Raw genomic sequence first — 46,889 nt, forward strand, 5'->3', positions numbered from 1 at the left:
CGGCGCGATGATCCGCCACTCCGCATCACTGAGATCGAAACGGGCCATGATCTCCTCCGTCAGGAGGTTGAATCACTTTACACCCGCTTCGGGAATCCCCTTTATGGGTACAGAACCTAGGCCGCAGCCTGGGTCAGCGCCTCGACGATCTCGTCGACCACCTCTTCGACCAGATATTGGTCGTCGCCCTCGCCCATCACCCGGATCACCGGCTCGGTGCCGGAGGGGCGGATCACCAGACGGCCATTGCCGTTCAGCCGCGCGGTGGCGCCGTCGATCGCCTGTTTGACGCTCGCATCGTCGAGCGGGGTGCCCTTCTTGTAGCGCACATTCTTCAGGATCTGCGGCAGCGGATCGAACACATGGCAGACCTCGGACACCGGCCGGTTCTGCCGCTTGACCACCGCCAGAACCTGCAAGGCCGCAACGAGGCCGTCGCCGGTCGTCGCATAATCCGACAGGATGATGTGGCCGGATTGTTCGCCGCCGAGATTGAAGCCGTGCTCGCGCATGTGTTCCAGCACATAGCGGTCGCCGACCGGGGTGCGCGACAGCGACAGGCCGAGCGACTTCAGGTACCGCTCGAAGCCGAGATTGGACATGATGGTCGCGACCACGCCCGGCTTGGCGAGGCGGCCGTCCTCCTTCCAGCTTCCGGCGATCACCGCCATCAGCTGGTCGCCGTCGATGACATGGCCCTTCTCGTCCACGATCACCACGCGGTCGGCATCGCCGTCGAGCGCAATGCCGACATCGGCGCGCACCTCGCGCACCTTGGCGCAGAGCGCGGCCGGCTCGGTCGAGCCGCAATCCTTGTTGATGTTGAAGCCGTCCGGATCGATGCCGATCGCGATCACCTCGGCGCCGAGCTCCCACAACGCCTCCGGCGCCACCCGGTAGGCCGCGCCATTGGCGCAATCGACCACGACGCGCAGACCGTCGAGCGACAGATCGCGCGGCAAGGTGCGCTTGGCGAATTCGATATAGCGGTCCTGCACGCCGTCGATGCGCTTGGCGCGGCCGAGATCGGCGGACTTGGCGAGGCGGCGCGTGACATTCTCCTCCATCACGCTTTCGATTTCGGCCTCGACCGTGTCGGAGAGCTTGTAGCCGTCCGGACCGAACAGCTTGATGCCGTTGTCGTCGTAGGGGTTATGCGAGGCCGAGATCATCAGCCCGAGATCGGCGCGCATCGAGCGCGTCAGCATCGCGACGGCGGGCGTCGGCATCGGGCCGAACAGCAGCACGTCCATGCCGACCGACGTGAAGCCCGCAACCAGCGCGGTCTCGATCATGTAGCCGGACAGCCGGGTATCCTTACCGATCACCACGCGGTGGCGATAATCGCCGCGCTGAAAGACGAGGCCGGCCGCCTGGCCGACCTTGAGCGCAAGCTCGGGCGTAATGACGCCATTGGCGCGCCCGCGAATTCCGTCCGTGCCGAAAAATCGACGTGTCACGCTGGAACCCCCGTCCCCGTTACCGTCAGGTCCGTGTAGCGCCATCCTAGCGGATGCGACTTCACAAGTTGTGAGCAAAAGTTGCAGCAAACGGCCTGCCGTGGCGGTAGCGTTAACGCCAAGGCCCCGCATCCGCAATGGGTGTGCGGTTCAGATCTCGTCCTTGTCCTTCGGCGAATGCGGCGGCTGCACCACATTGACCGGGTCCGAGCCGGGGAAGGTCTCCTCCAGGCCCTCGTCCAGCGCCTTGTCGAGCCGCTCCTTTTGCTGGCGCTCCTGTTCGCGGTTGGACGTCGACTCGCCCGATCCCGCTTCGCCGGGCTTTTTGCCGCTTTGCACCATTTTACCCTCCGCTCCGGGAAGAGCGCCGTCAACGCGCCCCGCCGCCGGCCGGTTCCCGCATTTTGCGCCACCGCGCGGTATGTTACGGAAGAACCGGAAGGGTGGATACGCCAATGACGCCGATTACCTGCATCGAAGACCTGCGCCAGCTCGCCGAACGGCGGGTGCCGCGCGCCTTCTTCCAGTATGTCGATTCCGGCTCCTATGCCGAGGAGACCTTCCGCGCCAACCGGGCCGACATGGAGCGCGTCAAGCTGCGCCAGCGCGTCCTCGTCAATGTCGACAAGCGCGACCTCTCCACCACCATCGTCGGCCAGGACGCCGCGCTGCCGATCGCGCTCGCCCCGATCGGGCTGTGCGGCATGCAGCATGGCAACGGCGAAATCCTCGCCGCCGAAGCCGCGAATGAGGCCGGCATCCCGTTCTGCATGTCGACCATGTCGATCTGTTCGATGGAGCAGGTGGCGGAGGCGACCAGGAAGCCGTTCTGGTTCCAGGTCTATGTGATCCGCGACCGCGGCTTCATCGCCGACCTGATCGCGCGCGCCAAGGCGGCGAACTGCTCCGCGCTGGTTCTCACCGTCGATCTGCAGGTGCTCGGCCAGCGCCATCGCGACATCAAGAACGGCATGACCGTGCCGCCGCAGATCAAGCTCGCCAATGTGCTGGACATCATGTCGAAGCCGCGCTGGGCGATGAGCATCCTGAATGCCAAGAGCAAGACCTTCGGCAATCTCGCCGGTCACGTGAAGGGCATGGAGGGCGTCAATTCGCTGGCGCAATGGACCAACAGCCAGTTCGATCCGACGCTGAGCTGGCAGGATGTCGACTGGATCCGCTCGCTGTGGCCGGGCAAGCTGATCGTCAAGGGCATTCTCGATGTCGAGGATGCCAGACTCGCCACCAAATGCGGCGCCGATGCCATCGTGGTGTCGAATCATGGCGGCCGCCAGCTCGACGGCGCGCCGTCATCGATCTCGATGCTGCCGAAGATTGCGGACGCGGTCGGCAGCGACATCGAGGTGATGTTCGACGGCGGCATCCGCTCGGGGCAGGATCTGTTCCGCGCACTCGCGCTCGGCGCCAAGAGCTGCCTGATCGGCCGCGCCTATATCTACGGCCTCGGCGCGCTCGGCAAGCCGGGCGTCAAGACCGCGATCGACATCATCCGCAAGGAACTCGACATCACCATGGCGCTGACCGGCGTGACGAAAATCGCGGACATCGACCGGCGCACGCTCGCGAGCGAGACCGTACCGGACGAGACGCGGGTGCTCGAACTTGCGGAAACGCGCAAGAAAGCCGGCTGACGACAGGACGACTTCGGGCCGCGGGCACACACCTGTTCGTTCCCGCGCAAGCGGGAACCCGGAAGCGGATGCTCACACAATTGTAGCCGAAGACCGTCTTTGCGCCGCACAGGACGGTCGGTGGATCGCGCCCTTGGCCTCAATCCACCTCTATCTGCGCGTCACTTCAAGCCGAAACAAAATCGGCGCCGCCGTGATCCGGCCGCATGGGTCTGGCCGTATTGATTGTGACAGAATTAATACGGATAAGTATCAGCCAGGTTACATGGCGGAGTTTTCCATGCAATTCACGCGGCGACGGCAGCCGGATGCACTGGTCTGGTCGCAGGCGGTGGCGCGCTGGTGGGGCGTGCTGACGCTGGTCAGCCTGATCAATATCGCGGTCTGGTTCGCGCTCTACCGCACCCTGAACGAGCCGCAGGCGGGGACGATCGGCGGCAATGCCGGGATCGGCGTGATGCTGGCGCTGTGCGCCGCCTATGTGTTCGGCTGCGCCTTCCGCTCGCTCTTGCCGCGCGCCGATGTGCAGCGCATCTGCCTGTTCGACACCTGGCTGTCGAGCGTCATGGTCGGACGCAGTGTCGCAACGGTCGCCGAAATCTGCTTTGCGGTGCAATGGGCCATCATCCTCCACCGGCTCGGCGTGATGACCGGCGCGCAGATAACGGTCAGCGCCGCGCTGATCATCGTGCCGCTGATCCTGATCGCGGAGGCCTTTTCGTGGTACGCCGTGCTGACGAAGAAATACTGGGCCAACGCGGTCGAGAATTCGATCTGGGCGGCGGCGTTCTTCATCGTCGGGCTCGCCCTGTTCCGGCTCATTCCGGAATTCGAAGGCGCGGTCCGCGGGGTGCTGCTGATCGCCGTCCTCGGCATCGCCTTCTATCTCGCCTTTCTCGCGACCGTGGACGTGCCGATGTATGTCAAGCGCTGGCGCGAGGAGACGGCGCGCGGCACGAAACCGCTGCATCCGCTGGAGGGACTGCGCGACGTCAACCGGCGCTGGGTGGTGACGCGCGACATTTCCGAATGGCGCGAGGAAATTCCGTGGATGTCGCTTTATTTCAGCGCCGCGGTCTGGGCGAGTCTTGCGCTGTGCGTGGTGTTCGCACTTGAACGCGAATTGCCGCGCTATCGCACCGCGCCGGTTGCGGAATGGTCCGCGCAGACGCCCTCGGATCGCGGCGCATCAGAGCGCGGCGAACGTGCCATGCGAGCTGACCGGCCTTCACGGTAGCAGAAGCGGCAAGAAAAAGCCGGACCGCCTTGCGGCGGTCTGGCTTAAGTGGTCGCCGGAATCAATTCTGCTGCGGAATATTCGCCTCTTTGACGATCTTGGCGTATTTCGCCACGTCATCATTGAACTTCTTGGCAAATTGTTCGGGCGAGCTGCCGACCGGTTCGGCAACGAATTGCGCCAGCCGTTGGCGCACATCGGGTGCTTCCAGCGCCTTCTTGGCCGCCTGATAGAGGCGCTGCACGACGGCGTCCGGCGTCTTGGCCGGGACGAAAAAGCCCTGCCAGCTGCCCATGTCGAAGCCCTTGACGCCCTGCTCGGCGATGGTCGGCAGATCCGGCAAGGCCTTGGCGCGCGAGGCGCTGGTGACCGCAAGGCCCTTGACCAGCTTGTTGTCGACATTGGCGCGGCCGGTCGCGACCGGAACGATGGCGAGATCGACCTCGCCCGAAATCAGCGCGGTGTTGAGCGGCGCGTCGCCCTTGTAGGGCACGTTGGCGATGTCGATCCCGGCTTCCTTCTTCAGCAGTTCCATCGACAGATGCAGCGGATTGCCGATGCCGGTCGAACCATAATTCAGCACGCCTGGCTTCTTCTTCGCCAGCGCGATCAGCTCCTGCACGTTATTGGCTTCCAGCTTCTTCGATCCGACCAGAAGCAGCGGCGATTCGATCAGCTGCGTGACCGGGATGAAGTCCTTCACCGCATCGAACGGCAGCGAGCGATAGAGCGAGGGACTGATGGCGTGGCCGTTGGTGGTGAGAAGCACGGTGTAGCCGTCGGGCGCAGAGCGCGCCACAGCGTCGGCCGCAAGATTGCCGCCGGCGCCCGGCCGGTTCTCGATCACCACCGGCTGGCCGAGCGATTCCGACATTTTCTGCCCGACCACGCGCGCCACCGTATCGACGGCGCCGCCGGCGGCAAACGGCACGACGATCCGCACCGGCTGGGTCGGATAGGTCTGCGCTACGGCGCCGGTCGCGGCGAAGGCCGCGATCAGGCCGGCGAGGATGATGGATACGCGCTTCATGAGCGAAATCTCCCTGCGATTGTCTTTGAGTGCTGTCCCGGTCTTGTCAGGCCGGATTCGCGCGCGCTTTCCGGCCGTCAGGCCGCGATGCGGGTTTCCTTCAGATCGATCACGTCGAGCTTCAGATTCGTCAGCAGGCGGTAGATGGTGTCGATCTCGTCCTGCTTGGGCTTGGGCATCGGCGCGCGCATGAACGGATTCGGAATGAGGCCGCGCAGCCAGGTCGCGGTCTTGTAGCGGATATGCAGCCGGCCCATGTCGGCGATGTATTCCTGCAAGTCGCTGAGACCGCTGTCCCAGATCGCGCAGGCCTTTTCGAGGTCGCGCGCATCCCAGGCGTCGAGATGGTCGAGCATCGGCTCCTTGGCGAAGGTCCAGAAGCCGCTGAGCGTGCCGTCGAACATGCCGGTGGCGCGATATTCGTGGAAGCGCGAAGCGAGCGCGCCCATCACCGCGACCGGACGGTCGAGACCGCGCAGGCCCTTGGCGATCAGGCGGAAGCCTTCATAGGTGTAGGTCATCTTCCAGCCGACCACGTTCTTGACTTCGCGGCAGATGCGGAGCGTCGCGTTCAGCGGCAGACCGGGAAAGAAGGGCGGCTTGGCGCCGCCGACCGGATGGGTGACGATCGGCAGATCGACGGCGCGATCCTGCGCGATGATCTGGTCGAGCCAGATTTCCGGATAGCCGTCGGCATCCCAGCAAGAGGTCACGTCCTGCGCGCCGCCGGGAGGCGTCACGAAAATGCCGTCGACGCCGAGCGCCTTGCAGTCCTTTGCGGTCTCGACGGTTTCTTCCGTGGTCAGCGCCCAGGTGCCGGCGATGATCGGCAATTTGCCATGCGCCTCTTCCATCGCGATTTCGAGGACGCGACGCTTTTCCTCGCGCGTCATATAGAAAATCTCGCCGGCTTCCGGATTGATGCACAGCCCGCCTTCGCGCGCGAAGCGCTTGTCGTCGGCGAAATAGCGGACATAGGATCGGAAGGCCTGTTCGTCGATCTTGAACGAGCGGTCGTAGGGCAGCAGCACGGCGACGTAGCGGCGGTGACCGACAGTCAGCATGGGGACCTCCCGAAGTTTTGTCGCCGGTTTGGCGACAGCATTTGCTTTCGGCGTTCAAAGCCCATGCGGATCATAAATGCAATTTCATTATCCTCATAAAGATATAAACTTCATTCATGATACCGACGAGGCTTCACCCGTGAACCTGCGCAGCATCGACCTCAATCTGCTGGTGGCCTTCGACGCCCTGGTCTCCGAACAGAGCGCCTCGAAGGCGGCGGCGAAACTTGGCGTGACGCAGCCCGCGGTCAGCCACGCACTCAAGCGGTTGCGCGATCTGTTCAAGGACGAACTGCTGGTGCGCGGGCCGCACGGCATGCAGCCGACCGGGCGGGCGCTGTCGCTGCACCCGCAGGTGCAGTCGGTCTTGGCCGACATCCGTTCGATCGTCTCAAGCGGGGCCGAATTCGAACCCGCGACAACGGAGCGCACCTTCCGGCTGTCGATGAGCGACGCCATGAGCGTGGAAGCGCTGCCGTCGATCGTGCGGCGCATCCGCCGCGAGGCGCCGCGCATCGATCTCGTCATCAGCACGTCGGGCCCTCAGGAATCCTGCCAGCGCATCGCCGACGACGAGATCGATCTCGCCATCGGCGTGTTCCCGCATGTGCCGAAAGACCTGTTCGCGCGCGAGCTGTACCGCGACACGCTGATCTGCGTCGCCGACAAGCGCAATCCACGCCTGAAAAACCAGACCATGACCCTGCAGGATTATCTGGAATCGCCGCATGTCACCGTGGCGCGCTTTCGCGATACCGGCATTCAGGTCGATGAAATCCTCGACTCCATGGGCATTCCGCGCCGCATCGTGGTCGCGGTGCCGCATTATCTCAGCATCCCGTCGCTGATCCGCGGCACCGATCTGGTGGCGCATACCAGGCGGCGGCTGCTCTCGGTGTTCCGGCTGACCTCGGATCTCGTGGTGTTTCCGGTGCCGCTGCCGATGCCGGTGCCGGAGCTGGAATTCATCCAGATCTGGCACAAGCGCTATGAAGGCGATCCCGGCCACCGCTGGCTGCGCGATCTGGTGCTCGACGCGGTGCGGCGGAAGGCGAGTTGACGATCCTGCCCAGGCACCGCCCCACCTTTACATAACTTTACATTCCGCACATCCCCGCGAAACGGCCCTCCTCCAGATTGGCGACGTGGCCGGCGGCACCCCCGCGCCGAGCCGCCCCGCTTCTGGAGACCCCCGATGACCGAGCCCCACACAGCGACCAAAACCGAAACCGGCATCAAATTGCCCTCACGCGTCACCCCGCCGCCGGTGCCGCGCACCCGCCGCGGCCGCCAGATTCTGTTCGCCGCACTGATCGGCGTCACCACCGTGATCGCCGGCGCCGCCGTGAGCAAGGCGTTCAGCAATCCCTTCGCCTTCGGCCATGGCGAATTCGGCATGCGCGGCCCTTGGTCAGGCCCTTGGTCCGGACCGCTCGATCCCGCGATGATCGAGGATCGTGCCGACCGCATGGTGCGGCATCTGTCGATCGAGCTCGATGCCTCGAACGAGCAGCAGGAAAAGCTGCGCGGCATCATGCGCGCCCTGCTGAAGGATGTGCTGCCGATGCGCGAGCAGGCCTTCTCCGCTCGCCGTCAGGCGCGTGAATTGCTGACCGCAACCACGATCGACCGCGCCGCGATGGAAAAGCTGCGCGCCGACCAGATCGCGCTCGCCGACAGCGTGTCGAAGCGCGTCACCCAGGCGCTGGGCGATGCCGCCGAAGTGCTCTCCCCCGAGCAGCGGCGCAAGCTCGCCGACCGCCTGCCGCCGCGCGGTCCGATGATGGGCTGGCGCCGCGGCTGAGCGCCGCGGTTGAAACTTCCCTCCTCCGGGAGCGATCGGGTGGGGGCCTTATTCATGTCCCCGCGAAGGCTCCCACCCGCTCGCTTTTCACGAATCCTTTCCCTCGCCCGGGGAAAGGCCGGGTGGGGGTCCGCTATCCGTCCCCAACGCGTAGACCCCCACCCGCTCTGTTTGCTTTATGATGCCGCCCGTGACCGACCGCATCCTCCTGATCGAAGACGACCGGCGGCTCGCCGACATGGTGGCGCGCTATCTGGGCGAAGCCGGCTTCAACACCGCGATCGCGCCGAACGGCTCCGCCGGCATCGCGCTGCATGACCGCGAGCCGTTCGATCTCCTGATCCTCGACCTGATGCTGCCGGACATGGACGGCCTCGATGTCTGCCGCCGCATCCGCGAGAAAGCGCAGACCCCGATCCTGATGCTGACCGCGCGCGGCGATGCCATGGACCGCGTGGTCGGGCTCGAAATGGGCGCCGACGATTATCTGCCGAAACCCTTCGAGCCGCGCGAACTCCTGGCGCGGCTGCGCGCGCTGTTGCGCCGCGCCAAGTCCGGGCTGAAATCCGATGTCTTTCGCTTCGGCCGGCTGGAAATCGACACCGGCGCGCGGCAGGTGCGGCTCGATGGCGAGGAGCGCAGCCTGACCGGCTACCAGTTCGCGCTGCTGCTCGCGCTCGCCGAACATGCCGGCCGGGTGCTGTCGCGCGATACGCTGATGACGCTGGTCAAGAACGAATCGCTTGAGGCCTTCGACCGCTCCATCGACGTGCATGTCTCGCGCATCCGCGCCGCCATCGAGGACGATCCGAAGCGGCCGAAGCGCGTCATCACCGTGCGCGGCGCGGGCTATGTCTTCGCCAAGAACCAGGATTGACGTTGTCGTGCGAAGCCCGAACCGCATTCTCCGCTCATTCCGACGAAGGCGGGAATCCAGTCGGTTTGATTCCGGGTCCCGGCTTTCGCGGGGACAAGCGGATGAAAGAGCGAGGCTATAACCACCTCATGAAGCGCCTCTATCTCAAAATCTACCTGACCATCGTGGTGGCGCTGCTCTCGGTAGTGATCGTGTCCGGCGCGATCTGGCGGTTCGGCAAGCCGCCGGGGCCGGTCGCGGAAGGCTTCGAGGTGGCGGGCGAGCTTCTGTCCGGCGTTCTGCCGCCGGCCGACGCGCCGGCTGCCGCGCAGCAGACGGCGATCCGCCAATTCGCGCAGCGGCTTCAGGTCAATGTCGCGCTGTTCGACAAGGAACTGAAGCTCGTCGCCTCCTATGGCGAGCCACCGCCGCCGCCCTTGTCGCGGCGTCCCGGCTGGATGCCGACCGCCGGCGGCGCCGCCTGGAATGTGCCGCTGCCGGACGGCCGCTGGATCGTCGCCACCGCCGCCAACGAACGCCGCCATCCCGCCATCGGCCTCATCCTGCTGCTCGGGGGTATCGCGCTGATCATCGCGCTGTGCGCCTTTCCGGTGGTGCGCGGGCTGACCCGGCGGCTGGAACGCCTGCAGCAGGGCGTCGAAACGCTGGGCGCCGGCAATCTCAGTTCGCGCGTGAAGGTGGAGGGCTGCGACGAGGTGGCGCGGCTTGCCGGAAGCTTCAATCGCGCCGCGGAGCGCATCGAGGAACTGGTCAACGCGCACAAGCTGATGCTGGCCCATGCCTCGCATGAATTGCGCACGCCGCTGGCGCGCATCCGGCTTGGCATCGAGATGCTGGGCGAAGACGGCGATGCCAAAAACAGGGTCGCGCTGAACGAGGACATCGCCGAGCTTGACGGCCTGATCGACGCCATTCTGCTCGCCAGCCGGCTCGACATGACAAAGACGTTGCCGCAGCCCGAGGATGTCGATCTGCTCGCGCTTGTTGCCGAGGAGGCCGCCCATTTCGACGATTGCACGGTGGACGGCGCGCCGCTGACGGTCACCGCCGACCGGCGCTTTCTGCGGCACCTGATCCGCAATCTTCTCGAAAACGCCGACCGTCACGGCAAGCCGCCGGTGACGGTGACGGTCGCGCGCGATGGCCGCGATGCCATCGTCGATGTCTGCGACAGCGGCGCGGGGATTCCGGAGGGCGAACGCGAGCGTATCTTCACGCCATTCTACCGGCTCAACGGCGAAACCAAGGGCTCCGGCCTTGGCCTGTCGATCGCGCGGCAGATCGCGCGGCTGCATGGCGGCGAGGTCGCTGTCGTGCAGCGCAGCGATACGCAAAGCTGCATCCGCGTCAGCCTGCCCGTGACCTCGGTGCATGACCGCGGAGCAGGTATGGGCGATGCGCAGAAGTGACGTTCGCCTGGGCTCAACCGATCCGGGGCTCTTGTCGCCGCGAAGAGCGCACGCATTCCTGTAGTGCGCTGACGAAAGCGGCGGCAGGCTCGCTGAGCCGCCGTTCCTTTGCCCAACTGATGCCCAGAGCACGCGATGCGCCTGCCTCAGTGAGACGAATCGCCCTTAGCAGACCGGCTTTCTGTTCGATCGTCACCAACTGCTTCGGCATGATCGCTACGCAGTCACTGTGCATCGCGATCGACTTCATTGCGGCCATCGAATTGGTAACAATGGCGCGCTGCGGCCAGGTGAGGCCGGCCACCACGAACAGCGCCTCAAGCTGACGGTGAAACGCGCTTTGGTCGCTTGGAAGAACCCATTCGACCTCGGCCAGTTGCCGCAGGGAGAGAGAGCGGCGCGATGCCAGCGGATGATCCTCGCGCACGATCACACTGAACGGATCGAAGGTCAGTTGCTGTTCTTCGATTCCGTCAAATGGCGCATAAACGCCGATAGGCCCCACCATCACATCAAGGCTACCTTTAAGCAGAGCAGGCATGCCCTCGTGAAACACGGTCTCAATCACTCGGGCCGCAAGCATGGGCATTTCCTTTTTGAGCAGGGCCAGAGCGCGGGGAACAAGACTGGCTGCGGCAACCGGCGTAACCCCGACATTGAGCGGACCCAGCTGTGACATGCGCCGAAAGCGAACCTCCTCCAGAGCGCGCTCCATCTGCGTTTCGAGAATCTCGGCGTGCCGCGCCAGCGCCTGCCCCGCATCGGTGAGACGCGCGCCGGATCGGCCGCGATCGAGCACCCGCGTTTTCAGGCGGCTCTCGAGCTGCGAGATGCTGTTGGACAAGGCCGGCTGCGACATTCGCAGCAAGGTCGCGGCGCCGCTGAAGGAACCGCATCGTGCGATGGCGAGCAAATGCATGAACTGGCGGTAGTCCGGATACATTTTCTAGATCTATGGAAATTGAATATTTCCATATTTGACACTTATCGAATTTGGAAAGTCAATTGCGGCCAAGAACACGGGCCCAAAGCCTCGCGCAGCGAGGCCGGACAAGGGAGGACGATTTGAGCCACTTGCCTGAAAGAATTCATCTTGTGGGAAGCATCGGTCTGGACAATGCCCAGGAGGTGTTTCGCACCGTGGGCCGCAGTTTCGGGCGACGGCTGCGGCGCATTCCGGACGGTGAGCCGGGACCGCGCCGGCTCTGGGTGAGCTTCCAGTATCCGTTTCTGCGATCGAGCCCGTTTTTGCGGCCCGATCCGAGCGGCGCGGTTCGCAAGACCTCAGGTTTCCCGCTTTTGTGTCTTGCGCCAGACGTAAAGCCGGACGACGTCCGCTTTGGCGAACTCGGCTACGCTCGCGAGGCGCGCGCGTCTTATCTCGATTTCTGTGAGGCCCGCAAACGAGGCGACATTGTTGAGGGTGTGCGTTTCCAAGTCTGCCTCCCCACTCCCATGGGGGTGATCTATGCCTTTTGCACGGCGAGGGACATTGCCGCGATCGAACGCGCCTATGAGGCCGCTGTCGTTCGTGAAGTCGAGGAAATCTGCCGGGCCATTCCGCATCGCGATCTCTGCATCCAGTGGGATTTTTGCCACGAGATGATCATTTGGGATGGCCAACCGCAGGACATGTTCCCGCTGGTCCATACCTCCAACGCCGAGATCGTGGCGCGAATCGCGCGCATCTGCGAGCCAATCCCGCCGGATGTCGAACTGGGTTTTCATCTTTGCTACGGCGATTTCGGCGCCAAGCATTTCATTGAGCCACTCGATACCGGCAAGATGGTCGAGGTCATGAACGCGATTGCGGGTGCTGTCGCCCATGACATCGCCTATTTTCATCTCCCGGTTCCGATGGCGCGTCACGACGAGGAATACTTCCGGCCTCTGGCCGGGCTCAAGCTGCCTGCATCGACTGAAATCTATCTCGGCCTGGTGCACGGCAAAGATGGTCCCGAGGGAACGCGTCGCCGTATCGCGTCCGCTCGCAAATTTCTCGATGACTTTGGCATTGCCACCGAATGCGGAATGGCACGGGCGCGCACCGCCGATGTCATCAAGGCTCTTTTGGACGTTCATCTTGCAACATCGGCCGAGCCTCCACCGGCAGGCCGATGACTAAGCAACCATAAAAGAAAGATAGGGAGGATGAAATGCTGCCTCGCATTCTGATTTTCTGGCTTTCCGCCATCCTGACGACGACAACGGTACAGGCTCAGTCCTGGCCGGAGCGGCCGGTCCGGATCGTCGTCTCGCAGGCTGCCGGATCGACGCCGGATATCATCTGCCGCATTCTGGCAGACAAGCTGTCGGCGGCCTTCGGTCAGCAATTCTTCGTCGAAAACCGCCCCGGCGGGGCCAACATCGTCGGCGCGCAGGCCGCGGCGAAGTCGCCGCCCGACGGCTATACCTTCTTCTTTGCGACTGCTGCTGCGCTCGCGAGCAACCCGCACACCTTCAAGACCCTGCCCTACGATCCGCTTCGCGATTTCGCGCCGGTGTCGATGATCGCAAAAGGCCCCTTTTTCATTCTCGCCAATCCCGCCCTGAAGGCGAGCAGCCTCAAAGAGGTGATCGCCAGAGACAAGGCCGATCCCGGCAAGATGGCGATCGCAACGGAGGGCTCGCGCAATTTCACCGGCATTCTCGCGGGATGGCTGAACCGGAAGGCCGGCACCAAGCTGGTCGAAGTGCCGTACACGACGATCACCAACGGCGTGCAGGACGCGATCACCGGACGCGTCCAACTCATCAGCTTGCCGATCACCTCGGCCGCGCCCTTTATCGCCAGCGGTGAGCTCACGCCGCTCGCGGTCAGCTCGCTCAAGCCGATGCCGAAATTCGAGTCGATTCCGCCGATTGCGGAAACCTTGCCGGGCGTCGAGCTGGTTGGCTGGTTCGTCCTGGTCGCACCAGCCGGGACGCCCGAGGCAATCGCTCAGAGGGTTAATCAGGAGATGAACAAGATTCTGAACGATCCCGCGATGCGCGAACGGCTGGTCGAGCTCGGCTTTTTCAGCGACGGCGGCGAGACCGTTGCGGCCACCGGCAAATTCATCAAGGAGCAATACGAAATCTGGAAAGAGGTCGTGCGCGATATCGGCCTCGAACCTCAATAGCGGCATGGCCGGTTTGACGTAGAGTGAGGGCTGATCGGCTTTCGCCGTTGACGCAGCGCCGCTATGGTCCGCGCGCCATGCCAGCCGGGACGCACAGCCCTTTCATCACCGTCATCTGTCTCGGCGCAGTCCAGATTCTGGCCTGGGGCTCGTCCTTCTATTTTCCCGCGGTGCTGGCCGCGCCGATCGCCGCCGATACCGGCTGGCCGCTCTCGGCCATTGTCGGCGGCGTCTCGGTCGGTCTTCTGGTCGGCGGGCTGATCTCGCCCCGGATCGGCGCGCTGATCGGGACGCATGGCGGCCGGCCGGTGCTGGCGGCGAGTTCGCTCCTGTTCGCCGCGGGGCTTGCCGGGATCGGGCTTGCGCCTTCGCTCGCATTCTATTTTGCCGCCTGGGTGGTGGTCGGGCTCGGCATGGGCACGGGGCTCTATGACGCGGTGTTCGCCGCGCTCGGCAAGCGCTACGGGCAGGCAGCGCGCGGACCGATCACGCAGCTGACGCTGTTCGGCGGCTTCGCCTCCACGGTGTGCTGGCCGCTCAGCGCATTTCTCGTGGAGGCGGTCGGCTGGCGCGGCACCTGTTTCGTCTATGCCGCGCTGCATCTCGCGCTCGCTTTGCCGCTGCAGCTTTACGCCATGCGCGGCCCCGCACCCGCCGCGCCCGAGGAGCCGCCGCTTCCGCTTCGCGCGGAGACGGACGCCTTGCCCTCCGCCACGCACCGCGAAACCGCGATCCTGGTGCTGCTCGCGCTCATTCTCTCGATCGCCGCCGGCATCGGCTCGATCATCGTGGTGCATCTGCTCATCGTCCTGCAGGCGCGCGGCCTCGACTTTGCCGCGGCGGTCGCGCTCGGCATGCTGTTCGGCCCGGCGCAGATCGCCGCCCGCGTGGTCGAGAGCCTGTTCGGGGCGCGCTATCATCCGCGCTTCACCCTGATCGCGTCGGTCGCGCTGATGGCGATCGGCCTGCTCCTGCTCACATCCGCGCCCGCGATCCTCGCGGTCGCGGTGATCCTCTATGCCGCGGGCTACGGCATTTCCTGGATCGCACGCGGCACGCTGCCGCTCGCGATCTTCGGCGCCGCACGCTATCCGGCGCTGATGGGCCGGATCGCGATGCCGAGCCTGATCGTGCAGGCGCTGGCTCCGGCCGCGGGCGCGGTCGCCATCGAGCATCTCGGCATTCCGGCGACGCTGATGCTGCTGTCGGCCTTCGCGCTCCTCAATGTCGCGCTCACGGTCGCATTGTCTTTGCGCGTCGCTTCGGCACAATCGCGGCCATGACCGCCGCTCCGAACAGCCGCCCCGCGCCGCAGCTCCGCACCGCCTATCCCTATCTGCGCGCGATCCCGACGCGCTGGATGGACAACGACGTCTACGGCCACGTCAACAACGTCACCTATTACTCGTATTTCGACACGATCGTGAACGGCTACCTGATCGAACAGGGCGCGCTCGACATCGCGCAAAGCCCCGTCATCGGCCTCGTGGTCGAGACCCAATGCCATTACTTCAGGCCCCTCGCCTTCCCCGATCTCGTCACCGCGGGACTGCGCGTCGCGCATCTTGGCCGCACCAGCGTGCGGTATGAGATCGGCATTTTCCGCAATGACGATGCGCAGGCCGCCGCGCAGGGCCATTTCGTGCATGTCTATGTCGACCGCTCAGGCGGCCGCCCGGTGCCGCTGCCGGATGCATTGCGCCGGGCGGTGGAGGGACTGGTTACCTGAGGCGGCACCACACACTCCGCTCATTCCCGCGAAGGCGGGAATCCAGCGCAGTCTCGCCATACCGTACGCGTTCGCGGCTCTGGGTGCCCGCCTTCGCGGGGACGAGCGGGAGAGAGCTTGCGTTATTTAAATAAAAGGACTATATTCCTTTCCATGCGCCTCCCCTACCGCTCCGTCCTCGATGCCCCGGTGATCCGCCGGGTGCGGGTCACGCCCGATACGCCGGACGGCCTGCCCGAGCGCGAACCGCGCAGCCGCCGTCCGCATGGCGACATGAAGGTCGCCGCCGTCCGCCGGCTGATCGAGGAAACCACGCTGACCTATAGTGAAATCGCAAAGCGCACCGGCGTCGGCCGGGCCTCGATCTGCCGCTGGACGCGCGACCAGAACTGGCAGCGCCCGCTATTCGCGCCCCGCGCCACCGACACCGTGCCGCGCGCCAGGGCCAGCGCGAAACTGAAGCGCCGCACGCTGGCCGCGCGGCTCGACGCGCTGGCGCAGCGTTACGTCGCTGAACTCGAGGAGACGCCCGGTGTCGATCTCGACAGGCTCGCCGCCGCGCTCGAGCTTGCGAAGATGGCGAGGCTCGCGGCGATGCCGCGGAAGCGGCGGGGCACGCTTGCCCGCGAACAGCGCGAAGCGGCGAACGCAGCCCTGTCCGCGCTCGTCCCCGCGCAACAGCGCGAACTCCCTCCCCCGGTCGTCCCCGCGAAAGCGGGGACCCATTGGCAAACTCAGGAATCAGTGGCTGACACGCTCGCCCGCCTGCGCGCCGAGGGCGTGCGGCTCGACCGCGCGCCGGACGAAGCGGTGAAGGATTTCATCGATGCCCATGCGCCGCCGCGCGAGGAGCCGGCGCTGCGCAAGCGCGGCCGCTATTCCAAGCGGGTGCGCGCGCATCGGCGGATGTTCGATTGGGGACGGGATTAGGAGCGTTTTGCAAATTAGGGGTGCATTAAGATTGGAAACCACATTTGTCATAATAGCAGTTGAAATGTTCTCTATTTGTTCTATGATACAACTGCGCCGTGTGTGGGGTGATTCGTTCGAATGCCGAAGCAGCAGCGCATCCGGGATCCATTGCACGACCTTATCGAATTTGATGTCGGAAGGTCACAGATTGATCGTGTCCTCTGGGATGTCCTCCAGACGAGGCCGTTTCAACGGCTCCGGAGAATAAAGCAACTCGGATTTTCGGACCTAGTGTACCCAGGGGCAACTCACTCGCGGCTGCTTCACAGCGTGGGCGTTTTTCACACGGCGAAGCGTTTGATGACCGTTATCGACAAATTTGTTCCGGCGAAGGACCAGAAAGCATTCCAGGCGCTCGCTGCGGCGCTCTTGCACGACGTGGGTCACGGCCCTTTTAGTCACGCCTTCGAAAAAATCGGCGAACGCTTCGACTTGAAGATGGCGCACCACGAGACGGTAAGCGATGCACTAATTCGCGACAGCGAAATCACGCCGCTCTTGTGCAACGAGATGGGAAGCGGTTTCGCAAACGACGTCGCCGATATGGTCACCGGCAGCGGCATTCGAACCATCTATTCCGCCGTCGTGTCTGGCCAATTCGATGCCGACCGCCTCGATTATATGCGCCGCGATCGCCTGATGACCGGCTCACAGCACGCCGCCATAGATTTCGAGTGGCTTATACAAAACCTTGAGGTCGATGCCGTGGAGCACAGCGTTGGCGAAACTCTGCTGCCGCCTGTGCAAACCTTTGTCCTTGGTAGGAAGGCAATCTTTGCAGCCGAGGCTTACGTTTTGGGTCTCTTCCAGCTCTACCCCACAGTGTACCTCCACAAGGCCACACGCGGCGCCGAGAAAATCTATGTGGAGTTGCTCGCGCGGACCTTTACGCTCGTAAAGAACGGACTTATCCAAAAAACTGGACTGCCCGCTACGCATCCCCTCGTGAAATTTGCCCAATCTCCCGATAATATCGAATGCGCGTTGGCACTTGACGATACTGTTATTTGGGGTGCGCTATCGCTAATGGCTGACGCCGAAGACGTGTGCATCAACACGCTTGCGCGCCGAATGCGAGACCGGAGACTCTACAAGTGCATCGACGTTCGCGCCAAGATCGCTCGCGACAGGAGCGACGGCGATGCCGTATCCGGCACCGCAGATAAGGTCTGCGAGAACATAAAGCTGGAGATCACGAAGTGTCTGGATGGGTGGTCAGAGAAGGCGCCGGACTCCCCTCCTCGGATTCTGGTCGACGAAGCGGAGCGATCACCTTACAAAGAGATGATGGAGGATCCGAAAGCGCCGCTTAATCAAGTAAATATCCGGACTGAAGGTGGCCGCCTGGAGGATCTCTCGAAACGGTCTGAGGTCGTTGCAAAACTCGGCATGTACAAATCGTTTCGCGTCTATCATGCAGAGGACGACGAGGACACGAAAAGGAAGCTCATCGACATCATGGACGCGGAGATTCGCAAATGGCCGGCCTAAACGAAGCACAGAGAGCCGCCGAAATCGTACGTGACGCCGGAGGCCACATCGTAGGACGTACGAGATTTCAAAAGATCGCGTTTATCCTCGAGGCCGCTGGTGTCGGCGCTGGCTTTCCGTTCCGGTACAAACACTACGGTCCGTACTCTGAGCAACTGGCCGCTGCGGCACAGACAGCGCGTATCTTCGGGATGCTCAACGAACAAGAGACTCCTGCCACGTGGGGCGGACTCTATTCGACGTACTATTCGTTACTTCCGCAGGATTATCAAACGCCTGAACCGCGTCGGCGCCTTGCGCAAGAACTCGTCAACGTTGACGCGGTGGAGTTAGAACTTGCAGCAACAGCGCTGTTTTTAGCTTCCGAGCGTTTTCAAGACCCTTGGGCTGAGACCGCACGACGTAAACCCGAAAAGGCAGATAGCGGACGGCTGCAACGCGCGCGCCAGCTATATGATCGACTACGCAGCATTCCAACGCCACGTCCTTTACCGCCCCTCTGATTGACAACGCGACGTGGTCCAATCGCCCGCGCACGTGGCCTGAGCAGATAGCCGCTCATCGCGGCGCGGCGCGGTCCTGATGCATCTCGCCGAGAAACTCATCGAGATCGAACGGCACGGCTTCCCCGCTTTGCTCGCCTTCGATCAGGGCCGCCCGCAGCCGCTCGACTTTCAGTTCCTGCTCTTCCAGAAGCAGCAGTCCTGCACGCACCACGTCGGTCGGCGAGTCGTAGCGGCCCGCCTGCACCTGGCGCTCGATGAAGTCGGCGAAATGCTCGCCGACCGGCACGGATGTGGTCTTGTTCATATGGCAAATATAACAACCGAGCGGTGTTGCGGCAATCGTGGCCGCGCCGCATCGCCTGTAGGGGCCGAATTCCTCCTCGATCAGCAGCTCATCGCCGGCCCGTTGACAATTTTCATTGGTGTGTCACCTTATGTGTGGAGCTTCACACATGGCAACCAATCTCTCCATCGACCCCGATTTGATCGAACGCGCGCTGGAAGTCAGCGGCGAGAAGACCAAGAAGGCGGCCGTGACCAAGGCGCTGCAGGAATTCATCGCGCGGCGGCGGCAAAAGCGGCTGCGCGACTTGTTCGGCACGCTCGAATGGGACGAGACCTACGACTATAAAAAAGAGCGCGAGCGCTAGGTGGACCAGGCGGGCCTGTTCGTCGATACCAGCGTCTGGTCGCTGGCGCTGCGGCGCGACCGGCCGGCGGAGAGCGCGGAAACCGGCGCGCTGGACCGCGCCATCGCGCGCGGCGAGCCGCTCTACACCACAGGGCTCATCCTGCAGGAATTGCTGCAGGGATTTTCAGGCCCCAAGGCGCGCGAACAGATCGTCGATCATTTCTCGGCGCTGCCGCTGATCGTGCCGGACCGCACCGATCACATCGAGGCGGCCGCATTGCGCAATCACTGCCGCCGCAAGGGTGTGCAGATCGGCACCATCGACGCACTGTTCGCACAACTCTGCATCCGCCACGGCCTGACGATGCTGACGGCCGATGACGATTTCAGACAGGTCGCCAAGCATTCAGCGCTGAAGGTGTGGGGTCAGAAGTAGATTTGTGCGTTACCGCACACTCCGCTCATGCCCGCGCAGGCGGGCATCCAGAAGCTTTATCCATCGCGGCGATGATCGTGCTGGGTCCCCGCCGTCGCGGGGACGAGCGGAGAGAGTCTGCGCGTCAGCGCCCCTCACCCGCCGCGCATAGCGCGTCGAAGACGCGCGTAAACGCGCTTATGCGCGCGGCAACCTCTCCCCGCTTCGCGGGGCGAGGGAAGCCCCTCACCCCTCCTTGTAGCCATATTCCGGCACATTGCCGGAATTGCCGTAATACTTGTACGGCAGGAACTTGCCGCTCATGGTGATCTTCACGCGGTCGCCCTTGGGGTTGGAGAGGCGCTCGAATTGGAAGTCGAAGTCGATCGCCGACATGATGCCGTCGCCGAATTCCTCCTCGATCAGCGCCTTCCAGGCCGGCCCGTTCACCATCACCATCTCGTAGAAGCGGTAGATCAAGGGATCGGTCGGCGGCATCGGCGTGCCGTCGCCGCGCATCGGGATTTCGTTCAGCATCGCCTCCTCGGCCTTGGAGAGGCCGAACAGCTCGGCGGCTTTGGCGGCCTGCGGCTTGGTCAGCTTCATCTGGCCGAGGATCGCGCCGACGATCAGCGTGTCGGAAAAGCCGCCGATCTCGGCGCAGATGTGTTTCCAGCTCCAGCCCTTCTCGCGCTTGATGTCGAGCAGCTTCTCGGTGAGGTCGGAACGTTTCATGAGGGTCTCCTTGGATATGCCGTCGCACTCAGTGCGCTCCCTCTCCCCTGTGGGGAGAGGGTTGGGGTGAGGGGGTTATGTCGAGCGATGGGGTGTAACCCCTCACCCGCCCGCGCTTCGCGCGGTCGACCTCTCCCAAAGGGAGAGGTGAATCACAGCCAGCGGGGTCAGCCATTGGCCACACGCGCCTTCGCGGTGTCCGCGGCCGCAATCACCTGCGGCTCGGCGGCGCCCGGCCGGATCACCGGCACATCGCAAGTCGGGTCTACCCGGCTTGCGCCTTCTAATGGTGTCCGACCCGGGTATACCCGGGTCGGATTGCGCGGATCGAAGCCGGGATTCTCGGCAACGAAGCTCTTGCTGCGCTCGACCAGGAAATCGATGATGTGGTTGCGCAGCGCGTAATAGAGCGGATGCTTGTGGAAATCCGTGCGCGAGCGTGCTTTCGGCAGCGGGTTTTCCACGATCTCGGCCAGCACCGCGCCGGGTCCGTTGGTCATGAGCACAATCTTGTCGGCGAGATAGATCGCTTCGTCGACGTCGTGGGTAATCATGAACACGGTCTGGCCGGTGTCGCGGCAGATGCGGCGCACCTCGTCCTGCAACGTGCCGCGGGTCAGCGCATCGAGCGCGGAGAACGGCTCGTCCATCAACAGGATTTTCGGATCGATGGAGAGCGCGCGGGCGATGCCGACGCGCTGCTTCATGCCGCCGGAGAGTTCGGACGGCCGCTTGTGCTCGGAGCCGGAGAGGCCGACCAGATCGATGAACGTCTGTGCCTGCGCGTGCACCTGCGCCGACGACCACTTGCGCCATTTCGAGGTGACGGCATAGGCGACATTGCCCATGACCGAGCGCCAGGGGAGCAGCGAGTGGCCCTGGAAGATCACCGCGCGGTCGAGGCTCGGGCCCTCGATGGCCTGGCCGTCGACGATGACGACGCCTTCGGAGGGGCTGTCGAGGCCGGCCAGGATGTTGAGGATCGTGGTCTTGCCGCAGCCGGAATGGCCGATCACGCAGACGAATTCGCCGCGCGCCATGCCGAGCCACAGGTTTTCGAAGATGGTGGTTACGCCCGCGGGCGCGGGGTAGCGCTTGGCGATGGCCTCGATCGAGATGAAGGGTGCGGTCATGGCTTTATTCCGGGAAGGTGACCGCGCGCTGGCAATACGCGAGGATCTGGTCCAGCACCATGCCGACGACGCCGATCAACAGGATCGCGTTGATCACATTCGTTATCGACAAATTATTCCATTCGTTCCAAACGAAGTAACCAATGCCGGTGCCGCCGACCAGCATTTCTGCCGCGACGATGACAAGCCATGCGATCCCGATCGAGATTCGCATTCCCGTGAGTATAGTCGGTGCTGCGGCAGGGAGGATAACTGTGAAGGCGCGGCGGATCGGACTGACTTCAAGCGTCCGCGCGACATTCAGCCACTCCTTGCGGACGGCGGATACCCCGAATGCGGTATTGAGCAGCATGGGCCAGACCGAGCAGATGAAGATCACAAAGATTGCCGAGAGAGACGAATCCTTGATGGTGTAGAGCGCGAGCGGCATCCAGGCGAGCGGCGAGATCGGTTTCAGCACCTGAATGAAAGGATCGAGCGCCCGGCTCATCAATGGCGACATGCCGATCAGGAAACCGATCGGAATCGCGAAAATCACGGCCAGGAAATACCCTGTCAGCACCCGTGCCAAAGAGTAACCCAGTTGAATGCCGACGCCTTTGTCATTGGGGCCCCGGTCATAGAAAGGCTCGTTGAGATGCTCCCAGAGCTTCCTGCCAACGTCGAACGGACCCGGCATCGCCGACTTTCCCTGGGTCGCGGTCGCCCCCATCAGCTTGGCGTATTCGGGATCCATTTGGACAACGGTGCCGGTACCGCTTGTCGCAAGGTGCCACGCCGCAAGGAATAGCGCGAACAACGCAATCGATACGACTGCGGCGCGGAACGAAAGCGAGCCTGTCATTGCCCGCTCCCGTTTCTGGCTCGCGCGGTCATGGTCGCGACCGACAACAACAGGAACCCTTGCTCCGGCATCGTGCTGGCTCCTACGATGACCTCTTGATCTTGAAACTCGCGAGATACTCCTCGGGCTTGGCCGGATCGAAGGGCTTGCCCATCACCGAGAACGACTTTGTCGTGGAGGTTGGCGGGGTCAGACCGACTTCCTTCATCAGCTTGGTCGTATCGGTCGCAAGAAAGACCTGTTTGGCGATGCCGTTGTAATCCACATCGCCCTTGATCTGGCCCCAGCGCTTCATCTGGGTCAGGATCCACACGGCGAACGACTCCCAGGGGAACGGATCGAAGTCGATCCGGTCCGGCACCTTCTGTACCTTGCCAAGTCCGTCTGCAAAGGTGCCGGTCAGAACCTGTTCGACCACCGTTACCGGCTGGTTGAGATAATTGGCCGGCGCGATCGCTTCGGCGATCTGCTTGCGGTTCTCCTGCTTGGTCGCGAAGGCCGTTGCGTCGATGATCGCCTTGAGAAGCGCGGCATAGGTGTTCGGCATCTGCGTCACGAATTCACGCGAGGCGGCGAAGGCGCAGCAGGGGTGGCCGTCCCACATTTCCTTGGACAGCATATGGATGAAGCCGACTCCGTCATAGACCGCGCGCTGATTGACGGGATCCGGCGCAAGAAAACCATCGATATTGTCGGCACGCAGATTCGCGACCATTTCCGGCGGCGGAACGGCGCGAATCTGGATGTCCTGATCGGGGTCGAGACCGGCTTCGGCCACATAATATCGCAGAAGATAGTTGTGCATCGAATAGTCGAACGGGACCGCAAACTTGAATCCTTTCCAGGATTTCGGATCGCGTTTATCCTTATGCTTCATCGCAAGCGTGATGGCCTGACCGTTGATATTTTCTACGGCCGGCATGGTGTAAGGGATCGCGTTCGACCCCGCGCCCATCGTGATCGCGAGCGGCATCGGCGACAGCATGTGGGCTGCGTCATATTCCTTGTTGATGGTCTTGTCGCGTATCACCGCCCAGCCGGCGGTCTTGATCACTTCGACATTCAGCCCGTGCTTCGAATAAAAACCCATCGGATGCGCCATGATGATGGGCGTGGCACAGGTAATGGGGATGAAGCCGACCTTGAGATCTTTCTTTTCCAGCGGAGCGCCCTGCGCGAAAACGTCTGTCGCAGTTGCAAGCGGGAAGAACTGCGAAATCGCGGCGAGCGCGGTGGAGGCGCCGACCGACGTCAGGAAAGCGCGCCGGGCGACATCCTTGGGGAACATGGCGCGCATCACGGCGGAAGCGACTACGCCCTCATAGCGCCTCTCCTCGGTTTCCGGGGCTTCAACGGGCGCGCACTGCAATTGCCGGATGGCGTCGCGCTCATGCTCGGCCTGGCTGACATGGCGGCCGCACGAACAGCCGGCGGAATGCAGCATACGCGTTGGATCGAACGGGTTGTCGAACGTGGACATCGCACTTCTCCCCTCTGGAGCCTGCAGGCCAGAGCGCGCTCTGGACAGCGCTGCACCGGCAGTCGGAGGGAGAAGAGCAAAGTCAGTGCCAGACGCGAGGCTGCCCGCGGGCGATCTGACGCAGGCGCAAATAGCTCAATGAAAACGGGATCGGCCTGTTACGACTTTTCGTGATCTACGAAATTTAGTAGATCTCGCCCGCCGGGCACTCTGGTGCCAACATGCTCGCATATCCGTCCCTGCCCGAAAATCAGGCAAAGGCTCGGTCATCTGCCGGTTTCGGTCTCATCTTTGAGTCCGCAGCCGAGCCAATGCTCGTGATCAATCCCGCGGCCGATCTGATCCGCGACGCCAATCCGGCGGCGTGCCGTCTGCTCGGCTGCGATCGCGCCGCGCTTCGCGCCATGCGGGTCACGGCGCTGCACCCTGGCCAACTGCCGGCGCTGATCGTTTTCACCGAAGCCGTGCTGGCGAAACGCGAATACCGCACCCGCGGGCTCAAACCGCATCACGCGGCCGGTCACGAACTCGCCGTGGAGTATGCCGGCAGCCGGCTCGACGATGGCGACGCGCCCGATCTCCTGCTGATGGTTTCCGATCTCGCCGCCCTGCGCAAGCGCGAGACCGACAGCGAGGCCGACCTCTATGTCCGCGGCGGCCTGGAAGAATGGCAGCGGATCGAACGCTTCTTCCGCGACGTCGAGCGGGAAAACCAGCTCATCCTGCGCGCCGCCGGCGAAGGCATCTACGGCGTCAATGCCGATGGCAAGACAACCTTCGTCAACCCCGCCGCAGAACGCATGCTCGGCTTCAGGGCCGATGAACTGGTCGGCAAGGACATGCATTCCATCGTCCACCACACCCATGCCGACGGCTCGCATTATCCTGCAATCCATTGCCCGATCTACGCAGCCTTCCGCGACGGCGCGGTTCACCACGTCGAAAACGAGGTGTTCTGGCGCAAGGATGGCAGCCGCTTCTTCGTGGAATACACGTCAACGCCGATCCGTGACCGCGGCACCATTGTCGGAGCGGTCATTGTCTTCCGTGATGTGACGCAGCGGCGCGAGGCCGATGAGAAACTGCGCGCTGCGCTCGCCGAGGTGGAGCGGCTGCATAAGCGGCTTGAGCAGGACAACGCTTATCTGCAGGAAGAAATCCGTCTGCAGACCGACCATCGCGGCATCATCGGCGTCAGTGCGGCGATCCAGAAGACGCTGCGCCAGATCGAACTCGTCGCGCCCACCGAAGCGAGCGTCCTGATCACCGGCGAATCCGGCACCGGCAAGGAACTGATCGCCCGCGCCATCCACGGCGCAAGCAAGCGCAGCCACCGGCCGCTGATCCGCGTCAACTGCGCGGCGGTCCCGCGCGACATGTTCGAAAGCGAGTTTTTCGGCCATGCGCGCGGCGCGCTTCCCGGCGCGCTGCGAGACCGCCCCGGCCGCTTCGAACTGGCCGATGGCGGTACCCTTTTCCTCGACGAGATCGGCGAGATCCCGCTGGAATTGCAGGGCAAGCTGTTGCGCGTTCTGCAGGAGGGTCAATTCGAGCGCGTCGGCGAAGCCCGCACCCGCAACGCCGATGTCCGGGTGATCGCCGCCACCAATCGCGATCTGGGCGCCGCAGTGCGCGAAGGGCAGTTCAGGGAGGACCTGTATTTCCGCCTGAACGTGTTTCCGATCGAATGCGTGCCGCTGCGTGCACGGCCCGACGATATTCCCCCGCTCACCAAGCACTTTTTACAGGTTGTCGCACACAAACTGAAAATCCCGGATCTGCGGCTGACCGAAGGCGATATGCGCCGGCTGATGCAATATGCGTGGCCAGGCAATGTCCGGGAATTGCAGAACGTTATCGAGCACGCGGCCATTCTCGCCCGCCATGGCCGTCTTCATATCGACCTGCCGGCCCGCGGCGTCGGCCGCGCGGCACAGGGACGGACCGATCCCGCTTCGCTTCTGACCGAGGACGAACGGCGCGAACGCGACCGCGCCAACATCGTTGCGGCGCTGGACGCCTGTGGCGGCAAGGTGTTCGGTCCCGGCGGCGCGGCGGAACTGCTCAATGTGAAGCCCACCACCCTCGCCTCCCGCATCAAGACGCTGGGTATTGTCGTGAAACGGACGTCCGCGAAGCGCGCCTGACGTGCTAACGTCACTCCATGGAGCCTGCGCATCAGCGATCGCCAGGCAAGGGTTACCGGAAGCGGAGCATGAGCGCTGAAGTCATCGCGGGCGACAAACGGCTCGAACCTCACCGGCTCCGATCGGTCATTCTCGGCGAAGTCCATGCGCGTCCCTTTCGGGCGCTGGCGACCCCCGCCCGCGTGTTGCATTTCGGCTTCGACACCGCGGGCGAAGGCGCCCAGAAAGACCGCAAGGCGCTGACCGACCTGTGCATCCGCCGCGGCGTGACCCCGCCGCAGCCGGCCGACAAGCATTTCCACGTCAATTTCGGCGGCACCGGATTGCGCTGGGAGCAGCATTCCGAATTCACGACGTACACCCTGGAGCTTCCGGCGGAACCGGATGCGATACCCTTTCACCCGTCCGCGGCTTCGCTCGCCACGCCGATCACGCTGGTGCCGCAACCCGGTCCGCTGCTGGTCGCCATCGATCTGCATCTGATGGCCGACCGCCCCGACCACCTTGCGGTGGAACGGCATTTCAACCGGCCAAGCCTTGCGGTTGCGGAAAATTCGGACGGTACCGCGGTTTATGCGACGGACTTCCACACCGATCCTGACGGCTTCGTGCGTATCCTGGTGCTTGACCGCGGCCTTGGCGCGGAACGCGCGGGCGCGCTCGTTCAACGTCTGCTGGAGCTCGAAACCTATCGCACGCTCGCCTTGCTCGGCCTGCCCAAGGCGCAGGAGCTGGCGCCTTCGATCAATCGCATCGAGCGGCGGCTTGCCGAGCTGACAGCTGCGCTTCAGAAAGCCTCCTCGCTCGCCGACAATAACCGGCTGCTTGACGAACTCACCGCGCTCGCGGCCGAACTGGAAGCCGGCGCTGCCGGCAGCCTGTTCCGGTTCGGCGCCAGCCGCGCCTATGACGACATCGTGCAGACGAGACTGCGTATCATCGGCGAGCGCAAGGTCGGCGGGCTGCCGACCTGGTCGTCGTTCCTCGCCCGCCGCATGGCGCCGGCGATCCGCACCTGCATCGCGACCGAAGAGCGGCAGGCCAACCTCTCCCGCAAGCTCGCCCGCGCCGCGCAGCTTCTGCGCACGCGGGTCGATGTCGAGGTCGAGCAGCAGAACCGCGATCTTCTTCGTTCGATGAATGCCCGCACCCGCATGCAACTGCGTTTGCAGGCAACCGTTGAAGGTCTCTCGGTCGCGGCGATCAGCTATTACGTGGTCGGGCTGTTCGGATACATGGTCAAGGGCGCGCACGACGCCGGCTGGCCGGTCGACCCCTCGCTTTCGACCGCGGCATTCGTGCCGTTCGCGGTGCTGGCGATCTGGTGGATCGTGCGTCGCATCCGCAACCGCCACATCGGCAAGGAGCGCGAGTACGAGGTGTAGTCTAGAGCCCGCTCATCCCGCGAAGGCGCGGACCCAGCGCAACATTCTGGATTCCCGCTTTCGCGGCAATGAGCGGATGCGGCTCACATCGGCGGGGTCAACCCGTCCTTGCCGACATTGACCCGTGCAGCTGTGAACGTCCCGTCCGGCTGCGGGACCGCGGCGACGATGAAGATTTTCGCGCCCGGCTTGAGATCGGCGACGCTGCCCGGCACATAGGTGACAACCGGCGCGTCCTTCGGCACCACGATCTTCTTCTCGCCGTCCTTGTACTTGACCATGATGGTCTGGCCGTCGACGCCCGCGACGGTCTCCTGCACCGTCGCATTGGTCATCATGCTTTGCGGCTGGTTGTCCCAGGGAAAATGCCCCTCGGCAACACCGCGCAACGCTTCAGGAAAGACAAGGACATGAATCGCGCGCTGGGTTCCGTCCGGCTGCGGAATTGACGACACGCCGATATAGGAATTCGGCTTGATGTCCTCGACCTTGAACGGCACCACGCCCGACACGCCGACATTGTCCGCGAGCTTGATCCTGATGTCGCTGCCGCCGCGCGGCTTCACGGTCATCATCGAACCGTCCAGTGCGACGATCTCGCCGCGCACGCGGACGGGTTTGTCCTGCGCGAACGCGGAACCGGCGATGCTCAGGGCGACACCAAGAGCAGCGATGGATGAAAATCTGAGGCAAGCGGTCATGGCGCCCTCCCGGCTCCGGCGGCGTCGATGCGCCGCGCATGCCGGGAGGAACACCGGGAACGGGAAGGCTATTCCTGTGCAACCGTCATGCCCGCGCGTGTCGCGGGCATCCAAGTCTTAATGGTATAGCGGCAAGGAAGACGTGGATGGCCGGGTCAAGGCCATGACAGCCGAAAAAGCGGGTTCGTCAATAAAACCCCGGCGTCGATCCGCCATCCACCGGAATGGCCGCGCCCTGGATGTGCCGGCCCTTGGCGCTGCAGAGGAACACGGCGAGCTCGGCAATATCCGCAGGCTCGGCCATCCGCCGGATACCGTCGCGCGCCACCGCCTCGACGCGAATTTCGTCGATCGTCTTGCCGGCAGCACTCGCCCGTTGCGCGAACAAATCCTGCACGCGATCCGTCTCGGTTAGGCCGGGATGGATGATGTTGACGTTCACCCCGTCCTTCATGCCGAGCCGCGACAGCGCCTTGGAGAAGTTTGCCATCGCTGCGTTGCAGGAGGAGCCGATGGTAAAGTCGGCGCCCGGCGTGCGCGCGGCTCCGCCGCCGATATTGACGATAGACCCCTGCGCGTCCTTCAGCATCGGCCAGAACAGCCGCGACAGCCGCACGCACCCAAAGAATTTCAGCGCAAAGCCGTCCTGCCAGGCATCGTCAGTCAATTCGAGGAAGTTGCCGGCGCGGGTGGCGCCCGCATTGTTGACCAGCACGTCACAGCGGCCGAGCCCCTTCTTCACCAGCGCATGCAGCTTCTGACAATCTTCGAGCTTGCGCAGATCGAGCGCGGCGGTCACCGGCTTGATCCCGCCCTCGGCCGCAATTGCTCCGGCCGCCGCAGCAAGATTGCGCTCCGAGGTCGAGGCAATCACGGTCTGCGCGCCTTCGCGGGCAAAGGCCTGCGCGATGCCACGCCCGATTCCGCGGCTGCCGCCGGTCACGACCACGACCTTGTTGCTGAATTCAACCATGATCATCCCGCCTTGCTACGCCGCACCGCCGTCCGCATCTTCACCGCGGCAGATTGAGGCCGCGGCTTTTGCAGGATCCCGATCACCTCGTCGAGCAGGCCGTAAACCTGTTCCAGCCGCTGCGGCCCGATCTCCCGCGCCAGCTGCGCATAGATCGCCTCCGATTGCGGCGCGACCGTCTCGAACAGCCGCCGCCCCTTCGCGGTCAGCGACACGCTGACGCGGCGTTGGTCGTCCTTATTGGCGCGCCGCGCGATCAGGCCTTCGGCTTCGAGATTGGGCAATGTACGGGACAGCGAAGCCGTGTGCAGGCAGCAGGCGCGGGAGAGCGCTGCGATATCGAGCGCCTCCACTTCATTCAGCGCACGGATGATCCGCCATTGCTGGTCGGTCAGGCCGTGTGCATTGAGATGCGGGCGAAAGCGCTGCATTACCGCTTCCCGCGCCAGCATGAGCTGCATCGGCAGCGAACGCTGGAACGGGCGCATGCGCGCGGTCACGTTTCGTCCTCGACGCCGTTGCGCAGCGTCCCGATTTCCGGGACCGTGACTTCGATTACGTCGCCCGGCTTCAGCCATTTCGGCGGATCGAACCGGGCGCCCGCCCCGGTCGGCGTGCCGGTCACAATCATGTCGCCCGGCTTCAGCGTGGTGAAGATCGTGATGTACGAGAGCAGATAATCGAAATCGAAGATCAGGTTCGCCGTGGTGTCGTCCTGCCGCACCTCGCCGTTCACGGTTGTCGTCAGATGCAGCGGCTTGCCGTACGCGATCTCGTCGGCGGTCACCATCCAGGGACCGATCGATCCTGAGCGGTCGAAATTCTTGCCCTGCGTGACATTGAACTTTGCGTGCCGCAGCCAGTCGCGGATGGTGCCCTCGTTGCAGAGCGTATAGCCGGCGATATGGTCCTTCGCCTGCCCGGGCTTGATGCGGTGGCCCTCCTTGCCGATGACCAGCACGATCTCGCCCTCGTAATCGAGCTGCTCGGATTCCGGCGGACGGATCAGCGGCGCGCCGTGGCCGACGAAGGAGCCGGGCGTGCGGAAGAACATGCTGGGATATTTCGGCGCCTCCGAATTGTCCTTGTATTCCTCGTTGCGGTTTCCGTAATTGACGCCGATGCACAGGATCTTTTCCGGCCCGACCACGGGCGGGAGCAGCGCGATGTCGGCCAGCGGGAAATCCGGCCGCACATCGGCCGTCGCCGCCCGTACCTCGTCGAGCGCACCGGCCCGCAATACGTCGAGCAGAGTGTGAAACAGAGGCAGGCGCGGCCGGACATCGATCACGCCATCGCCTGCGACCACGCCAAAGCCCGGACGGCCGTGACGGACAAAGCTGACAAGTTTCATTCCGCGGCTTCGCTCCTGAGCATTCCGGCGCGCGAGAGAACGCCGTCGAGGCGCTTTTCCAGTTCCGGCGTCGCCGGCACCATCGGCAGGCGGTGCTCGTTGCGCTCGACGATGCCGAGCCGCTTCGCCATGTATTTGATCGGGATCGGATTGGTGTCGTAGAAAATCGCCTTGTTGAGATCGTGCAGGCGATGGTGCAGATCCTGCGCGGTTTTCAGGTCGCCGCGCCACACCGCCTCGCACAGATCGGACAGGACGCGCGGACGCAGATTGCCGACCGCATTCATCAGCCCGCAGGCGCCGATCGCCATCATCGGGAACGACAATTCCTCAAGCCCGACGAAAATCTTGAAGTCGTGGCCGGCGACCGCGAGGCATTCGGTGACAAAATCGAGATCGAGCGAGGCATGCTTCATGCCGACGAAATTCGGCGACTTCTCGCGCAGTTCCTTCACCGTATCGATCTTGATGTCGATCGCGGCACGGCCGGGAATGTGATAGATCATCCACGGCAGATCGATGCCCTTCATCACCTCGAGATAGTACGCGATCATGCCGCGCTGCGGCGGCCGCGTGTAATAGGGCGTGACGATCAGGAGCGCATCGGCGCCGGCCTTGGCGGCATGCTCGGTGAGGATGCGGGTTTCCCAGATCGCCTGCGAGCCGGTGGCGGCGACGATGGGCACGCGCCCCTTCGCCACCTCGACCGACAGCGTCACCAGACGGTTGCGCTCCTCGGTGGTGAGCGAAGCGGGCTCGGAGGTCGTTCCGTTGACCAGAATGCCGTGCGAACCTTCGCGAATCTGCATCTCCACGAGATTCGCATAGGTGTCATAGTCGACCTCGCCGTTCCTGAACGGGGTGATCAGCGGCGGAATCGAGCCCTTGATACGCTCAAGCGGCAGCGGCATGGACGGACCTCCCAAATTTCGGGCGACGGACGCTCTCGTTTGATGGACGCTCTTATTTCCGGGCGCAACCGTCTTGACGGCCCGCCCGGCGAAATGATTAACATGTTAAAGGTTTCCGGCGGGGCACGTCAACGACCCCAATCGAATGAGAATCGCCGGCGACCGCAAGCGCAGGCGATCAGGAGGAAGGCAATGCCGCACGTCATGGTGGAATATTCGGCCAATCTCGATCATTCGATGGACGTCCAGGGGCTCCTGAACGCACTGCATCAGGCGATGATCGATTCCGGCCATGCCCCGCTTGAAGGCATCCGCACGCGGGCGATGCGCCGCGAGCATTACTGCGTCGCCGACCGCAATCCCGACAACGCCTTCGTTCACATCATCGTGCGCATGCGCGAGGGTCGTCCGAAAGAGGCCTATCAGAAGGTTGCCGAGATGCTGATGGCCGCGGCGGAGACGGCGCTCGAACAGACGCTGAAGAAGCATCCGATGCAGCTCGCGCTGGAGATGCACGAGATCACCCAGCTCACGTTGCGTCGCGACACGCTGCGCAAGAGCGAGAAGGCGGCATAAGTCACCATGCTTTCGGGCATCTTCTCTTCACCTCCCCGCGCGCGGGGGAGGTCAACCTGCCAAAGGCCGGTCGGAAGGGAGGTGAGCCACAAGCGCCGGGATGGAAATTCACCCCTTCCCGCCCCTCCCCTGCAAGGGGAGAGAGAATCACATCCTGAACGCGGATACGTCTCATGACCACAACCCTCGACGACACCATCGCCCTCGCCGAAAAGCACCTCGCGCGCTTCCGCAACGGCGTTGTGCCGCATCTGATCGACGGCAAGCCGGAGATTGGCGCCGACGCCTTCGAGACCGCCTCGCCGGTCGATAATGCGCCGATCGCGAAAGTATCGCGCGGCGGCGCGCCCGAGATCGACCGCGCGGCCAAGGCCGCCATGAAAGCGTTCCGAACCAATTGGGCGCACACCTCCGGCGAGAAGCGCCGCGCAATTTTACACAAGATCGCCGACGCCATCGTCGCACGCGCCGACGAGATCGCCTATGTCGAATGCATGGATACGGGTCAGCCGATCCGCTACATGTCGAAGGCGGCGCTGCGCGGCGCGGAGAATTTCCGCTTCTATGCCGACCGCGCGCCCGGCGCCAATGACGGCCTGTCGCTGCCGACCGACACGCATCTGAACTACACCATCCGCCAGCCGATCGGACCCGTGGGCGTGATCACGCCCTGGAACACGCCGTTCATGCTGTCGACCTGGAAGATCGCTCCCGCGCTCGCCGCGGGCTGCACGGTCGTGCACAAGCCGGCGGAATGGTCTCCCCTCACCGCGCAATTGCTTGCGGAAATCTGCCTCGAGGCCGGGCTGCCTGCCGGTGTGCTCAATGTCGTGCATGGTATGGGCGAGGAAGCCGGCAAGGCGCTGACGGAGCATCCCGACATCAAGGCGATCGGCTTCGTCGGCGAGAGCGCGACCGGTTCCGCGATCATGCGGCAGGGCGCGGCCACGCTGAAGCGCGTGCATTTCGAGCTCGGCGGCAAGAACCCGGTGATCGTGTTCGGCGATGCCGACCTCGACCGCGCGCTCGATGCCTGCCTGTTCATGATCTACTCGCTGAACGGCGAGCGCTGCACCTCGTCGAGCCGTGCACTGGTCGAGGCCTCAATCTATGACGAATTTGCCAAGCGCGCCGCCGAGCGGGTGAAGAAGATCAAGGTCGGCCACCCGCTTGATGCCGCCACCGAAATCGGACCGCTGATCCATCCGCGCCATGTCGAGAAGGTGCTGAGCTATGTCAGCGCCGCGCGCGAGGCCGGCGCCACGGTTGCTGTCGGCGGCGGCCGGGCGAACGGCGGCAAAGGCAATTACGTCGAGCCGACGCTCTATATCAATGCGCGCAACGGCATGAAGATTGCGCAGGAAGAAATCTTCGGCCCGGTGCTCACCATGATCCCGTTCGCCGACGAGAAGGAAGCGGTCGCGCTCGCCAACGACGTCCGCTACGGCCTCGCCGGCTATCTGTGGACCCGCGATGTCGGCCGCGCGCATCGCATGGCGCAGGCGCTGGAAGCCGGCATGATCTGGGTAAATTCGGAGAATGTCCGCCATCTGCCGACGCCGTTCGGCGGCGTGAAGTCGTCCGGCATCGGCCGCGACGGCGGCGATTACTCGTTCGACTTCTATATGGAGACAAAGAACATCGCGATCGCGCTCGACAATCACAAGATACCGAAAATTGGAGCGTAGATCATGATCAGAGCGACACGCTCTCAATCGTCTGTCCAGATCGCAAGCAAGAGCCAGAAACTGGATTCCGGGTTCGCGAGCTTAAGCTCGCGCCCCGGAATGACCGGAGGATAGAATGCCCATCCGCAAACCGAACTTCACGCCGCCCTTCAATATCGTCCGCGCCAGCCATGTCGAATTCGGCGTGCGCGATCTCGCTGCATCGCGCGCCTTCTATGTCGATTGCCTGGGCTATCTTGTGACGGCGGAAGACAAGAACGTGATCTTCCTGCGCGCGGTGGAAGAGCGCAATCATCATTCCATCGTGCTGCGCAAGCAGAACGACGCCACGATCCCTGCGCTCGGCTACAAGGTCGCGAGCGAGGAGGACCTCGACCGCGCCGCCTTCTGGTTCGCGCATAAAGGGTACCCGACCTCGTTCCCCGAAATCGAGCATCAGGGCCGGACTCTTCGCACCTGCGACATCCACGGCATGCCGCTCGACTTCTATTTCCGCATGGACCAGGCCGAATGCATGCTGCGCAAATACGCCGAGTACAAGGGCGCGCGCATCCAGCGCATCGACCATCTCAACTGCTTCACGCCGGACGTACAGGCCTCCTACGATTTCTACACCGAGCTCGGTTTCCGCCTGACCGAGTACACCGAAACCGATGGCGACAATCCGCAGCTCTGGGCAGTTTGGATGCATCGCAAGGGCAACGTCCACGACATCGCCTTCACCAACGGGCGCGGACCGCGTCTACACCATATCGGCGTCTGGACCGCGAGCGCGCTCGACATCCTTCACATCTGCGACGTAATGGCGTCGTCCGGCTATCTCGCCAACATGGAGCGCGGACCCGGCCGTCACGGCATCTCGAATGCGTTCTTTCTCTATATCCGTGACCCCGACGGCCACCGCGTCGAGCTGTTCACCTCGGACTATCTGACGGTCGATCCGGATTTCGAGCCGTTGCGCTGGGGGCTTCAGGATGCGCAGCGCCAGACCTTGTGGGGCCACCCGGCGCCGAAGTCATGGTTCGAGGAGGGCTCGGCGTTCACCGGCGTGCCGGTGAAAGACCCGGTGCTGGAAGCGCAGCCGATCGTGGCGCGGTGATTGTCGATCGTGGCGACGTAATTATTGTTGCCGTCCCCGCGCAGGCGGCCTGATCGTTGCTGACCCGGCCCGCCGAATGCGGATGAGGCGCGCGCACCGATGGCGATCGAGGCTTGTTTTTTGCCGCGATGGCGACGATTTATGCTGGATGCCAGTCTCACATCCCCAAGCAGTCGCCGAAGCCGGCATATCGGGCCGGATCCCATTCGACAACACCTACGCGGCGTTGCCGGAGCGATTCTTCCAGCGCGTCGAACCGACACCGGTTGCGGCGCCGCGATTGATCGCGCTCAACGATGCTCTGGCAGAGGCCCTTGGGCTCGATCCTGAATTCCTGAAAAGCCCCGAAGGGGTCGCCATTCTCGCCGGCAATCGCATCGCCGAAGGCTCGGCCCCGCTCGCGCAGGCCTATGCGGGTCACCAGTTCGGCAATTTCGTTCCGCAACTCGGCGATGGCCGCGCCGTCCTTCTGGGCGAGGTGCTCGCACCGTCTGGCGAACGTTTCGATATCCAGCTCAAGGGCTCGGGCCCGACGCGCTTCTCCCGGCGCGGCGACGGGCGCGCGGCGCTCGGACCGGTGATCCGCGAATATATCGTCAGCGAGGCGATGGCCGCGCTCGGCCTGCCAACCACCCGATCGCTCGCGGCCGTCACCAGCGGCGAACAGGTTGTGCGCGAGCGCATGCTGCCGGGCGGCGTGCTGACGCGCGTCGCGTCCAGCCATCTTCGTGTCGGTACGTTCGAGTATTTCGCCGCCCGCGAGGATATCGAGGGGCTGCGGCTGCTCGCGGACTACGCGATCAGCCGGCACTACCCCGACGCCGCCGAGGCTGCGGACCCGTATCTCGCGTTGTTCGAAGGCGTTGCCGCGCGGCTCGCCGATCTGGTCGCACGATGGATGCAGATCGGCTTCATCCATGGGGTTCTCAATACCGACAATACCTCCATTGCCGGCGAAACCATCGACTACGGGCCCTGCGCCTTCATGGACGCTTATCATCCCCGCAAGGTGTTCAGCTCGATCGACCGGCAGGGACGCTATGCCTACCAGAACCAGCCCGGGATCATGAAATGGAATCTCGCGCGGCTGGGCGAATGCCTGCTTCCACTGTTCTCGGGCGAACGCGACGCCGCGCTTGCAAAGGCCAATGACGTGCTCGGCACGTTCGGAACCGGCTACAAGGCGGCCTATCTTGCAGGTTTCCGGCGCAAGCTCGGCCTGTTCGACGCCCACGCGGATGACGAAGCGCTGATCGGCGATCTGCTCGCCCGCATGGCGGAAGGCGGCGCGGATTTCACGCTGACCTTCCGCGCGCTGAGCGAGCTTGCCGGAGGCACGGCGACGGACGATAGCGTGCGTGACCTGTTCTCAGACAAGGCGTCCTACGACGCCTGGGCATTTGTCTGGCGGGAGCGGCTGTCGCGCGAACCGCGAACGCCGCAAGAGCGCAGCGCCGCGATGAAAGCCGTCAATCCGAAATACATTCCGCGCAATCATCGCGTCGAAGCCGCGATTGCCGCAGCCGAGCTGGGGCAATGCGATCTGTTCGATGAGCTCAATCGGGTGCTCGCCAGACCGTATGACGATCAGCCTGCCTTCGACCGCTATTGCGCGCCGCCGCAGCCGGAAGAGGAAGTCACCCAGACCTTTTGCGGAACGTAAGCACAAAAATGGGAGAAAACTTTTGCCGCGCGTCGTCCCCGCGAAGGCGGGGACCAATAGCCACCAGTCTGGACCATGGGCCCCCGCTTTCGCGGGGGCGACCGTGCTACATCGCCTTGACGATGTTCTCGGTCATCTTCTTCGCATCGCCGAGCAGCATCATGGTGTTGTCGCGGTAGAATAGCGGATTGTCGATGCCGGCATAGCCGGAGGCGAGCGAGCGCTTGTTGAACATCACGGTGCCCGCCTTCCAGACCTGCAGCACCGGCATGCCGTAGATCGGCGACGACGGATCGTCCTCGGCCGCAGGGTTGGTCACGTCGTTGGCGCCGATCACATAGACGACGTCGGCCTGCGGGAATTCCGAATTGATGTCTTCAAGCTCAAAGACTTCGTCGTAGGGCACATTGGCTTCGGCAAGCAGCACGTTCATGTGGCCCGGCATGCGGCCCGCGACCGGATGGATCGCGTATTTGACCTCGACGCCTTCCTTCTTCAGTTCGTCGGCCATTTCGCGCAGCGCATGCTGGGCCTGCGCCACCGCCATGCCGTAGCCCGGCACGATGATGACCTTGCTGGCATTCTTCATGATGTAGGCGGCGTCTTCCGCCGATCCGAGCTTGACCGGCTTCTGCTCGCCGCCGCCGGCCGGGCCCGCAACCTCGCCGCCGAAGCCGCCGAGGATGACGGAGATGAAACTGCGGTTCATGCCCTTGCACATGATGTAGGACAGGATCGCACCCGACGAGCCGACCAGTGCGCCGGTGATGATCAGCGCAGTATTGCCCAGCGTGAAGCCGATGCCGGCCGCGGCCCAGCCGGAATAGGAATTCAGCATCGAGATCACGACCGGCATGTCGGCGCCGCCGATCGGGATGATGATGAGGACGCCGAGCACCAGCGACACGATAACCAGCAGCCAGAACGCCGCGTAGCTTTCGGTCAGCGCCAGCCAGGCGATGAGCACAAAGGTCGCAATTCCGAGCCCGATATTGATGGCATGTCGCGCCGGCAGCATGATCGGCGCGCCGCTCATGCGGCCGGACAGCTTGGCGAAGGCGATCACCGAACCGGTGAAGGTGATGGCGCCGATCGCGGTGCCAAGCGACATTTCGACAAGGCTCGCGCGTTTGATGGCGCCGACTGCGCCGATATCGAAAGCGGCCGGGGCATAGAGCGCTGCCGCCGCCACCAGCACCGCCGCCATGCCGACCAGCGAATGGAAGGCAGCGACCAGCTCCGGCATCGCCGTCATCGGTACCTTGCGGGCGATCATCGCGCCGATGCCGCCGCCGATGGCAATGCCGACAATGACCAAAAGCCACGCCACGGCGCTCGCGGGCGGATGCGAGGCGATGGTGGTGAGAATGGCGAGCGTCATGCCGACGATGCCGAACACATTCCCCTGCCGGCTGGTTTCCGGCGAAGACAGTCCGCGCAGCGCGAGAATGAAGAGAACGCCGGCGACGAGGTAGAGCAGCGCGACGAGGTTCGGGGTCATGCCGCGCTCACTTCTTTTCCTTCTTCTGGTACATCGCGAGCATGCGCTGCGTGACCAGGAAGCCGCCGAAAATATTAACCGAAGCCAGCACCAGCGCGACAAAGCCGAGGATACGCGCCAGCGTTGAACCCGATTCCAGGATCGGCACGCCGACCGCGAGCAGCGCTCCGACCACGATCACCGAGGAGATCGCGTTGGTAACCGACATCAGCGGCGTATGCAGCGCCGGCGTTACCGACCAGACGACGTAATAGCCGACGAATACCGCCAATACGAAGATCGAGAACTGAAAGACGAAGGGATCAATCTGGTCCATGCGTGACGTCCCTCAAGCCTTCGGCTGGAAATTCGGATGGACGACCGCGCCATCGCGGGTGAGCAAAGTGCCCTTGACGATCTCGTCGTCCCAGTTGATCGCGAGCTTCTTTTCTTTCTTGTCGATCAGGCTTTCGAGGAAGGTCAGGAGGTTCTTGGCGTAGAGCGCCGATGACGATGCGGCGAGCCGCCCCGGCACGTTGAGATGCCCGACGATCTTGACGCCATTTACGGTGACGACCTCGTCCGCCTTCGCGCCTTCGACGTTGCCGCCGCGCTCGACCGCAAGATCGACGATCACCGACCCCGGCCGCATCGAGGCCACCATGTCTTTCGAGACGAGCTTCGGCGCCGGCCGTCCCGGGATCAGCGCCGTGGTGATGACGATGTCCTGCTTCTTGATGTGATCGGCGATCAGCGCGGCCTGCTTCGCCTGGTATTCTTTGGACATTTCCTTGGCGTAGCCGCCCGCGGTTTCCGCCTGCTTGAACTCCTCGTCCTCGACCGCGATGAATTTCGCCCCGAGGCTCTGCACCTGCTCCTTGACGGCGGGGCGAACGTCGGTCGCGGTGACCACGGCGCCGAGGCGGCGCGCGGTTGCGATGGCCTGCAGGCCGGCAACGCCGACACCCATGATGAAGGCCCGCGCTGCTGGAACGGTGCCTGCCGGCGTCATCATCATCGGCAGCGCACGGCCATATTCCGCGGCGGCATCGATAACGGCGCGATAGCCGGCGAGATTGGCCTGGCTCGACAACACGTCCATCGACTGGGCGCGGGTGATGCGCGGCATCAATTCCATGGCAAAGGCGGTCACGCCGGCATCCGCCAGCGCCTTGATCGCGGCGTCGTTGCCGTAAGGGTCCATGAGCGCGACGGCGATCGCGCCCTTCTTGTAGCCCTTCAGCTCCTCGGCAGACGGGCGGCGCACCTTGAGGACGACGTCGGCATCAGCGGTGGCGCCGGGCGCGACCTTCGCGCCGGCTTCGGCATATTCGGAATCGGGGATGCCCGACGCGAGCCCCGCCCCCGGCTCTACGGCAACCTCGGCGCCAAGCCCGATCAGCTTCTTGACCGTTTCCGGCGTGCCCGAGACGCGCGGCTCCCCCGTGTCGGTCTCCGCAGCAATCGCGACTTTCATCTGGCCCCCCGGCCCCTCGAGACGTTGTCAGACCAGGAAATAGGCCATCAGGATGAGAATCGCCGCAACGATGATGATCCCCCATTTCACCAGTTTCAGGAACAGGAGGTAAGTCTGCTCATGTTCCTTGTAATCGTTGCCGTCGGCGGTCGTGTAGGCCACTTCGCTGTGGTCGGCCATTGCGGTCCCCGTGAGAGCCATTCGTCGACTATCGGTTACCGCAATTGCGCGGGCGGGGCAACGGGAGGAAACGCCGCAAAACCCGGCGATCCTCAGGGCTCGGGATGCGGTAAACCGGCCTGGTCAAGCGCGGCGGCCTGGCGGCTTGCCACCTCCGACAATGAGAAATTCTGGATCGCTTCGTTGAACAGACGATAGAAATTCAGCTCGGCCTGCAGATGCAGGAAAACCCCGCCGAGCCCGATTGCCGCCCGGTCCATGAACACGAATTCGCGCGGCACCGTGACCGGCCCTTTCTCCTTCAGCGCCTGATGCACCCGGAAGGCCTCGCGCCGGCCGTATTCGGAGGGCTTCACGCCGTCGGCAATGCTGCGCACCCGATCGTCCAGCAGCGGCCCATAGATGAAACGCGCCCAGATGTTGAGGATAGCGATCAGCTCGCGCGTGAGGTTGCGGAACCCCCAGGTCTCGTAAGCCTTGACCACCAGCGCCTCGTCGTTGTCGCGCAGCCCGTGATAGAGATCGACCACGCCACCGACGAAGCGCGGCGGAAAGATCCGGATACAGCCATAGTCGAGCAGATTGATGCCGCCAGGCACGCCGTCCTCCTCGAACACGCTGTAATTGCCGAGATGCGGGTCGCCATGGATTACGCCGAACCGGCTGAACGGAAACCACCAGGCGGTGAACATCGCCTGCGCCAGCCGGTTGCGATCGGCAAGCGGCGCCTCCTTGAATGCGAGCATGCGCCGGCCCTCGAGCCAGTCGAGGGTGAGCAGACGCATCGTCGATAATTCCGGCCAGACCCGCGGCACCCGGATCAGATCGATGCCGCCAAGCATCTCGCGGTACAGCGCGACATGCTTGGCCTCGCGCACATAGTCGAGCTCCTCGCGGATGCGCGCGCCGATCTCCTGGCCGATCTCGGTGGTGTCGATCGCGGGCTCCATCCGGCGATGCACCGCGAATAGCAGATTGAGCTGCTTGAGGTCGGCTTCCACCGCCGACTGCATGTCCGGATATTGCAGCTTGCAGGCCAGTTCGGTGCCGTCATGGGCGCGCGCCTTGTGCACCTGCCCGAGCGAGGCGGCAGCGGAGGGCTTGTGATCGAAGCTTGCGAATTTCGATTGCCAGTCGGGTCCAAGCTCGGCGCTCATGCGCCGCTTGACGAAAGCCCAGCCCATCGGCGGCGCTTCACTCTGAAGCTTGGCGAGTTCGGCAGCATATTCGGCCGGCAGCGCGTCGGGGATCGTCGAGATCAGCTGCGCAACCTTCATGATCGGGCCCTTGAGACCGCCGAGCGCCGCCGCCAGTTGTGCGGCGTTCTTGCCGCGATCGAGATCGAGCCCGAACAGGCGTGCGCCCGCGATCCGGGCCGCCACGCCGCCGACATCCGTTCCCACGCGGGCATAGCGGCGCGCACGGGCGGTGAAACGATTGGCTTCTGAGTCCGACATCGCCGGGAAGCTAGGCATTGATGGCAGCGCGCGCCAGTGCGCCATTGCACTCAATCCAAGCGAGAAACGCCAGTCGGGCGTTACTTCGCAATGTTTTCGGCAATCCAACGTGCGAGGCTTTGCTCGCTGACCTCGCCCGCGGCCAGCGACAGCATCATTGCGGTCGCCTGCGCCTGATCCGGCGCAAAGCGAACCTCGTTCTTCCGCAAGAAAGACGCCATCGTCATGAAGGCGATGCGTTTGTTGCCATCCACAAAAGCATGGTTTTTTGCCAGGCCGAAACCGTAGGCCGCAGCGAGACCGACAATCTCGGTTTGTTCGTAGTGCCACTTGTTGACAGGGCGCTCCAATGCCGAACGAAGCATTCCTTCATCACGTAAACCCGGTGCGCCGCCAAAACGCCGCAACTGCCGACTGTGAATAGCGATAACCTGTTCGTAGGTCAGCCAGTGGGGTTCGGGCCGGTCCGTCATTTGGCGAGCGCCGCGAGCGTATCGCGGTACTCATCCATAAGTTGGTCGGCGATTTCCATCGTGCGCTCGAAATCGGGGTCATAGGGCAGAGCCTGAAATCCGCCACCGGCGAGCTCTACGATGTGAAGTTCCTGACCCCGTTTCAGGTCGAGCCGCTGCATCAGTTCGCGCGGCAGGATCAAGCCGTCGGAATTGCCGATTTTCTTGATTTCAATTTTCATCGTTGGACCTCGCCGAGGGCGCCGTAATACACTTGTATAACGCGCCAACCAGCGGCGTTCAACATCTGTTTTACGTACGCCGCCTATCGCTCCAGCGCCTCCAGCTCACCGATCAGGCGTTCGATCACGCCCAGCCCGCCCTGCCAGAAATGCGGATCGCGGGCGTCGAGGCCGAACGGCTTCAGCAACTCTGAATGGTGCTTGGTGCCGCCGGCGGCGAGCATCGCGAGATAGCGCTCGGCAAAGCCCGCATCCGCCTTCTCGTAGACTGCATAGAGCGAGTTCACGAGACAGTCGCCGAACGCATAGGCGTAGACATAGAACGGCGAATGCACGAAATGCGGGATATAGCTCCAGAATACCTCGTAGCCCGGCTTCAGTTCGATCGAAGGCCCAAGGCTCTCGCGCTGCACCTCCATCCAGATGTCGCCGATCCGCTCGGCGGTGAGTTCGCCATTCTTGCGTTCGGTATGGATGCGGCGCTCGAATGTATAGAACGCGATCTGGCGCACCACGGTGTTGATCATGTCCTCGCATTTGGCGGCGAGCATGGCCTTGCGCTGCACCGGATCGTCGGTTGCGGCGAGGAGCTTCTTGAAGGTCAGCATCTCGCCGAACACGCTCGCGGTCTCGGCAAGGGTCAGCGGCGTCGGCGCCATCAGGGGACCGTTCGGCGCCGCCAGCACCTGATGCACGCCGTGACCGAGTTCATGCGCCAGCGTCATCACATCGCGCGGCTTGCCCTGATAGTTCAGCAATACATAAGGATGGGCGGACGGCACCGTCGGATGCGCGAAGGCGCCGGGCGCCTTGCCCGGCCGCACCGGGGCATCGATCCACCGTTCCTCGAAGAAGCGTTCGGCAATCTTGGCCATGACCGGCGAGAACGCGCCATAGGCCTCGAGCACGGTCGCGCGCGCCTCGGGCCAGGCGATGGTGCGCATCTTCACTTCCGGCAGCGGTGCATTGCGGTCCCAATGCGGCAGCTTTTCCTTGCCGAACCATTTCGCCTTCAGCGCGTAATAGCGATGCGACAATTTCGGATAGGCAGCCTGCACCGCGGAGACCAGCGCATCCACCACCTCGCGCTCGACGCGGTTCGACAGATGCCGCGCATCGGCAACGTCGGCAAAGCCGCGCCAGCGGTCGGAAATATCCTTGTCCTTGGCAAGCGTGTTGGTGATGAGCGCGAAGGTGCGCACATGCGCCTTGAACGATTGTGCCAGCGCCTCCGCGGCGGCCCTGCGCTTGTTCTCGTCGGTGTCCTGCAAAAGGCTGAGCGTCGGCTCGATCGCAAGCTCCTGCCCGTCCACCTGAAAGCGCATCGCCGCGATGGTTTCGTCGAACAGGCGGTTCCAGGCTGATGCACCGCTGACCGACTTCTCGTGAAACAATTGCTCGATCCGGTCTTCGAGCTGGTAGGGTTTTTCCTTGCGCAGATCCTCGATCCAGGGCCGGTAATGGCCGAGCGCCGGATCGGACATCGCCTTCTCGATCAGTTCGTCGTCGATGCGGTTCAATTCGAGGGCAAAGAACAGGAGATGCAGCGAGATCGCGGTGACGCGCTCCTGCACGTCGCCGTAGAATTTCGCGATCTGCGGATCGGTCGTATTGCCGGTATAGGCCAGCATCGCATAGGACAGCAGCCGGCCAAGAAGATCCTCCATCGCCTCATAGCGCCGCACCGGCTCGGCCAGCGCCTGCCCGGCATGCGGACCGGCGGCCAGCTCCGCGAGACGCCCCTTGTAGGCTTTTTCGAAAGCGATGCATTCGGCCTCGGCGCGGTCGAGATCGCGCTTGAATTCAGGGGCGTCGATCGAACGATAGAGATCGGCCAGATTCCATTCCGGCAGCGGACCGAGGTCCGGCGATGCGGCGGGCTTCGCCGCGGCTTTGGGGGCGGATTTGCCGGATTTCGCGGCGGCGGCGGTTCGAGGAGCCATGAAGGAGGATGTCACCCGTTTGGTTTCGCTGCGCCATCATATCGCGCCTCGGACAGCGTTGCGCAACCGCGCGGAGGCCTCCGTTACCTGCGGCGAAACCCTTCAAATGGCGTTCCCGGTCCATTAGGGTCCGCGCGCCCTGCGGCGTCCGGCCGAGGCTCTTTCCGCAGGACCGATGAGGAACGTCTTGATGAATCGCAAGGAACGGCGCGCTGCGCAAAAAAAGGGCGGCCCCGCCGCCTCGCCGATGGCCGCGGCCCTCGCCCAGGCCTTCCGCGCCCACCAGGCCGGGCACCGCTCCGACGCCGAACGGCTGTATCGCGATGTGCTCGCCGTCGAGCCGCGCAATGCCACGGCGCTGCAACTGCTCGGCGCGCTGATGCACCAGACCGGCCGCAGCGACGAGGCCATATCCCTGATCCGCCAGGCCATCGCCATTGAGCCGCGCAATCCGGATTATCACTACAATCTCGGCACCATCTTCAACGCGGCGGGCCGCAGTGCCGAGGCGATCGAGCCTTTGTCGAAGGCGGTCGCATTGAAGCCCGATTACGCGGACGCGCATTTCGAACTGGGCACCGCCTATGCCCGGGACAGCCGGCTCGAGGACGCCGAACAAAGCCTGCGGCGCGTTCTGAAGCTGCAGGCATCCAATGCGGTTGCGATGAACAATCTCGGCCGCGTGCTGCGCGCGCAAGGCCGCTCCGAGGACGCGGCCGATCTGTGGCAGCGCGCTGCGGCATTGCATCCCGACCTTGCGGTCGCGCATCTCAACATCGGCATGGTGCGCCACGAGCAGAACCGGCTGGACGAAGCCGAGCAGAGCCTGCGCCGCGCGCTTGCGATCCAGCCGGACGATCCGCAGGCAACGCAGCAGCTCGCCGCCGTCCTGCTGTCGCAAGGCAAGGCGGACGAAGCCCTTCCGCTTGCGGACCGGGCCTTGTCGGCACGCGACACGAACGACGCGCGGCTGACCTATCTGCGCTGCCTGATGTCGGCCAGCCGATTCAATCCCGATGCCGGGCTGCGCGAGAAATTGCAGCGTGCCCTTGTCGAAAGCTGGGTCGAGCCGCTCGAACTCGCGCCGCTCTGCGCATCGGTGCTGCGCGCGCATCCGGTGATCGGACCCGCAATCGAGCGGGTCACGGGGCAATGGCTTCAGGCCTCGGCAAGCCAGCAGCATCCGGTAATCTCGGAAGCGGAAATTGCCGCGGCCGGCGAGCCGCTGTTTCGCGCCTATCTGGAATCGGCGCCGAATTGCGATATCGGGATCGAGCGCTTCCTCACCGCCCTGCGCGCCCATCTTCTGGATCGCGCCGCAGGCGGTCACGATGCGCCGGCCGCCATGCTCGAACTGTGCAGTGCGCTGGCGCAGCAATGCTTCCTCAACGAATACGTCTTCAGCGAATTTGCCTCGGAGACGTCGAGGATCGAGCAATTGTCCGCATCGCTGCGAAATGCCGCTGCGGTGACACCGTTCCAGCTTGCCGCATTTGCGATGTATCGCCCGTTGCACTCGCACGATCATGCCGGGCGGTTGCTGCAGCGCGACTGGCCGCCGCCGGTCGCCGCGATCCTGCGCCAGCAGATCGAGGAGCCCAGCGAAGAGGCCGCTTTGCGCGAAACCACGCCGACCCTCACGGCGATCGACGATGCCTCCGGCATAGTCGGGGAGCAATTCGAGGAGACCCCTTCTCCGCGATGGACGCATGCGGCATCGACGCTGACGCCGCTGCCGGTCCGGGATGTGGTGCAGCAACGGCTGCCGCACGGCGACGGCCCCGCTCTGACTCATCTTGGTGCACCCGACATTCTGATCGCAGGATGCGGCACCGGACTGTCGGCGATCCGGGCCGCACAAAGCTATCTCGGGGCGAGCATCCTGGCGCTCGATCCAAGCCTTGCGCGGCTTGCTTATGCGCGGCGGCAGGCCGCGCGGTTGAAGCTCGGCACTATCGAATTCGCGACGGCCGACGTCATGAAGCTTCGGGACTTGCACCGCCGCTTCGATCTGATCGAGGCGCCCGGCATTCTGCATCGCCTCGCCGACCCCGATGCCGGCTTCGAAATCCTGACCTCGCTGTTGAAACCGGGTGGACTCATGCGCATTGCAGTCACCAGCGGGTCTGCCTGTCGGGGCATTCTCGCTGCGCGCGATTTCGCCGCCGCCGGAAATTATCAGCCCGATGCCGAAGGCATTCGTCTGTGCCGTCAGGCGATGTTGCGCCTGCCAGCCGATGCAAAGGCCCGCGACGTCCTTAATGTTGCGGATTTCTATTGCATGGGCGGCTTTCGCGACCTGGTCTTGCAGCCGCAGCACCATGTCATGTCGCTGCCGAAGCTTCAGGCCTTGCTGTCCGCCAGCGGGCTGAGCGTTATCGGCCTCGAAACGCCCGACGCCGTGCGCCGCGCGTTTGCCGATCGTTTCCCGGAGCCGGCTGCGCGCAAGGATCTCGCTTGCTGGCATCAATTCGAGACCGAACATCCGGACGCCTTCGCGGCGACGATTGCGTTCTGGCTGCACAAGCCGGCGTGACCTGCACATCCGGCGTGAGGTGCACATCGAGCAGCACAGCGCTGCAAGCGGCTTAAGACGCTGTTAAGCCAAGCGGCGGAGACTGCCCCGAAACGGCACAGGCCAAAGTCGGCCGAGGGGTTGGGATGTCCGAGCGTATTCTCGTCGTTGACGACGATCCGGTTCAGCGCCGGCTGATCGAGAACATGGTGCGCAAATTCGGCTACGAGGCGATCGTTGCCGAGGGCGGCGACGAAGCCGCGCGCATTCTCGATAGCGACGAGGCTGCGCGCATCGACTGCGTCATTCTCGATCTGGTCATGCCCGACCTCGATGGTCTGGGCCTGCTCGCACGCATGCGTGCCGAAAACATCGCCATCCCGGTGATCGTCCAGACCGCGCATGGCGGCATCGACAACGTGATTTCGGCGATGCGGGCCGGCGCCTCGGACTTCGTAGTGAAGCCCGCGAGTCCCGAACGGCTGCAGGTTTCTCTCAAGAATGCCCTGACGCAAAGCGCGCTCGCAGGCGAATTGCAGCGCATGAAGCGCAGCCGGTCGGGCACCCTGACCTTCCGCGACATCATCACCCGCAGCGCCGCCATGGGCCGGGTGCTGAGGCAGGCGGAAAAGGCGTCGGCTTCTGCCATTCCGGTCTTGATCGAGGGTGAATCCGGGGTCGGCAAGGAAATGATCGCCAGAGCCATTCACGGCAGCGGCGAGCGCAGGGCAAAGCCCTTCGTCGCGGTCAATTGCGGTGCGATCCCGGACAATCTGGTGGAGTCGATCCTGTTCGGTCACGAGCGTGGCGCCTTTACCGGCGCGTCCGACCGCCATACCGGCAAATTCGCCGAGGCCGACGGCGGCACCCTGTTTCTCGACGAGGTCGGCGAATTGCCGCCCGCGGCACAGGTCAAGCTGCTGCGTGCGCTGCAAGAAGGCGAAATCGAGCCGATCGGCGCTCGCAGGAGCCTGCCGGTCGATGTCCGCGTGATTTCCGCGACCAACCGCAATCTGATCGCCGATGTGAAGTCCGGCCGGTTCCGCGAGGATCTG

The 46,889-nt window shown here is 63.8% G+C and carries 46 protein-coding genes; 23 read left to right on the plus strand and 23 right to left on the minus strand.

Annotation, left to right across the window (positions count from 1 at the left end; translation table 11 throughout):
• Positions 1 to 116: 116 nt before the first annotated feature.
• Together glmM and ACK41X_RS06725 are read right to left on the minus strand one after the other, a co-directional pair.
• Entirely contained in the window at positions 117 to 1,460 is a 1,344-nt protein-coding gene (gene glmM / locus ACK41X_RS06720) for a phosphoglucosamine mutase (protein WP_409720541.1), read from the minus strand.
• 150 nt (positions 1,461 to 1,610) lie between these two features.
• A complete protein-coding gene (locus ACK41X_RS06725; protein ID WP_409720543.1) occupies positions 1,611 to 1,802 on the minus strand; it encodes a hypothetical protein in 192 nt (63 codons plus the stop codon).
• Between the two features lie 113 nt (positions 1,803 to 1,915).
• Here ACK41X_RS06725 and ACK41X_RS06730 point away from each other — a divergent pair, with 113 nt between their 5' ends.
• Both ACK41X_RS06730 and ACK41X_RS06735 read left to right on the plus strand, forming a co-directional pair.
• The gene (locus ACK41X_RS06730; protein ID WP_409720545.1) at positions 1,916 to 3,112 is read left to right on the plus strand and encodes an L-lactate dehydrogenase; all 1,197 of its coding nucleotides are present in this window, start codon (positions 1,916 to 1,918) and stop codon (positions 3,110 to 3,112) included.
• A gap of 280 nt (positions 3,113 to 3,392) precedes the next feature.
• Complete coding sequence (locus ACK41X_RS06735) at positions 3,393 to 4,349, plus strand: hypothetical protein (protein ID WP_409720547.1); 957 nt, start codon at positions 3,393 to 3,395, stop codon at positions 4,347 to 4,349.
• 61 nt (positions 4,350 to 4,410) lie between these two features.
• Here the strand turns inward: ACK41X_RS06735 and ACK41X_RS06740 are convergent, their stop codons facing one another.
• Positions 4,411 to 5,379, minus strand: a complete 969-nt coding sequence (locus tag ACK41X_RS06740) for a tripartite tricarboxylate transporter substrate binding protein (protein ID WP_409720549.1) — start codon at positions 5,377 to 5,379, stop codon at positions 4,411 to 4,413.
• A gap of 77 nt (positions 5,380 to 5,456) precedes the next feature.
• A complete protein-coding gene (locus tag ACK41X_RS06745) occupies positions 5,457 to 6,443 on the minus strand; it encodes a dihydrodipicolinate synthase family protein (protein WP_409720551.1) in 987 nt (328 codons plus the stop codon).
• A 139-nt stretch (positions 6,444 to 6,582) separates the two neighbouring features.
• On the opposite strand from ACK41X_RS06745, the gene ACK41X_RS06750 reads away from it, so the two are divergent.
• The 4 genes from ACK41X_RS06750 to ACK41X_RS06765 all read left to right on the plus strand — a co-directional run bounded on the left by ACK41X_RS06750 (position 6,583) and on the right by ACK41X_RS06765 (position 10,533).
• On the plus strand, positions 6,583 to 7,503 hold the full coding sequence (locus tag ACK41X_RS06750; RefSeq protein ID WP_409720553.1) for a LysR family transcriptional regulator: 921 nt from the start codon (positions 6,583 to 6,585) through the stop codon (positions 7,501 to 7,503).
• Positions 7,504 to 7,638: 135 nt separating this feature from the next.
• On the plus strand, positions 7,639 to 8,247 hold the full coding sequence (locus tag ACK41X_RS06755) for a Spy/CpxP family protein refolding chaperone (RefSeq protein WP_409720555.1): 609 nt from the start codon (positions 7,639 to 7,641) through the stop codon (positions 8,245 to 8,247).
• A gap of 190 nt (positions 8,248 to 8,437) precedes the next feature.
• Positions 8,438 to 9,124, plus strand: a complete 687-nt coding sequence (locus tag ACK41X_RS06760) for a response regulator (protein WP_409720557.1) — start codon at positions 8,438 to 8,440, stop codon at positions 9,122 to 9,124.
• A 101-nt stretch (positions 9,125 to 9,225) separates the two neighbouring features.
• On the plus strand, positions 9,226 to 10,533 hold the full coding sequence (locus ACK41X_RS06765; RefSeq protein WP_409720559.1) for an ATP-binding protein: 1,308 nt from the start codon (positions 9,226 to 9,228) through the stop codon (positions 10,531 to 10,533).
• 13 nt (positions 10,534 to 10,546) lie between these two features.
• Here the strand turns inward: ACK41X_RS06765 and ACK41X_RS06770 are convergent, their stop codons facing one another.
• Positions 10,547 to 11,476, minus strand: a complete 930-nt coding sequence (locus ACK41X_RS06770; protein ID WP_409720561.1) for a LysR family transcriptional regulator — start codon at positions 11,474 to 11,476, stop codon at positions 10,547 to 10,549.
• 305 nt (positions 11,477 to 11,781) lie between these two features.
• Here ACK41X_RS06770 and ACK41X_RS06775 point away from each other — a divergent pair, with 305 nt between their 5' ends.
• The 7 genes from ACK41X_RS06775 (at position 11,782) to ACK41X_RS06805 (ending at position 18,350) form a co-directional block, all read left to right on the plus strand.
• The gene (locus ACK41X_RS06775) at positions 11,782 to 12,654 is read left to right on the plus strand and encodes a hypothetical protein (protein ID WP_409720563.1); all 873 of its coding nucleotides are present in this window, start codon (positions 11,782 to 11,784) and stop codon (positions 12,652 to 12,654) included.
• A gap of 35 nt (positions 12,655 to 12,689) precedes the next feature.
• A complete protein-coding gene (locus ACK41X_RS06780; RefSeq protein WP_409720565.1) occupies positions 12,690 to 13,655 on the plus strand; it encodes a Bug family tripartite tricarboxylate transporter substrate binding protein in 966 nt (321 codons plus the stop codon).
• A 77-nt stretch (positions 13,656 to 13,732) separates the two neighbouring features.
• A complete protein-coding gene (locus tag ACK41X_RS06785; RefSeq protein WP_409720567.1) occupies positions 13,733 to 14,938 on the plus strand; it encodes an MFS transporter in 1,206 nt (401 codons plus the stop codon).
• Complete coding sequence (locus ACK41X_RS06790) at positions 14,935 to 15,384, plus strand: acyl-CoA thioesterase (RefSeq protein ID WP_409720569.1); 450 nt, start codon at positions 14,935 to 14,937, stop codon at positions 15,382 to 15,384. The genes ACK41X_RS06785 and ACK41X_RS06790 overlap by 4 nt, the downstream gene beginning before the upstream one ends.
• 153 nt (positions 15,385 to 15,537) lie before the next feature.
• Positions 15,538 to 16,314 (plus strand): hypothetical protein, encoded by a 777-nt coding sequence (locus ACK41X_RS06795; protein WP_409720571.1) that lies wholly within the window; start codon positions 15,538 to 15,540, stop codon positions 16,312 to 16,314.
• A 120-nt stretch (positions 16,315 to 16,434) separates the two neighbouring features.
• The gene (locus ACK41X_RS06800) at positions 16,435 to 17,847 is read left to right on the plus strand and encodes an HD domain-containing protein (RefSeq protein ID WP_409720573.1); all 1,413 of its coding nucleotides are present in this window, start codon (positions 16,435 to 16,437) and stop codon (positions 17,845 to 17,847) included.
• On the plus strand, positions 17,835 to 18,350 hold the full coding sequence (locus ACK41X_RS06805; RefSeq protein ID WP_409720575.1) for a hypothetical protein: 516 nt from the start codon (positions 17,835 to 17,837) through the stop codon (positions 18,348 to 18,350). Before ACK41X_RS06800 ends, ACK41X_RS06805 begins: the two co-directional genes overlap by 13 nt.
• A 55-nt stretch (positions 18,351 to 18,405) precedes the next feature.
• Here the strand turns inward: ACK41X_RS06805 and ACK41X_RS06810 are convergent, their stop codons facing one another.
• Complete coding sequence (locus ACK41X_RS06810) at positions 18,406 to 18,657, minus strand: type II toxin-antitoxin system ParD family antitoxin (RefSeq protein WP_409720577.1); 252 nt, start codon at positions 18,655 to 18,657, stop codon at positions 18,406 to 18,408.
• A 148-nt stretch (positions 18,658 to 18,805) separates the two neighbouring features.
• Between ACK41X_RS06810 and ACK41X_RS06815 the strand changes: the two genes are divergently transcribed.
• Positions 18,806 to 19,003 carry a type II toxin-antitoxin system VapB family antitoxin gene (locus ACK41X_RS06815; protein WP_409720579.1) on the plus strand — a complete coding sequence of 66 codons (198 nt, stop codon included), beginning with the start codon at positions 18,806 to 18,808 and terminating at the stop codon, positions 19,001 to 19,003.
• Positions 19,004 to 19,420, plus strand: a complete 417-nt coding sequence (locus ACK41X_RS06820; protein ID WP_409720581.1) for a PIN domain-containing protein — start codon at positions 19,004 to 19,006, stop codon at positions 19,418 to 19,420.
• 225 nt (positions 19,421 to 19,645) lie between these two features.
• Here the strand turns inward: ACK41X_RS06820 and cynS are convergent, their stop codons facing one another.
• The 4 genes from cynS to ACK41X_RS06840 form a co-directional block, all read right to left on the minus strand.
• Positions 19,646 to 20,134 (minus strand): cyanase, encoded by a 489-nt coding sequence (gene cynS / locus ACK41X_RS06825; RefSeq protein WP_409720583.1) that lies wholly within the window; start codon positions 20,132 to 20,134, stop codon positions 19,646 to 19,648.
• A gap of 167 nt (positions 20,135 to 20,301) precedes the next feature.
• On the minus strand, positions 20,302 to 21,267 hold the full coding sequence (locus ACK41X_RS06830; protein WP_409720585.1) for an ABC transporter ATP-binding protein: 966 nt from the start codon (positions 21,265 to 21,267) through the stop codon (positions 20,302 to 20,304).
• A 4-nt stretch (positions 21,268 to 21,271) separates the two neighbouring features.
• A complete protein-coding gene (ntrB, locus tag ACK41X_RS06835; protein ID WP_409720587.1) occupies positions 21,272 to 22,111 on the minus strand; it encodes a nitrate ABC transporter permease in 840 nt (279 codons plus the stop codon).
• Between the two features lie 82 nt (positions 22,112 to 22,193).
• Complete coding sequence (locus tag ACK41X_RS06840) at positions 22,194 to 23,591, minus strand: CmpA/NrtA family ABC transporter substrate-binding protein (protein WP_409720590.1); 1,398 nt, start codon at positions 23,589 to 23,591, stop codon at positions 22,194 to 22,196.
• Positions 23,592 to 23,902: 311 nt separating this feature from the next.
• On the opposite strand from ACK41X_RS06840, the gene ACK41X_RS06845 reads away from it, so the two are divergent.
• Complete coding sequence (locus ACK41X_RS06845; RefSeq protein ID WP_409720592.1) at positions 23,903 to 25,738, plus strand: sigma 54-interacting transcriptional regulator; 1,836 nt, start codon at positions 23,903 to 23,905, stop codon at positions 25,736 to 25,738.
• Between the two features lie 68 nt (positions 25,739 to 25,806).
• The gene (locus ACK41X_RS06850; RefSeq protein WP_409720594.1) at positions 25,807 to 27,123 is read left to right on the plus strand and encodes a DUF3422 family protein; all 1,317 of its coding nucleotides are present in this window, start codon (positions 25,807 to 25,809) and stop codon (positions 27,121 to 27,123) included.
• Between the two features lie 83 nt (positions 27,124 to 27,206).
• Here the strand turns inward: ACK41X_RS06850 and ACK41X_RS06855 are convergent, their stop codons facing one another.
• The 5 genes from ACK41X_RS06855 to dapA all read right to left on the minus strand — a co-directional run bounded on the left by ACK41X_RS06855 (position 27,207) and on the right by dapA (position 31,062).
• A complete protein-coding gene (locus ACK41X_RS06855; protein WP_409720596.1) occupies positions 27,207 to 27,824 on the minus strand; it encodes a hypothetical protein in 618 nt (205 codons plus the stop codon).
• A gap of 187 nt (positions 27,825 to 28,011) precedes the next feature.
• Positions 28,012 to 28,797 carry an SDR family NAD(P)-dependent oxidoreductase gene (locus ACK41X_RS06860; RefSeq protein ID WP_409720598.1) on the minus strand — a complete coding sequence of 262 codons (786 nt, stop codon included), beginning with the start codon at positions 28,795 to 28,797 and terminating at the stop codon, positions 28,012 to 28,014.
• A 2-nt stretch (positions 28,798 to 28,799) separates the two neighbouring features.
• Positions 28,800 to 29,297: a homoprotocatechuate degradation operon regulator HpaR gene (gene hpaR, locus ACK41X_RS06865; protein ID WP_409720600.1), complete on the minus strand. Its 498-nt coding sequence runs from the start codon at positions 29,295 to 29,297 to the stop codon at positions 28,800 to 28,802.
• The gene (locus ACK41X_RS06870; RefSeq protein WP_409720602.1) at positions 29,294 to 30,151 is read right to left on the minus strand and encodes a fumarylacetoacetate hydrolase family protein; all 858 of its coding nucleotides are present in this window, start codon (positions 30,149 to 30,151) and stop codon (positions 29,294 to 29,296) included. Before ACK41X_RS06870 ends, hpaR begins: the two co-directional genes overlap by 4 nt.
• On the minus strand, positions 30,148 to 31,062 hold the full coding sequence (gene dapA / locus ACK41X_RS06875; protein ID WP_409720604.1) for a 4-hydroxy-tetrahydrodipicolinate synthase: 915 nt from the start codon (positions 31,060 to 31,062) through the stop codon (positions 30,148 to 30,150). Before dapA ends, ACK41X_RS06870 begins: the two co-directional genes overlap by 4 nt.
• A 192-nt stretch (positions 31,063 to 31,254) precedes the next feature.
• Between dapA and ACK41X_RS06880 the strand changes: the two genes are divergently transcribed.
• The 4 genes from ACK41X_RS06880 to ACK41X_RS06895 all read left to right on the plus strand — a co-directional run bounded on the left by ACK41X_RS06880 (position 31,255) and on the right by ACK41X_RS06895 (position 36,088).
• A complete protein-coding gene (locus ACK41X_RS06880) occupies positions 31,255 to 31,638 on the plus strand; it encodes a 5-carboxymethyl-2-hydroxymuconate Delta-isomerase (protein ID WP_409720605.1) in 384 nt (127 codons plus the stop codon).
• A 173-nt stretch (positions 31,639 to 31,811) separates the two neighbouring features.
• Positions 31,812 to 33,326, plus strand: a complete 1,515-nt coding sequence (hpaE, locus tag ACK41X_RS06885) for a 5-carboxymethyl-2-hydroxymuconate semialdehyde dehydrogenase (RefSeq protein WP_409720607.1) — start codon at positions 31,812 to 31,814, stop codon at positions 33,324 to 33,326.
• A gap of 115 nt (positions 33,327 to 33,441) precedes the next feature.
• Positions 33,442 to 34,425 (plus strand): 3,4-dihydroxyphenylacetate 2,3-dioxygenase, encoded by a 984-nt coding sequence (hpaD, locus tag ACK41X_RS06890; protein WP_409720609.1) that lies wholly within the window; start codon positions 33,442 to 33,444, stop codon positions 34,423 to 34,425.
• Between the two features lie 148 nt (positions 34,426 to 34,573).
• Positions 34,574 to 36,088: a protein adenylyltransferase SelO gene (locus tag ACK41X_RS06895; RefSeq protein WP_409720611.1), complete on the plus strand. Its 1,515-nt coding sequence runs from the start codon at positions 34,574 to 34,576 to the stop codon at positions 36,086 to 36,088.
• Positions 36,089 to 36,194: 106 nt separating this feature from the next.
• Here the strand turns inward: ACK41X_RS06895 and ACK41X_RS06900 are convergent, their stop codons facing one another.
• The 8 genes from ACK41X_RS06900 to ACK41X_RS06935 all read right to left on the minus strand — a co-directional run bounded on the left by ACK41X_RS06900 (position 36,195) and on the right by ACK41X_RS06935 (position 43,319).
• Positions 36,195 to 37,589: an NAD(P)(+) transhydrogenase (Re/Si-specific) subunit beta gene (locus ACK41X_RS06900; RefSeq protein ID WP_409720613.1), complete on the minus strand. Its 1,395-nt coding sequence runs from the start codon at positions 37,587 to 37,589 to the stop codon at positions 36,195 to 36,197.
• A gap of 7 nt (positions 37,590 to 37,596) precedes the next feature.
• Positions 37,597 to 37,905: a proton-translocating transhydrogenase family protein gene (locus tag ACK41X_RS06905; RefSeq protein ID WP_409720615.1), complete on the minus strand. Its 309-nt coding sequence runs from the start codon at positions 37,903 to 37,905 to the stop codon at positions 37,597 to 37,599.
• 12 nt (positions 37,906 to 37,917) lie between these two features.
• Positions 37,918 to 39,045 carry a Re/Si-specific NAD(P)(+) transhydrogenase subunit alpha gene (locus ACK41X_RS06910; protein ID WP_409720617.1) on the minus strand — a complete coding sequence of 376 codons (1,128 nt, stop codon included), beginning with the start codon at positions 39,043 to 39,045 and terminating at the stop codon, positions 37,918 to 37,920.
• A gap of 27 nt (positions 39,046 to 39,072) precedes the next feature.
• Entirely contained in the window at positions 39,073 to 39,225 is a 153-nt protein-coding gene (locus tag ACK41X_RS06915; protein ID WP_409720619.1) for an aa3-type cytochrome c oxidase subunit IV, read from the minus strand.
• Positions 39,226 to 39,317: 92 nt separating this feature from the next.
• Positions 39,318 to 40,682, minus strand: a complete 1,365-nt coding sequence (locus ACK41X_RS06920; protein WP_409720621.1) for an ABC1 kinase family protein — start codon at positions 40,680 to 40,682, stop codon at positions 39,318 to 39,320.
• A gap of 80 nt (positions 40,683 to 40,762) precedes the next feature.
• The gene (locus tag ACK41X_RS06925) at positions 40,763 to 41,155 is read right to left on the minus strand and encodes a type II toxin-antitoxin system death-on-curing family toxin (RefSeq protein WP_409720623.1); all 393 of its coding nucleotides are present in this window, start codon (positions 41,153 to 41,155) and stop codon (positions 40,763 to 40,765) included.
• Positions 41,152 to 41,376, minus strand: a complete 225-nt coding sequence (locus tag ACK41X_RS06930) for an AbrB family transcriptional regulator (protein WP_409720625.1) — start codon at positions 41,374 to 41,376, stop codon at positions 41,152 to 41,154. Before ACK41X_RS06930 ends, ACK41X_RS06925 begins: the two co-directional genes overlap by 4 nt.
• A gap of 83 nt (positions 41,377 to 41,459) precedes the next feature.
• Entirely contained in the window at positions 41,460 to 43,319 is a 1,860-nt protein-coding gene (locus ACK41X_RS06935) for a M3 family oligoendopeptidase (protein ID WP_409720627.1), read from the minus strand.
• Between the two features lie 190 nt (positions 43,320 to 43,509).
• Between ACK41X_RS06935 and ACK41X_RS06940 the strand changes: the two genes are divergently transcribed.
• Entirely contained in the window at positions 43,510 to 45,855 is a 2,346-nt protein-coding gene (locus ACK41X_RS06940; RefSeq protein WP_409720629.1) for a tetratricopeptide repeat protein, read from the plus strand.
• Positions 45,856 to 45,980: 125 nt separating this feature from the next.
• Positions 45,981 to 46,889, plus strand: a 909-nt coding sequence (locus ACK41X_RS06945; RefSeq protein WP_409720631.1) for a sigma-54-dependent transcriptional regulator, incomplete at its 3' end; no start/stop codon positions are given.

Origin of the sequence: Pseudorhodoplanes sp., assembly GCF_046289595.1 — a bacterium.
In the GTDB taxonomy this organism is placed as follows: domain Bacteria; phylum Pseudomonadota; class Alphaproteobacteria; order Rhizobiales; family Xanthobacteraceae; genus Pseudorhodoplanes.

Excerpts from the sequence above, each read along its gene's own strand:
- ACK41X_RS06855 (WP_409720596.1), bottom strand. The coding sequence starts at position 27,824 with ATGACCGCTTGCCTCAGATTTTCATCCATCGCTGCTCTTGGTGTCGCC.
- ACK41X_RS06790 (WP_409720569.1), top strand. The coding sequence starts at position 14,935 with ATGACCGCCGCTCCGAACAGCCGCCCCGCGCCGCAGCTCCGCACCGCC.
- ACK41X_RS06745 (WP_409720551.1), bottom strand. The coding sequence starts at position 6,443 with ATGCTGACTGTCGGTCACCGCCGCTACGTCGCCGTGCTGCTGCCCTAC.
- ACK41X_RS06895 (WP_409720611.1), top strand. The coding sequence starts at position 34,574 with ATGCCAGTCTCACATCCCCAAGCAGTCGCCGAAGCCGGCATATCGGGC.
- ACK41X_RS06805 (WP_409720575.1), top strand. The coding sequence starts at position 17,835 with ATGGCCGGCCTAAACGAAGCACAGAGAGCCGCCGAAATCGTACGTGAC.
- ACK41X_RS06870 (WP_409720602.1), bottom strand. The coding sequence starts at position 30,151 with ATGAAACTTGTCAGCTTTGTCCGTCACGGCCGTCCGGGCTTTGGCGTG.
- ACK41X_RS06780 (WP_409720565.1), top strand. The coding sequence starts at position 12,690 with ATGCTGCCTCGCATTCTGATTTTCTGGCTTTCCGCCATCCTGACGACG.
- ACK41X_RS06905 (WP_409720615.1), bottom strand. The coding sequence starts at position 37,905 with ATGGACCAGATTGATCCCTTCGTCTTTCAGTTCTCGATCTTCGTATTG.
- ACK41X_RS06800 (WP_409720573.1), top strand. The coding sequence starts at position 16,435 with ATGCCGAAGCAGCAGCGCATCCGGGATCCATTGCACGACCTTATCGAA.
- cynS (WP_409720583.1), bottom strand. The coding sequence starts at position 20,134 with ATGAAACGTTCCGACCTCACCGAGAAGCTGCTCGACATCAAGCGCGAG.
- ACK41X_RS06935 (WP_409720627.1), bottom strand. The coding sequence starts at position 43,319 with ATGGCTCCTCGAACCGCCGCCGCCGCGAAATCCGGCAAATCCGCCCCC.
- ACK41X_RS06815 (WP_409720579.1), top strand. The coding sequence starts at position 18,806 with ATGGCAACCAATCTCTCCATCGACCCCGATTTGATCGAACGCGCGCTG.
- ACK41X_RS06725 (WP_409720543.1), bottom strand. The coding sequence starts at position 1,802 with ATGGTGCAAAGCGGCAAAAAGCCCGGCGAAGCGGGATCGGGCGAGTCG.
- ACK41X_RS06755 (WP_409720555.1), top strand. The coding sequence starts at position 7,639 with ATGACCGAGCCCCACACAGCGACCAAAACCGAAACCGGCATCAAATTG.
- ACK41X_RS06845 (WP_409720592.1), top strand. The coding sequence starts at position 23,903 with ATGCTCGTGATCAATCCCGCGGCCGATCTGATCCGCGACGCCAATCCG.
- ACK41X_RS06735 (WP_409720547.1), top strand. The coding sequence starts at position 3,393 with ATGCAATTCACGCGGCGACGGCAGCCGGATGCACTGGTCTGGTCGCAG.
- ACK41X_RS06940 (WP_409720629.1), top strand. The coding sequence starts at position 43,510 with ATGAATCGCAAGGAACGGCGCGCTGCGCAAAAAAAGGGCGGCCCCGCC.
- ACK41X_RS06925 (WP_409720623.1), bottom strand. The coding sequence starts at position 41,155 with ATGACGGACCGGCCCGAACCCCACTGGCTGACCTACGAACAGGTTATC.
- ACK41X_RS06910 (WP_409720617.1), bottom strand. The coding sequence starts at position 39,045 with ATGAAAGTCGCGATTGCTGCGGAGACCGACACGGGGGAGCCGCGCGTC.
- ACK41X_RS06920 (WP_409720621.1), bottom strand. The coding sequence starts at position 40,682 with ATGTCGGACTCAGAAGCCAATCGTTTCACCGCCCGTGCGCGCCGCTAT.
- ACK41X_RS06860 (WP_409720598.1), bottom strand. The coding sequence starts at position 28,797 with ATGGTTGAATTCAGCAACAAGGTCGTGGTCGTGACCGGCGGCAGCCGC.
- ACK41X_RS06785 (WP_409720567.1), top strand. The coding sequence starts at position 13,733 with ATGCCAGCCGGGACGCACAGCCCTTTCATCACCGTCATCTGTCTCGGC.
- ACK41X_RS06795 (WP_409720571.1), top strand. The coding sequence starts at position 15,538 with ATGCGCCTCCCCTACCGCTCCGTCCTCGATGCCCCGGTGATCCGCCGG.
- ACK41X_RS06770 (WP_409720561.1), bottom strand. The coding sequence starts at position 11,476 with ATGTATCCGGACTACCGCCAGTTCATGCATTTGCTCGCCATCGCACGA.
- ACK41X_RS06880 (WP_409720605.1), top strand. The coding sequence starts at position 31,255 with ATGCCGCACGTCATGGTGGAATATTCGGCCAATCTCGATCATTCGATG.
- hpaD (WP_409720609.1), top strand. The coding sequence starts at position 33,442 with ATGCCCATCCGCAAACCGAACTTCACGCCGCCCTTCAATATCGTCCGC.
- ACK41X_RS06830 (WP_409720585.1), bottom strand. The coding sequence starts at position 21,267 with ATGACCGCACCCTTCATCTCGATCGAGGCCATCGCCAAGCGCTACCCC.
- ACK41X_RS06850 (WP_409720594.1), top strand. The coding sequence starts at position 25,807 with ATGAGCGCTGAAGTCATCGCGGGCGACAAACGGCTCGAACCTCACCGG.
- ntrB (WP_409720587.1), bottom strand. The coding sequence starts at position 22,111 with ATGACAGGCTCGCTTTCGTTCCGCGCCGCAGTCGTATCGATTGCGTTG.
- ACK41X_RS06930 (WP_409720625.1), bottom strand. The coding sequence starts at position 41,376 with ATGAAAATTGAAATCAAGAAAATCGGCAATTCCGACGGCTTGATCCTG.
- ACK41X_RS06840 (WP_409720590.1), bottom strand. The coding sequence starts at position 23,591 with ATGTCCACGTTCGACAACCCGTTCGATCCAACGCGTATGCTGCATTCC.
- ACK41X_RS06765 (WP_409720559.1), top strand. The coding sequence starts at position 9,226 with ATGAAAGAGCGAGGCTATAACCACCTCATGAAGCGCCTCTATCTCAAA.
- ACK41X_RS06810 (WP_409720577.1), bottom strand. The coding sequence starts at position 18,657 with ATGAACAAGACCACATCCGTGCCGGTCGGCGAGCATTTCGCCGACTTC.
- ACK41X_RS06730 (WP_409720545.1), top strand. The coding sequence starts at position 1,916 with ATGACGCCGATTACCTGCATCGAAGACCTGCGCCAGCTCGCCGAACGG.
- ACK41X_RS06900 (WP_409720613.1), bottom strand. The coding sequence starts at position 37,589 with ATGACCCCGAACCTCGTCGCGCTGCTCTACCTCGTCGCCGGCGTTCTC.
- dapA (WP_409720604.1), bottom strand. The coding sequence starts at position 31,062 with ATGCCGCTGCCGCTTGAGCGTATCAAGGGCTCGATTCCGCCGCTGATC.
- ACK41X_RS06915 (WP_409720619.1), bottom strand. The coding sequence starts at position 39,225 with ATGGCCGACCACAGCGAAGTGGCCTACACGACCGCCGACGGCAACGAT.
- ACK41X_RS06740 (WP_409720549.1), bottom strand. The coding sequence starts at position 5,379 with ATGAAGCGCGTATCCATCATCCTCGCCGGCCTGATCGCGGCCTTCGCC.
- hpaE (WP_409720607.1), top strand. The coding sequence starts at position 31,812 with ATGACCACAACCCTCGACGACACCATCGCCCTCGCCGAAAAGCACCTC.